Genomic DNA, 51,883 nt, shown 5'->3' on the forward strand with positions numbered 1-51,883 from the left:
CGCGACGCCGCTTCGGGGCGCGTCATGAGCAGGACGGGGCGCATGGCCGGCATCGGATCTCCGCCATTGTGAGGGGCCTTGCCCGGTGGTAGCTGCTGTCGCCATGCACCGCAACGGAGGCGACATGGACCGCCCGCCCCTCATCCTCGGGCTGGAAAGCAGCTGCGACGACACCGCCGCGGCGCTGCTGCGCGGGCGCGAGGTGCTGTCTTCCGTCGTGATGGGGCAGGCCGAGCTGCACGCGGCCTTCGGCGGCGTGGTCCCCGAGATCGCCGCCCGCGCCCATGCCGAAAAGCTCGACCTTGCCGTGGAACGCGCGCTGGAAGACGCCGGCGTGACTCTGCCGCAGGTCGAGGCCGTGGCGGTGACCGCCGGGCCGGGGCTGATTGGCGGAGTTCTGTCGGGCGTGATGCTGGGCAAGGGGATTGCGGCGGGGCTGGACGTGCCGCTGGTGGGGGTGAACCACCTTGCGGGCCATGCGCTGACGCCGCGCCTGACTGACGATCTCACCTATCCCTACCTGATGCTGCTGGTCTCGGGCGGGCACTGCCAGTTCCTGATCGTGCGCGGCCCACAGGATTTCTCGCGCCTCGGCGGGACCATCGACGATGCCCCGGGCGAGGCCTTCGACAAGACCGCGCGCATCCTCGGATTGCCGCAACCCGGCGGACCCTCAGTCGAGGCCGAGGCCGCGGGCGGCAATGCCCGGCGGTTCGCCCTGCCCCGTCCCCTGCTGGACCGGCCCGGCTGCGACTTGTCTTTCTCGGGCCTCAAGACCGCCATGCTGCGCGAGCGCGACAAGCTGGTCGCGGCGCAGGGCGGGCTGCACGCGCAGGACCGCGCGGACCTTTGCGCCGCTTTCCAGGGCGCGGTGCGGCATGTGCTTGCCGAAAAGACCCGGCGCGCCCTGGCGCTTTATCTTGAGGAAGCCCCCGAGGTGCCTGCCTTTGCCATCGCGGGCGGCGTGGCCGCCAACGGCGCGATCCGGAGCGCCATGGAAAGCCTCTGCGCAGAGCACGGAGTGGCCTTTGTCGCCCCGCCGCTGCGCCTTTGCACGGACAACGCCGCGATGATCGCCTACGCCGGGTCCGAGCTGCTGGCCGCGGGCGAAAGGCACGGCATGGATCTGGCTGCCCGCCCGCGCTGGCCGCTCGATGCCTCTGCCGCGCCGCTGGTCGGATCGGGGCGCAAGGGCGCCAAGGCCTGAGACGGGCTGGACGCGGGCGCCCGGCGCGGTAGGGTCCGCGGAACAGCTTTCAGGAGGACAGACATGCTGGTTGCGCTCATCGCCAAGGACAAACCCGGGGCCCTGCAGACCCGCAAGGACAACCGCGAGGCCCACCTGGCCTACATCGAGGAAACGGGCGCCGTGTCCCAGGCGGGGCCGCTGCTCGACGCGGACGAGCAGATGATCGGCTCGCTGGTGGTGCTCGACGTGGCCGACATGGCAGCGGCGCAGGCCTGGGCCGACGGCGACCCTTATGCCAAGGCGGGGCTGTTCGAGAGCGTCGAGCTGCTGCCGTGGAAGAAGGTGATCGGATGAGATACTGGCTCTTCAAGTCCGAGCCCTCGACCTGGTCCTGGGAGGACCAAGTGGCCAAGGGCGACGCGGGCGAGGAATGGGACGGTGTCCGCAACTATCAGGCGCGCAACTTCATGCGCGAGATGGCGGTGGGTGATCGCGGGTTCTTCTACCATTCGCAGAAGGAAAAGGCCGTCGTGGGCATGGTCGAGGTGATCGCCGAGGCGCACCCCGACAGCACGACGGACGACGACCGCTGGGAATGCGTGGACATCAAGGCCGTGGCGCCTGCGAAGACGCCCGTCACGCTCGAAGACATCAAGCAGGTGCCGGAGCTGTCCGAGATGGCGCTGCTGCGCAATTCGCGGCTTTCGGTGCAGCCGGTGAGTGACGCGGAATGGAAGCTGGTCTGCAAGATGGCGGGACTGACGGCCTGAGATCGCGGGCCCTTGCGGCGCTCGTATCCGAGGCAGATCGCCGGAATTGCAGACGGAGGGCCGGACGATGCCCGGAACCCTCCGCCACACCCCCGCGCGCTCCCAACCCACGGCGCGAGATAATGTCGGTTCCGGCCATTCTGGCCTGTCGAATTGTTCTACGCCGCTCGATGCCGGAGAGCAAAGCCCAAGTCCTCGCAAATTGAGACAGTTGCGCGGCATTGAGGGTCTTGTTGGGGTAGCTTGAGCTCAAACTCTCGTGCCCGGCATGACGCAAGCCCCAGCAGTGTCGTCGGATACGATCTGCCCTTAAGGTCGGCTGCGCGGACCTAGCTGCCCACCAAGCCCTGCCTCGGCGGGCCCGGAACAAGGTGCTTTAGCCCCGCCGGGCCAGCACCGGACCGTCCCCGCGGTCTGGAGCTTTGGCAATTGCAAGGCATCGTTTCAGAGGTCATCCGTGCGTGGCGTGCATAAAGCGCCGACCTCAGAGGGCGCAACGCCAAACCACGGTCCGGCGCTGGACCGGCTTCGGTTGCACGAGCATCAAGGGAGAGATGGGCTCGAAGCGGTCATTGCTCTCCGCGCCCTTGCCTCTACCTGCCCCCCCAACATGCAAAAGGCGGGCCCCGAGGGGACCCGCCTTTCCGTCTCTTGCAGCGGCCGGGCCCAGCGGGGACCGGTCCGCAACCGCTTCAGTAGCGGTAGTGTTCCGGCTTGAACGGGCCGTTGGGGGCCACGCCGATATAGGCGGCCTGCTCGTCCGTCAGCTTGGTAAGCTTGGCGCCCACCTTGTCGAGGTGCAGGGCCGCGACCTTTTCATCGAGGTGCTTGGGCAGCACGTAGACGTCGTTCTTGTACTGGTCGCCCTTCGTCCAGAGCTCGATCTGCGCGAGCGTCTGGTTGGTGAAGGACGCCGACATCACGAAGGACGGGTGGCCGGTCGCGTTGCCGAGGTTCAGCAGGCGGCCTTCGGACAGCAGGATGATGCGATTGCCCGAGGGCATCTCGATCATGTCGACCTGGTCCTTGATGTTGGTCCACTTGTGGTTCTTCAGGTTGGCGACCTGGATCTCGTTGTCGAAGTGGCCGATGTTGCCGAGGATGGCCATGTCCTTCATCTCGCGCATGTGCTCGATGCGGACGATGTCCTTGTTCCCGGTCGTGGTGATGATGATGTCGGCCGTGGAGATCACGTCCTCCAGCAGAACCACCTCGAAGCCGTCCATCGCGGCCTGAAGCGCGCAGATCGGGTCGGCCTCGGTCACCTTCACGCGGGCGCCCGCGCCCTGCAGCGATGCTGCCGAACCCTTGCCCACGTCGCCGTAGCCGCAGACCACTGCGACCTTGCCGGCCATCATGGTGTCGGTGGCGCGGCGGATGCCGTCGACCAGCGATTCCTTGCAGCCGTACTTGTTGTCGAACTTCGACTTGGTGACGCTGTCGTTCACGTTGATCGCGGGGAAGGGCAGCTGGCCGGCCTTGGCGAGCTCGTAAAGACGGTGCACGCCGGTGGTCGTCTCTTCGGAAACGCCCTTGATGAGCTCGCGCTGCTTGGTGAACCAGCCGGGGCTGGAGGCCATGCGCTTCTTGATCTGGGCGAAGAGCGCCTCTTCCTCCTCGGAGGTGGGCGTCGCGATCAGCTCTTCCTCGCCCGCTTCGACGCGCGCGCCGAGCAGGATGTACATGGTCGCGTCGCCACCATCGTCGAGGATCATGTTCGCGCCGTCCTCGAAGAGGAAGATGCGGTCACAGTAGTCCCAGTATTCCACCAGCGTCTCGCCCTTGACGGCGAAGACGGGCGTGCCGCCCTCGGCGATCGCGGCGGCGGCGTGGTCCTGCGTCGAGAAGATGTTGCACGAGGCCCAGCGCACGTCGGCGCCCAGAGCGACGAGCGTTTCGATGAGAACCGCCGTCTGGATCGTCATGTGCAGGCTGCCCGCGATCCGCGCTCCCTTCAGGGGCTGCGCAGCTCCGTATTCTTCCCGTAGCGCCATGAGACCCGGCATTTCCGTCTCGGCAATGTCCAGCTCCTTGCGGCCAAACCCTGCAAGCGAAATATCCCTGACGACATAATCCTCAGCCATGAAAACCCTCCGGCTTCTGTTAAAGTTGGCACGGACGTAGCACCACGACCAACTCACGGCAACGTAGATGCCCGAGGGGGATGAACAGAGCCTTAGCTCAGACCGTTAATGGCGAAATATGTGGCACCGCTCAATACCAGCGTCCCGTGGCCGTCACCCAGACCGCGGCGAGATCGCCGGCCCCGAAATCCACCTGCCCAGCGATCCGGTGCAGCCGCAGGTCGGCCGAGCCCGATCCCGCAGAGGCGGCGCTGGCCCCACCAAGCGCGTCTTCGGATGGTGTGATCGCAAGACCGGTGGCGTCCAGCATCGCGGCGATGGCGGGTGTGCCGGAAAACGCTGCGGGAAAGCTCCAGCTTGCGGCCAGCCGCGCGCCGCTCTCCTTCGCAAGCGTCACCCTGCCCCGGCAGATCTGCGTCCCGTCGGCGAAACGCACGTAATGTCCCGCTGTGTTGCTGCCGCTTTCGATCACCGCGCCGGTGGGGGTGCCGCCCGATTGCCCGACCGCCCCCAGCAGGTTGCCCGGCCCGTAGCCGTAGTCGGCGCGCATCAGGCGCCCCGCCGTGGTGTCCGTCGCCGATTGCTGCACGGCCTCGCCGGTGACGATGCCCGTGGCCGGATCGGCCTCCAGCGCGGTGCGCCAGACGACTCCGTCGGCACTGACCTTGAGCGCGAAGGCGTCGGTGCCCGTGGTCCCCATCTCGGCCCGGCCGGACCAGCCGGTCTGGAACAGAAGGCTGGCGGTGTCGCTGGCAGCGGCCTTGTTGACCTTCACCTGATGCCCGGCGCCGTCGTGGGAGAAGAGACTGGCCTCCGACGCAACCGCAAGGCGGTTCACCTCGTCCGCGACGGTGTTGATGCCGAGCACCTCGTGCAGGCCCTTCCAGCCAGTGCCGTCGAAGACGACGAGATCCTCCTCGGCGGCGACCCAGGCCCGCCAGCCGGTCTGCGGTGGGGTGAAGAGCCAGCCTTCGGCGATCGAATAAAGCGCGATCTGCCCCTCGCGGCCCGCCCAGGCGCCGCCGGCACCGGCGCCGACGATATGGCGCGCGCCCTCGGCGGGATCCGCCGGAGGGGTGCCGCGGTCTCGGTCGGTCACGCCGAGCTGCACCACCAGATCGAGGTGGCGCAGGGCCTCGTTGTGCGTGACATGCTTCTGGGCCTGGGCGGGCAGGATGTAAGGCAGAGACAGGATCGCCGAGCGTTCGGACATGGGGCTTTCTCCGGAAGGAAGAGTGGCCCGAACATTCCGAAACAGGGTTAAGCCTTTGCCTCGGCGGCGTGCGGTGGCCCGGCCGAAAGGGACCGCGGCTGCGACCGGCCCTCAGTCGGTGTCGAACAGACTGTCGAGCTCGGACTTCACGCCGCGGGCCGCGACGATCATGAGCAGATCGCCTTCCTGCAACTCGGTATCTTCGAAGACCAGCGATTCGTCCTCGCCACGGGTCACGGCGATCACCTTGCTGTCACGCGGCATGTCGAGATCGCAGACGCGCTTGCCGGCGCGCTGCTTGCCGATCTGGTAGCCCATCACCTGAAGCCCCTTGTGCAGGCGCAGGTCGAGCGTGGCGTCGTTGTGATCCTCGATCACGTCCACGAGCGAGCGCGCCACGGTGGCATGCGGTGTGATCAGGTCCTTCAGCCCCAGCTCCTCGCAGACGGCCAGAAGCTCGGGGCGGACGATCTGGGGCACGACGCGCTCGAAGCCCACCGAGCGCCCGACGGCGGCGGCGAGGATGTTCACGTCGTCCTGGTTGGTGAGCGCCACCAGCGCGTCGGCATGGTCGCCGAAGGCGTCGCGCTGGACCGAGGGCAGCGTGCCGTCGCCGTGGATCATGCCGCAGTCCAGTTCCTCGGTCAGGGCGTCGAGCCGTTCGGCGTCGTGGTCGACCATGACGACCTCGTGGCCGTTCTCGCTCAGCCGCGTCGCGGTGGCCGTGCCGAAGCGCGAGGCCCCGATGATGACGATGCGCATAGTCGCTACCTCCCGAACCAGGTGATGGGTGACAGTGCCGCGATGAGGGCCAGGAATTCCAGCCGGCCCAGCAGCATCGCGACGACGAGGACATATTTGAGGTGCGGCGCCAGGTCGGCGTCGGTCAGGCCCGAGGACAGACCGACGGTGCTGAGCGCCGAGACCATGTCGAAGAGCGATCCCAGCGGGTCGAGCCCCGCGAGCAGGAAGATCATCCAGCCCACCATGAGCGAGATCGAATAGCACAGCGCCACCGCAGCGACCGAGGTGATGCGGTCGATCTCCACTTTCTGGCCGTGATCCAGAAGGCGGGTCACCGCCCGGTCGGGCGCCCGCATCCGGATCAGCGTGAGGCGCAGCATCTGGAAGGCGAGCAGGAGCCGGTCGATCTTGAGGCCCCCTGCCGTCGATCCCGTGCCGCCGCCGATCATCATCGCCGCCATCAGCAGGGCAAGGATCACCGGCGCGGCGCTGACCGGCGCGGCCGAGAAGCCTGCCGTGCTGAAACCGCTCAGGAAGTTCACGACGCCCGCGCCAATCTCCTCGGCCGTGAGCCCCCGCTGCCAAAGGGCGAAGGTCGAAACCGCCGCCCCGGCGGTCATGACCGAGAGCATGGCCCGCACGTTGGTCCGTTCCACGGCCGCACGCGGGCCGCGGCGCCGCAGATAGACGTATGTCATGAGCGAGAAGCTGGTCGAGATGCAGAGCGCGATGGTCACCCCCTGCGCCAGACCCGAGTAGCTGGCGAGGCTGTCGGGACGCGGGGAAAAGCCGCCGGTGGAGACGGCGGCGAGCGCGATCACCAGCGCCTCCCAAGGGGCAGGCATGAGCGGGATCAGCAGCACGATGCCCACCACGGTGATGGCCACGTAAGCGATCAGCATGGACCGCGCCTGCTGGCGGGTCGAGGTCATGATGTCGCTCTCGGTCATCCCGGCATTTCCCATGGCGCGCGCGGCCTTGCTTGGCCCGAGGATCAGCGCGGCGCCCGCAACGGCGATGGCGAACCCGCCCGTCCATTGCAGCCAGGCGCGCAGGACGTGGGCCGAGAGGGGCCAGTCGAGGCTGCCGCCGACCATCGACAGGCCGGTGGAGGTGACACCCGAGACGGCCTCGAAGACGGCGTCGGTGAAGCTCAACCCGAGGCTCATGAAGGCAGCCAGCGGCATGGCGCAGGCAATCAGGAGAAGTGCCGCGAGGGTGCAGACCGCCTCGATTGCGCGCAGATCGTCGGGATAACGCTGGAACCTGCCCAGGATCCCCGCGAGGATGCAGAGGGCAAGCGGAATGCCCAGCGCGACGGCAAGCTCGTATGCCCCTTCGACCAGCGCGACGGCGCAGGGAGGAAGCGGCACGGCGGCGAGAATGAATCCATGGGCCAGGATACTACGCCAGACCGCATCGGGCCGGGCACGCCAGGTGACGCTGGCTTGTCCGCGGGAATTGCTCAAATGGACTGGCTCTCGATCAAGACCAATTCTCAATGCGGTGCACCCGCCAATGGTTCCCGTCAACGCTTTTTCGGTGAACCGAACGCCGCGGTTGGCGTTCCCCTTCTTCACCAGGAGGCCAAATGTTCCAGGACCTATCGCTGCTCCCGATTTTCGGGATCTTTGCCGCGGCAACGCTCGTGATCCTCACCTGCGGGCTGCGGATGACCTATCTCGCCGACAAGCTTGCCGACCGCACCGGGCTGGGCGAGGCGATCATCGGCGGGGTCCTCTTGGGCGCGGCCACGTCCTTTTCGGGGGTGATCGTGTCGCTGACCGCGGCGCTAGACGGGCGCGCGTCGCTGGCCTTCTCCAACGGGATCGGCGGCATCGCGGCGCAGACGGCCTTTCTTGCGCTGGCCGACATCCTCTACCGCCGCGCCAACCTGGAACACGCCGCCGCCGACCTTGCCAACGTCTTTCAGGGCGGTCTGCTGATCCTGCTGCTGTCCCTGCCGCTCATGGCCATGACGGGCCCCGATATCGCGATCCTCGGCGTGCACCCGATTTCGCTGGTGCTGATCGTCGTCTACATCGCAGGCGTCAGCGGCTCTCGCGAGATCCGGATCAAACCCATGTGGAAGCCGGTCAAGACCCGCGAGACGGCCCCCGACGAACCCGAGGAGGAAGACCACGACCACCGGTCGACCTGGATGCTGCTGGCCGTGTTCCTCGGGCTGATGGCGCTCATGGGCATCTCGGGCTGGGGCCTGTCCAACGTGGCCTCCGTCATGATCGACCGCTTCTCGCTCGAGGCATCGGTCGTGGGCGCCCTGATGACCGCCGTCATCACCTCGCTGCCCGAACTCGTCACGACGCTCGCCGCCGTGCGGCAGGGCTCGCTGCAACTTGCCATGGGCGGCATCATCGGCGGCAACACCTTCGATGTGCTTTTCCTGACGCTGTCGGACGTGGGCTACCGCGACGGGTCGATCTATCACGCGGTGGGCACCAACGACATCTTCTGGCTTGCCACGGGCCTCGTAATGACGTCGATCGTGACACTCGGCATGCTCTACCGGCAGGAACAGGGCCCCGGAAGCATCGGGATCGAGAGTCTGCTCATCCTGCTGACCTACGGCACTGCAATCGGCCTTCAGGTCGCATTCTGATCCCTTGTACCGCGCCGCCGGGAACCTCAGGTTCTCGCCGGGTGTTTTGAACCGTTCGCAGAGGAAAACGCCGCCAGATGCCCACCAGAGACACGCGCCCCGTGCGCAGCATTGTCGACCGCCTGCACGACGTGTCCGATCGCGATTGCGTGCGGATGCAGGACATGGTGACCGCCTTCGGGCGTTCCTCCTTCCTGCCCATGATGATGCTGCCGGCATTGCTGGTGGTCTCGCCGCTCTCGGGCATCCCGTTCTTCTCGACCTTCTGCGGACTGACCATCGCCGTTATCTCGGGGCAGCTCCTGACCCAGCGCGAACATCTCTGGCTGCCGAACTTCCTGATGCGCCAGAAGGTTGAGGGCGAGAAAGCCCGCAACGCGGCGCAGAAGCTGCGCAAGGTGGCAAACTGGCTCGACGATCACGCTCGCGACCGCTTCAAGGTGCTGGTGTCCCGCGCCTTCCGGCCCTGGCTTGCCACGCTCTGCCTGTTCTGCGGCCTCTGCATGCCCCTGCTCGAGTTCGTGCCCTTTTCCTCCTCGATCCTCGGCGCCGCGGTGCTGTGCTTCTGCACGGCCATGCTGGCCGACGACGGACTTTTCGTGCTGCTGGGTCTGCTGATCATGTCGCTGGCCGCCATGGTCCCCGTGACGGTCTTCTGGCTGATCTGATTTCCGGCAGATTCCGGCCCCGCGCCGCGCGTGCGGGCAGATGCCTGTCACAGATTTGCAGAGACCGGGACCCGGCCTTTCGGGAACTGCGCAAGACAGCCACGGTTGGGTCTGCATCCGCCCGCCCCGAAGGAGCCCGCCATGCTGCCCGACGCCGACCAAGCCGACACTGCCGTCCGTACCACCGGCGATCCGGTCGTGTTCCTGCATGGCCTCTTCGAGACACCCGATGTCTGGGAGGGCCTGCTCGACCGACAGGGCGCGCTCATGCCCGAAACCGCCAACCTCCCGCTGCCCGGCCATACTGCCACGCACAGCCTCACCCGCACCGACTGGCTGCTGAAGGACGACCGCTTTCTCGAAGTCTATGCCCGCCACCTGCGCCAGCGGTTCGGCGGGCGCCGGGTGCGCCTGGTGGGGCACAGCACCGGTGGCCTCGTCGCCCTGCGTCTCGCGCTGGCCTACCCGGAGCTTGTCTCGGACATCTTCCTGGTATCGGCCCTTTTTCATGGCGAGAGCATCGTGAAATCGCGCACCCTCGCGCGCATGCTCGGGCTGCCCATCATCGGCTCGATCTCGGCGCGGCTGGTGCACCGGGCCTCGCTGTCGCGGCCTGACATGTTCCAGCGCTACTGCGGCACGGTGCAGGCCAATCCCACGAATCCGAGGCCCGTCCCCGAATCCATGCGCGAGGGGCTCCTTGCCTGCCCGCCACTCAGCCTTGCGCGGATCGTGCAATGGCTCGGCGCGCAGCAAATCGTGGATCGCTTCGGAGAACTAAATCTGCCCGTCACGGCGGTGGTCGGCGCGCGTGACCCGGTTCTGCCGGCCGATCACCAGCTAGACCTGCTGGGCCGTCTGCCCAACGCGCAGGCCACGTTGATGGACACCGGCCACCTGCCCTTCATCGAGGCGCCGCGCAATTTCGACCGCAGCTTCCTGGGCTGGCTCTACAGCCCCGCCTCAGCCCGCAAGGGCCCGAATGACGGCCACGATCACGCCGATGCCGACGAGAACCGCAAGGATCTGGACGGCAAGGGCTGAGCGCGCGCTTTCATTGGCAAGTTTCGGCAGGAGGCGCGGGCGGTCCGATGCCCCGGCATCTCCGGGTCCGGCGCGTGTCTCGCCGGTTTCAGGGTCACGCGGGAAGTCATCCTTCTCAGACATTGAATTGCTCCGATCGGCTGTGGTTCGCACGCTCTCGGAGCTTAACGCGGCGCGGTCCGCACCGTTCCGGTCAGGGCCGGTCCAGCCTCCTCGCGCCAACCCTCGTCATTCCGTACGAAGCGGCGTGTGGGTTCAGCGGCAAAACGCTCCTCATGGGCCACCATCCGCGTCACCTCGGCCTCGCCCGGCGCGGCCAGGTCGATCACGGCGAAATCGTTGCCCTGACCGCGGCTGCGCGTGGACAACCCCGTGCCCACGTGGACCTGAAGCATGTGCGCGCCGTGCTGCGAGCTCAGGAAGGGCTCGGCGCGCCAGCGGTGCAGGTGCCCCGACAGGATCAGCTGCGCGTTGCACTTCGCCAGCCGGTCAAGCGCGCGGGGGGCGCGTTTCATCAGCGTCTTCTCGGTATCGGGCTGGTGCTCGAACGGATGATGGGCCAGCACCACGTGGATGCGGTCCGGCGCGCTGAAGGCCTCGCAGGCCAATCGGATCTGTCCGCGGCGCACCCGCCCCCGTTGCCAGGACCAAGGGTCTGCGGTGTTGAGTCCCTGCATCGTCAGGTCGGCGTTTTCCCACAGCGGCGCAAGATCCTCGGAGATGTACTTGCGATAGCGTCCGAAGGGCCGCAGCAGCCGCAGCCAGAAGATATCGAGCGGGATGTCGTGGTTGCCCGGCACACCCACCCAGGGCGCGGAAAGGTTGTCGAGAAAGGCCCGCGCCGCACGGAACTGCCCGGGCCGCGCCCGCTGGGTAAAGTCCCCGGTCACGGCCACCACGTCCGGCTTCGCGATGTCGATCGCCTTGCGGAGAGGTTCGAGAAGCTCTGGCGCCTCGCGCCCGAAATGCAGGTCGGAGATATGGACGATGCGGCTCATGCCGCGTCCTTCGGCACCAGCATCCTGAGCGGACTTTCGGTCGGCTTTACCGTGAGCGGGGGCCGGAAGTAGCTGCGTTCGCCGTCATAGGCCACCTGCACCTTGCGGCGCTTCATCTCGATGCGGATATCGCGCCCCGTCCCCAGAGAGAACTCCTGCCCGTTGCGCGCCTTGCCGCGTGCCAGCGCCCAGGCGGCCGCGGCCAGCTCGCGCCGGCGGGTGCCCTTGCTGGCAAAGATGGCAAACTTGCCCTCGCGGATCGCGTCCGCCCCTTCGAGGTTGTAGCTCTCGAGCTGGTAGGCCGAGTTGGCGATGAACAGCAGCGGCGTGCGGATCTCCTGCGTGTCGCCATCCACCGTGATCGTCAGGTGCATAGGCTTGTGCATGCCGCAGAGGGCCAGCGCGACCGACCAGTAGGCGGCGATGCGCGACCGGCCCCAGCGCGAATAGACATCCTCGCGGCTCTCGAGGATCGAGGGATAGAGCCCGATGCTCGTGTTGTTGAGGAATAGCCGGTCGTTGACCACGCCCGTGTGCACGTCGCGCAGGTGTCCGCCCGCAATCACCGACACGGCAGGGCCGATTTCCTCGGGGATGTTATGGGCGCGGGCAAAGTAGTTGAACGTTCCCAGAGGCAGCACGCCGAACTGCGGACGGTCCTCGACCTTCATCAGCGCATCCGCCACCGCGGCCACCGTCCCGTCGCCGCCCGCGGCGACAACGATCTCGTGCCCGGCAGAAGCAGCTTCTCGTGCGGCGTCGGGCAGCTTCAGCCCACCCGTCACCAGCCGGACCCGCGCCTGCAGACCCGCCTCGCCCATGGCGCGCGCGATCTGCGCGGAACGCTCTTCGCCCCCGACATTGTCGCCAGAACCGGGATTCACGATCACGCAGATGGGATCAATGGACATGGACTACTGCCTTTCAGGAGAGGACCCGGGAGAAAACGCCCCGTAAATCAGGGCGTTCCCGGCGAACAGAAAAAGGGGCCGCCTTTCGACGGCCCCAAGATCCGGCTGGTGCAAGCCGATGGAAACAAGGGAAATTAGTCTTCCCAGCGTTCCATGTTCTTGAGCTCATCTTCGGTGTAGTCGGTTTCGACACGAAGATCGCTGTTCTCGGGATCTTCCATGATCTTCACGTCGTCATAGGCGACGGCGACCGGCTTTTCGCCAAGGCCGAGGAAACCACCCACGTCGAAGATCACCTGGTCGATCTTGCCTTCGTCGTTCAGGACAAGCTCGCCGATCTCGCCAATACGGTCACCGTCGGTGCCGAAGACCGGCTGACCTTCGAGGTCCTCGGCCGTCAGGGCATCGCGGGCTTCCTGGCTCATCTCGCTGGAGGCCATCTCTTCGCCTTCACCTTCGGTGGCGGCCATGTCGCCCGAACCTTCGCCCGAGGCCATTTCCTCGCCTTCGGTGGCACTCATGTTGCCTTCACCTTCGGCCGACGCCATCTCGCCGTCTTCGCCTTCGGTCGCGGACATCTCGCCCGAGCTGTCGGAGGCCATTTCTTCGCCTTCGCCGGTGCCCGTGGTGACCATCTCGCCGTTACCTTCGGCGGCGGCCATGTCTTCGCCCTCGCCTTCGGTGGCGCTCATGTCGCCGGAACCTTCGGAGGACGCCATGTCCTCACCGCCCTCTTCAGAGTCGGCGGGGCTCAGCTGGTCGCCGGTGTAGGCCACCATGGTCATGGCTTCTTCGCCTTCACCGCTGGTGTGGAAGTCGAGCGAGCCCATGTCGATCGCGACCTGCTGCGCGTCGCTCTGGACTTCACCGCTCGGCTCGAGAATGACCTGCGCGATGGTGCCGTCCTGGTTCAGGAAGACGTCGGTGATCGTGCCGACCTCGATCCAGCTGTCGGGAACGCTTTCGCCCTCGACTTCGTCCCAGTTCGGCGCTTCGCCGCTCTCGGTCATGTATACGCTCATATCCATCAGCGAGGACATGCGCATCTGTTCTGCACCGAGCTGCACCTCGGACTGATCGCTGCCCGAATCTTCCTGTGCCGCCAGCGGCATCGCGGTCATTGCAACAATCGCGGTCGTCGTAAGAAGCCGTTTCATGTGGAATCCTCCTTCCCGAAATGGCGGCGCCCTTTTTTCGGGTACTGTCCGCCTTGGCTGTGTGATCGGAAAACAGAACTCGGCGCCGAAATGTTGCGCAGGACGTGCAAAATATTCCTCTGAAAGTTCCGGAACCACGTGCGCGCATCCGACGTTCGCAGGCGCGCGCACGCCCTTTCAGAAAAATCGTCAGCCGTTCCAGAGCGGGGCGCGATCCCGCGCGACCTCGGCCCGCAGTTGCGCCCATGTCAGCCCTGTGAACAGCACGGTGCCGCCGATGATATTACCGAGAAGCGCCGGAAAGATGTAACCCCAGACCGCTTCGACAAGGCCAACCTCTCCGGCAAAGATCATGGCCGCGGCCTCGGCCGTACCCGCGATCACATGGGCGAAACCCGCCAGCGCGATCAGGTAGGTGAAGATGACGATCACGATGGTCTTGCTGTCGGCGTTCGACATGACCCAGACCAGCGACGCGACGAGCCAGCCGGCCCCCACCCCACGCAGCAGCACCTCAAGCCAGGAATGACCCAGAGCCTCGCCCGCCATGTAGACCAGCGCATCCCAGACACCGGGCTGCACGTCCGCAACGAGGTAGAGCACGTATCCGAAGACCCCCGCACCGATCAGGTTGAACACGAGCACCAGCGACCAGAGCCGCGCGAGGCACCGCAGGGATTCTCGCCCCGGCTTGTCAAGCGCGGGGCAGACGGCGGTGATGGTGTTCTCTGTGAAAAGTTGAAGCTGACCCAGGATCACGATCAGGAAGCCCACGGTATAACCGAGGGAGCTGACCAGCGGTCGCCAGTCGGTGTCGGGCAGGTGGCTGTGCAGCAGCGCCTTGGTCAGCGCCGAAAAGCCCAGCGCGATACCGGCAATGAAGCCCGAGGCCGCGAGCGAGGACATGGGGCGGTTGAGCTCGGCCTCGCCCTGTCGGCGGATGGCCTCGAAGATCGCCGGCGCCCCGATCGGGGCGCGTTCCTCGATGGCGCGGGATTCTCCCTCGTCGATGGCTTCGCTTGAGCTGCTGCTTTCTTCTTGGCGCGCCATGAGGGCTCCTTCCGCCTTGGGTTCCGAACGGTAAGCAATGCACCGGCGGGGCGGGGGGTTCCCCACCCCGCTTATGTGATCACACCTGCTGAACCGCGGCGACCGCCCGTTTCCAGGCCCCGTACTTCTCCTCACGGGCATCTTCGGCCATCGCGGGCTCGAACTTGCGCTCCAGCTCCCAGCCCTCGGCAAACCCTTCCATGTCCGGGTAGAGTCCGGCGCGGTAGCCCGCCAGCCAGGCCGCGCCCAGCGCCGTGGTCTCGAGGATGTCGGGACGGTCCACCGGCGCCCCGATGATGTCGGCCAGGAACTGCATCGCCCAGTCCGAGGCGCTCATCCCACCGTCCACGCGAAGCGCGGGGCTTTCGATGTCAGGCGAGGACCAGTCGGCCTTCATCGCCTCGAGCAGGTCGCGCGTCTGGAAGCCCACCGATTCCAGCGCCGCCTTGGCAAACTCCTCCGGCCCGCTGTTGCGGGTCAGCCCGAAGATCCCGCCGCGGCATTCGGCGTTCCAGTAGGGCGCGCCGAGACCGGTGAAGGCGGGCACGAGGATCACGTTCTGGCCATCGTCGGCGCGTTCGGCCAGCGGCTGGGTTTCCTCGGCCCGGCGGATCAGCTTGAGCCCGTCGCGCAGCCATTGCACCACGGCCCCGGCGATGAAGATCGACCCTTCGAGCGCGTAAGTCGGCTTGCCGTCGAGCTGGTAGGCGATCGTGGTCAGCAGCCGGTTTTCCGAGGTCACGGGTTCGTCGCCCGTGTTCAGGAGCGCAAAGCAGCCCGTGCCGTAGGTGGACTTGAACATGCCCGGCTTGAAGCAGGCCTGCCCGATGGTCGCGGCCTGCTGGTCGCCCGCGATGCCGAGGATCGGGATTTCCGCGCCGAACAGGTCCGACCGCGCCATGCCGAAGTCGGCGGCGCAGTCCTCGACCTCGGGCAGCATCTCCATGGGCACGCCCAGCATCTCGCACATCGTGGTGGACCAGCGGCCCTTGCGGATGTCGTACATCAGCGTGCGCGAGGCGTTCGAGGCATCGGTCACGTGGACCTTGCCGCCGGTGAGGTTCCAGATCAGCCAGCTGTCGACGGTGCCAAAGGCCAGTTCGCCCGCCTCGGCCCGTTCGCGGGCACCGTCCACCTCGTCCAGGATCCAGCCGATCTTGGTGCCCGAGAAATAGGGATCGAGCAGCAGCCCGGTCTTTTCCCGTGCCGTATCCTCGTGCCCGGCCTCGCGCAGCTTCTGGCAGGTGGCCGCGGTGCGGCGGTCCTGCCAGACGATGGCGCGGTGGATCGGCTTGCCGGTCTTGCGGTCCCAGATCACCGTGGTCTCGCGCTGGTTGGTGATGCCGATGCCCTTGATGTCGGCGGCGCGCAGCCCGGCCTTTTCCATCACCGCGCGGCAGGTCGCCGCCGTGGTGGACCACAGGTCCGAGGCGTCGTGCTCCACCCAGCCGCTGGCGGGGTAGTGCTGGTCGAATTCCTCCTGCGCGGTGGCGGCGATCTTCATGTCGCCGTCAAAGAGGATCGCGCGGCTCGACGTCGTCCCCTGATCGATTGCCAGGATGTAGCCCATGCCTGTCCTCCCTTTCTCACTCTCTTTACCATCGTGGCACGCAGCCGTGCCGGCTTCAAACTCCGCGCGGGGCCGGATAGGCTGCGCGCGAAGCGCAAATTCCGGGACCCGCATGAAACGCTCCGAGATCAACGACATCATCGCCGAAGGCGACGCCTTCATCCGTGGCTTCGGCCATATCCTGCCGCCCTTCGCCTACTGGGAGCCGGAGAAGATCGCCGCCCCCGAGGCCGCGCTGATCCGTGCGCGTGGCCTTGGCTGGGACATCACCGACTACGGCGAGGGACGCTTCGACGAGATGGGGCTGTTCCTTTTCACCACGCGCAACGGCACGCTCGACGATCTGAAGACGGGCGGCGGGATGCTCTATGCCGAGAAGATCATGATCTCGCGCCGGGACCAGCTCTCGCCCATGCACCGGCACAACGTGAAGGCCGAGGACATCATCAACCGCGGCGGCGGCGACCTGGTGATCGAGCTGTTCGCCCCCGATGCCGAGGGCAACATCGACCCCGAGGCCGACGTGACCGTGCCCTGCGACGGCGTCATGCGCACCGTCAGCGCCGGCGGCTTGCTGCACCTCAAGCCCGGTGAAAGCGTCACGTTGATGCCCGGCGTCTGGCACGCCTTCTGGGCCGAGGGCGCGGATTGCCTCATCGGCGAGGTTTCGACCGTCAACGACGACCGCACCGACAACGTCTTTCGCGAGCCCATCGGGCGGTTCTCGCAGATCGAGGAAGACGTGGACCCTGTGCATCTGCTGGTGTCCGACTACGCCGACTGAACCTACTCGGCGGCCGAGCGGGTGGAGCCGCCCTGCCCCTCGGCCATCCAGGAATCGAGCGCGGTGATCTCGCCCTCGGACATGCGCAGCCCCAGCTTGCTGCGCCGCCAGACGATGTCCTCGGCCCGGCGCGCCCATTCGCGGTCCTGAAGCCACGCCACCTCGCGCGCCGTCAGCGTGCCGCCGAAATCCCGGCCCAGATCCTCGACGGTCTTGGCGTCGCCCAGCACGTCCCACGCTTCCTTGCCGTAGGCCCGGATCAGGCGGCGCGAGGCGTAGTCCGACAGGAAAGGATAGTCGGACTTCAGCGTCTTCATCAGCTTGGCCACGTCCTCGACCGGGAAGTCGCCACCGGGCAGGGGCACGCCGGCGGTCCACTCGCCCTTGTCGACCCCGAGTTGCGCGCAGATCTTTTCCAGCGCGCTTTCGGCCAGCCGGCGGTAGGTGGTGATCTTGCCGCCAAAGACGTTCAGCAGCGGCGCGCCGCCCGCGTCGTCGACCTTCAGCGTGTAGTCGCGGGTGGCCGCGGTGGCCGAGCTGGCCCCGTCATCGTAGAGCGGCCGCACGCCCGAGTAGGACCAGACCACGTCGTCCTCGGTCACGTCCTGCTTGAAGTATTCGTTGACGAAATCCAGCATGTAGCGCCGTTCTTCCGGCGTGCAGACGGGCTTTTGATCGGGGTCCTCGTGCTCGGCGTCGGTGGTGCCGATGAGGGTGAAATCCTCCTCGTAGGGAATCGCGAACATGATCCGCCCGTCGGTGCCCTGGAAGAAGTAGCACTTGTCGTGATCGAAGAGCTTGCGGGTCACGATGTGGCTGCCGCGGACCAGCCGCACGCCGTCGGTCGAGTTGGAATGTACCGTGCCGCTGATGATGTCGCCCACCCAGGGGCCGCCCGCGTTCACCAGCATCTTTGCGCGCACCGTGCGGGTTTCGTCCGAGCCGCGATCCTGCAGCGTAATCTCCCAGACGCCGCTTTCGCGCCGCGCCTCGGTGACCTTGGTGCGGGTCATGATCTTGGCACCGCGCTGCGCCGCGTCGCGGGCGTTCAGCACCACCAGCCGCGAATCCTCGACCCAACAGTCGCTGTACTCGTAGGCCTTCTCGAACTTGTCCTTAAGCGGCGCACCCTCGGGGGCCGTGGTCAGGTCCAGCGTCGAGGTCGCCGGCAGGATCTTTCGCCCGCCGAGGTTGTCGTACATGAACAGGCCCATGCGGATCAGCCAGGCCGGACGCCGGCCCTTCATCCAGGGCATGAATGTGTTGAGCAGCTTCGACGTCGGCGTCTCGTTCTCGAAGCGCATCGACGGATGATAAGGCAGCACGAAACGCTTGGGCCACGAGATGTGGGGCATGGCGCGCAGCAGCGTCTCGCGCTCGATCAGCGCCCCGCGCACCAGCCGCACCTCGAAATACTCCAGATACCGCAGCCCGCCGTGGAACAGCTTGGTCGAGGCAGAGGAGGTCGCCCAGGCCAGGTCGTTCATCTCGGCCAGCGCAACCGAGAGGCCCCGCCCGGCGGCGTCGCGGGCGATGCCGCAACCATTGATGCCCCCGCCGATGATGAAGAGATCGTGGATGTCCTCGTCCATGGCCGCGCTCCCATACGCTTTCCCTTGGGTGCGGAGGTAACGCGTTTCCGGCGCATTTCAAAGCACCAATTTTCGCTTTGGTTCGTTTTTGCGCGAATTGGCCCAAAGCGAAAATCAAAAACCGATATTTCGCAAAATGGCTCCCAATCCGCGGCGCGGCCGCGCGAAACCGCGCACGCCCTTTGGCGCTCTCCCGGCCCCGGGCTTGCCACGGCGCCTCGTTTCGGCCATCCGGGTCAGGGGGACACGAAACGCCGAAATTTGCGGCAGTGTCGGAATGCCAGACAGAGGACGGACGGATCATGGAGACGGTGCAGCGCAGCGCATCGGCCGAGACGGTCACGGGGATCGCGATGATGTGCATCGGGGTCGCCTGCCTGAGCGTGAACGACGCCATCGCCAAGACACTCACCGACACCTATCACCCGATCCAGATCCTGCTGATGCGCAACGCCATCGCCCTGCCCTTTGCCGCGGGCATCGCGCTGGCCATGGGCGGGCGCCGCGCGCTGCGATCCTACCGCCCGGCGGCGCACCTCGTGCGCGGGGTGCTGTGGATCGCGGCGGCGATCTGCTTCTTCACGGGCCTGCGGTTTCTCGGGCTGGCCGAGGCCACCACGCTGGTCTTCGCCGCGCCGGTCTTCATCACGGGGCTGTCGGCCCTGCTGCTGAAGGAGGACGTGGGCTGGCGGCGCTGGACCGCCGTGCTCGTGGGCTTCGCGGGCGTCATCATCGTGGTCCGCCCGGGCGGCGCGACCTTCCAGGCGGCCTCGCTCTACCCTGTGGCCACCGCCATGATCTACGCATTGCTGATGATCAGCGCACGTTGGGTCGATCCGCGCGAAAGCGTCTGGACCATGATGCTCTACCTCGTGGCCGCCGGGGCCCTGCTGAGCGCCCTTCTCGCGCCGCTTGTCTGGGTGCCGCTCCAGATGACCCACCTCTGGCTCTTCTTTGCCATCGCGCTGTTCGGGACCTGCGGCATGGCGCTGATGACCCAGGCCTTCCGCTTTGCCCCGGCCGCCGTGGTGGCACCCTTCGACTACACCGCGCTGCTCTGGGCCACGATCCTGGGCTGGCTGCTCTGGAACGAAGTGCCGGATTCGGTGACCTACCTCGGCGCCTCGATCATCATCGGCTCGGGTCTCTTCATCGTCTGGCGCGAACAGCGCATCGCGCGGAGCGCCTAGACCCCGACGCGGGCAGCGCAGTACCATGGGCAAGAGACCCCGCCCATCGCATACGAGGGACATGCTCGGATGCCCTACGACCGCGCACATGAAAATGCCAAGCGCTGCCCGGAATGTGGTGGCGCGGTGCAGTTCCTGCACGTTCTGATGCAGGTTCGGCGCAACAGCGGGTGGCGACACCACTGCGCCCGTTGCGGTGATATGGGCTACATTCCCGATCCGCCCCGGACGGACGAAGAAATGTTCCTGGAGCACCTGACGCAGTTGAAAACGAGGCTCCTGAAGCTTCACCAAAACGGCAACCCGCTGCCGCCGGACTCAGAAAGGCGCCGCGTCGTCCGCATGTCCGAGCTTCGGAATCCGCCGTCGGACGACTGGAAGCGGGGGCAGGCCGACGCCTTCGACGCACTCTGGTCGACCTATTGCGACCTCGAGGCCCGGGCCATCGCGATGGGGCTCATCGACGGATACATCGAACCGACCCCCGGCGAGTATTAGCGGATCGCGCGCCTTAGAGCGCGCCGATCGCCCCGATCAGCATCCGGCCCGCGGTCAGGATCAGGAAACCGCCGAAGACCCGCTTGAGCAGCGCCGGGTTCAGCCAGTGCGCCAGCCGCGCCCCGAGCGGCGCGCAGAGCACCGTGGCACAGACCACGACGCCCGCGGCGGCCAGGTTCACCTGCCCCACGGTCAGCGGCGGCGCATCGGCGGCGGTCGGCACCAGCAGGAATCCGATGACCGCGGGCACCGCGATCACCACGCCCATGCCCGCCGATGTAGCCACCGCCTGGTGCGGGCCACGACCGAAATAGGTCAGGAAGGGCACGAAGAACGATCCGCCGCCAATGCCGATCAGCGCCGAGAGCATCCCGAAGAGCGTCGCGCAGGCGGTCGTGATCGGCGGACGGGGCAGCGTGGCGCCCGGACGGGCCACCGAGGGCGCCAGCATCATGTAGAGCCCCACGCAGCTGCCGATGACGCCGAAGATCGCCTGCAGGTGCACGGATTCCACGATCTGCGCCAGCCCCATGCCCACCAGCGCACCCACCGCGACCGCCGGGGCCAGGCGCTTGAGCAGCGCCATGTCCACCGCGCCCCGCGTCCAGTGCGCCCGCACCGACCGGCTCGAGGTCACGATGATCGTGGCAAGCGAGGTGGCCACCGCCATCTGCATCGCTCCGGTCCCCGAGTAGCCCCAGAGCTCCAGCACCACGAGGAACGCGGGCACGAGGACGATGCCCCCGCCGACGCCGAGCAGGCCCGCAAGAATTCCCGCTGCCGATCCAGCGACCAGAAGGATGATGACGAACTGGATTGCGAGGGCTGCGCTCATCCGGGGCTCCTGTTCCACCTGGCTGCTGCGATCCGGGTGGCGGGCGGTGGCGCCTTGTGGCCGGACCTGGCGGGAAGGGCCCACCGTGGCTCGGCACGCGGGTACCGCCGCACGCGCACCTAGGCAAGGAGATCCCTACGCAGGGGCCGGGGCGGCAGAGCTGGCCGCGGTCCCTCAGGCGCTTTCGCGCACCTCCAGCCGCCCCAGGAAGGTCCGGTCGAGGTTCGAGGTATCGGCATGTTCAAGAATATCGACCAGGTAGTTGGCCATCTCCATGATCGGCTGCCGATATGTGGTCAGCCTGTAGTTGGGGCTTGCCGCCTGCGGCACGTCGTCGAACCCGATCACGGCGATATCGTCGGGCACCTTCAGCCCGAGACCATGTCGGATCGTGTCGATCGCACCCAGCGCAAGCGCATCGTTCTCGCACACTATGATGTCGGGCCGCTCGGCCGGGGTGCGGTCCTTCAGAGTCTCGTGGACGACCTCCGCGCTCAGCAGCGGATCGTAGGCCTCGACCGAGACCGATTCAGGCTGGAACCCACGGCTCTCCATCCAGGCCCGCACGAAGGTCTCCTTCCGCATCAGGTGGGCCGAGGTCGTGCGCGGCCCGGCGAGGTAGAGGGGCGCACTGTAGCCGCGGTCGAGAACGTACCGGGCGATTTCCCGCGTCGCCGCCTCGTCATCGACGCAGATCGAGATGGTGTTCGGGTCTTCCGACCCGCGCGCGAAGATGATGAGCTTCTTGAAGTGCCGGGCCTTGTGCGCGGCGCGCAGCACCTCGTCGTCGAACTGAAGCCCGATCAGGATCGTCGCGTCCACGCGCCTCTGGCTGGCGTTCATCAGCGCGGGCGCCGCGTCATCGGGGTCGAGCGTGTTCACCAGCAGCGTATCCCAGCCCCGGCGGCGCAATGCGCGCGTAAGCCGTTCCAGCATCACCAGCTTGTGCGGGTTGGCAAAGTCGTCGATCAGCACTGCCACCAGGTGCGACCGTGTCGAGGCCAGCGCGGAGGCGTGCAGGTCGGGCACATAGCCGAGCGACTGCGCCGCCTCCATCACCCTGCTGCGTGTCTTGGGCGAGATCGAGGCTTCCTTCTTGAAGGCGCGGTTGACCGTCCAGCGCGACACGCCCGCCGCGGCGGCCACGTCATCAGCGGTCACGTTCTGACGCGGGGCACCATCGTTCAAGACTCGCCATCCTCCTGTGATTCGCGCCGGAGCGGACCTTTATTTCCGCCCCCTGCACCCGACTCATATCGCTGAAAAGCCTGCAATGCACGGGTAATGCACGCGCGTGCAGAAATATCTTGCACGCGCGGGCAAAACCGATATCCCTATTGCCAGGCGGTGGGAGAGAGCACCGCGGTCTGGGAGGAATCCATGCTGAAAGTTGGTTTGCTCGGCGCCGGCCGGATCGGTCAGGTGCACGCTGTGAACATCGCGAACAATCCGCGCTCGACGCTGGCGGCGGTGTCCGACGTCAACACGCCTGCGGCAGAGAAACTCGCCGCGCGACATGGCGCCGTGGCCCAAAGCTCGGACGCGATCATCGCGGATCCCTCCATCGACGCCGTGCTTGTCGCCACCTCGACCGACACCCATTCCGACCTGATCGAGGCGGCCACCGCCGCGGGCAAGGCGGTCCTCTGTGAAAAGCCCGTGGATCTGTCGCTGGAACGCGCGCGCGCCTGCCTCGACAAGGTTGGCGCAACCGGCAAGCCGGTGATGATCGGCTTCAACCGCCGCTTCGATCCGAACTTCGCAGCACTTCGTGCCGCCAGCCTGAGGGATGACATCGGCAAGTCCGAACTGCTCTCGGTCACGTCATTTGATCCAGCGCCGCCGCCGGTCAGCTACGTGAAGGTCTCCGGCGGGCTCTTCCGGGACATGATGATCCACGACTTCGACATGGCGAATTTTCTCATGGGCGAAACGCCCGTCACGGTCAGCGCCATCGGCAGTGCGCTGGTCGACCCCGAGATCGGCGCGGCAGGCGACGTCGACACAGCCGTGGTCACGATGACCTACGCCGACGGCCGCATCGCCGTCATCAAGAACAGCCGCCGCGCGGTCTACGGCTACGACCAGCGGGTCGAGCTGCTTGGTGCCGAAGGGATGCTGCAGGTAACCAACATGCTGGAAAACACCGTCGTGACCTCGACCGCCGCCGGCGTGTCATCGGCCAAGCCCACACACTTTTTCCTCGAGCGGTACATGCCCGCCTACGCGGCCGAGTGGGAGGCGTTCCTCGCGGCGCTGCTCGACGGGGCGCCGCTGCCGGTCACGCTCGAGGACGGCGTCGCCGCTCTGGCCATGGCCGAGGCCGCGACGGAATCGCTCAGGACCGGATCGCCCGTCACCCTGAAGGGGTGACACGGGGGAACCGTCGCGCGCGCCGGCTGAGGAGAGACGGCGCCCGCGACCGGAAGACCCGGCCCCAAGGCCGGGAGACAGCAGCGGCGAAAGACGTCGCCGCGCAGATGTTCAAGGGAGGAAACCAGATGAACAAACTACTCGCTACAGTGGCAACGGTCGCCGCGATCACCACGGCCCTGCCGGCGCTGGCTGCCGACATCATCGTCGTCGCCCATGGCCAGGCCAACGACCCTTTCTGGTCGGTGGTGAAGAATGGCGTCCAGAAGGCCGGCGAAGACACCGGCGCGAACGTCGATTTCCGCTCGCCCGAGACCTTCGACATGGTCCAGATGAGCCAGATGCTCGACGCCGCGGTCAACCAGGAGCCCGACGGCATCGTCGTCTCGATTCCCGACGCGGACGCGCTTGGCCCCTCCATCGAGCGGGCCGTCGCCGCGGGCATCCCGGTCATCTCGATGAACTCCGGCTCGGACGTCTCCAAGGAGCTGGGTGCACTGCTGCACGTGGGGCAGTCCGAATACGATGCCGGCAAGGCCGCGGGCGAGAAGCTGGCCGAGATGGGTGGCACCAAGGGCATCTGCGTCAACCAGGAGGTGGGCAACGTCTCGCTCGACCAGCGTTGTGAGGGCTTCGCCGAGGGCTTTGGCCAGGACGTCACCGTGATCCCCACGATGAACGACCCCACCGAGGTGGAATCCAAGGTGCGTGCGGCACTGGAATCCGACCCCGACGTCGACACCGTGCTGGGCCTCGGCGCCTCGCTCGTGGGTGAACCGGCGGTGGCCGCGGTCGAGGCACTTGGCCGCGACGACGTGCTGGTGGCCTCGTTCGATCTCTCGGCGGGCTTCCTCGAAGATATCGCCGAAGGCCGCGCCGCCTTCGCCATCGACCAGCAGCAGTTCCTGCAGGGCTACCTTCCGGTCGTCTTCCTGTCGCTCAACGCCGACTATGGGCTGATCCCGGGCGGCAACGTTCCCTCGGGCCCGAATCTCGTGACGCAGGAGACGGCGGCTCAGGTGATCGACCTTTCCGCGCAGGGCATCCGCTGATCCACCGATGAGGGGCCGCGTGCCACCGCGCGCGGCCCGCATACCAACCCAAGGGAGGGGGCAATGGCCGCTGAAATCCAGGCCAGCGAGGACGAGCGCATCCGCTCGGAGACCTTGGCGACGAAACTCATGAAGAAGCCCGAGCTCGGGGCCATCGGCGGCGTCATCCTGGTCACGCTGTTCTTCATGCTCACCGCCGACAGCACGATGTTCACGCTGTCCGGCATCATGAACTTCATGACCCCGGCGGCACAGCTCGGCATCCTGGGGATCGCCGCCGCGATGCTCATGATCGGGGGCGAATTCGACCTCTCGATCGGCTCCATGGTGGCCTTTGCCGGGATGATCTTCGGCGCCCTGACGGTCAACCTCGGCCTGCCTCTGATCCTTGCCATACCGCTCACCATGGCATTCGCCGCCGCCGTCGGTGCCGTCAACGGCACGATCGTCCTGCGCACCGGCCTGCCCTCGTTCATCGTGACGCTGGCGGGGCTTTTCATCCTGCGCGGCGCCTCGCTGGTCGGCCTGAAGCTCTTCACAGGCGGCTCGACCCAGCTTCGCGGCGTCCGCGATGCCGTCGAGGGCGACTGGCTCGCGCGGTTCTTCTCGGGCGACGCACTGCAGGGGCTCTTCGCCTGGCTTGCCTCGGCCGGCGTGATCGACACGTTCAGCAACGGCACCCCCAAGGTCCCCGGCGTTCCGGTCGAGATCCTCTGGTTCATCGGCTTCGCGCTGATCGCCACCTACGTGCTGCTGCGCACGCCCGCCGGCAATTGGATCTTCGCCACCGGCGGCGACAGCGGCGCGGCCAAGAACTCGGGCGTGCCGGTGCGGCGGGTCAAGATCTCGCTCTTCATGCTGACCGCCTGCGCCGCGGCGCTGGTCGCGGTGATCACCGTGATCGACGCGGGCTCCACCGACGCGCGGCGCGGCTTCATGAAGGAATTCGAGGCCATCATCACCGCGGTCATCGGCGGCTGCCTTCTCACCGGCGGCTACGGCTCGGCGATCGGCGCCTTCTTCGGAGCGATCATCTTCGGGATGGTCACCATCGGCCTGACCTACACCGACTTCGACCAGGACTGGTTCCAGATCTTCCTCGGCGGGATGCTGCTGCTGGCGGTGGTCTTCAACAACGTGATCCGCAAACGCGTGACGGGAGAACGCTGACATGGCTGACGACACCAGGTTTCATCACGGCAGCGTCCCGGCCGACGCCCGCCCCATCATCCACATGGAAGACATCACCAAGCACTTCGGCAACGTCATCGCGCTGAACGGGGTGACCTTCGACGTGACCCCCGGCGAATGCCACTGCCTGCTGGGCGACAACGGCGCCGGGAAGTCGACCTTCATCAAGACCATGTCGGGCGTCCACAAGCCGAACTCGGGCCAGATCTTCTTCGAGGGCAAACCCCTGTCCTTCGACAGCCCGCGCGAGGCCATGGAAGCGGGCATCGCCACCGTCTTCCAGGATCTCGCCATGATCCCGCTGATGTCGGTGACCCGTAACTTCTTCATGGGTCGCGAGCCCACGAAGGGCAAAGGACTGACGCGCCGCTTCGACATCGACCGCGCCAACGAGATCACCATGGAGGAGATGCGCAGGATGGGCATCAACCTCCGTGCCCCCGACCAGGCCGTCGGCACGCTGTCGGGTGGCGAACGGCAGACCGTGGCCATCGCCCGCGCGGTCTACTTCGGCGCCAAGGTCCTGATCCTCGACGAGCCCACCTCGGCGCTCGGGGTCCGTCAGACCTCGAACGTGCTTTCGACCATCGACCGGGTCCGCAAGCAGGGCGTCGGCGTCGTCTTCATCAGCCACAACGTCCGCCACGCCATGGCGGTCGGCGACCGCTTCACCGTGCTGAACCGTGGCCAGACGCTGGGCACCGCGGTGCGCGACGAGATCACCGCCACCGAGCTGCAGGACCTGATGGCCGGCGGCCAGGAGCTGGCACAGCTCGAAGGTTCGCTCGGCGGCACCGTCTGAGTTCCTCCCGCCGGGCGGCTCCTCCCTACAGGCCGCCCGGCACCCTATCGACCCGTCACTGGATGGAGAGGCATGTCCGACCTGCCCCAAACACCGCCCGGCGTGGCCCTGATCGGAACGGGCTTCATGGGCAAGTGCCACGCCATGGCCTGGAACAACGTCGCCACGGTCTACGGCCCGCCGCGCCCCCGGCTCGAAATCCTCTGCGACGTGACCGAAGAGGCCGCGAAGAGCCATGCCGCGGCGTTCGGGTTTGCCCGCGCGACCACGGACTGGCAGGCCGCCGTCAGCGATCCGGCCGTCGACGTGGTCTCGATCACGACACCGAACGGCACGCACCGCTCGATGGCCGAGGCCGCATTGCGGGCCGGCAAGCACGTCTGGCTCGAAAAGCCCATGGCGCTCACGCTCGAAGATGCCGAGGCCATGGCCGCACTCGCCCGAGAGCACCCGGACCAGGTCACGCTTCTGGGCTACAACTACCTGCGCAGCCCGGCCTTCCGCGCCGCCCGCGCGATGATCGAGGCCGGAGAGATCGGCGCGCCCCGCGCCTTCCGCGGCGTCTATGACGAGGATTACTCCGCCGATCCCGCCCTGCCCTGGTCCTGGCGCATGACGCACGAAGCTGGCGGCCTTGGCGCGCTCGGCGATCTTGGCTGTCACCTTGTCAGCCAGATGCTCGCGCTCATGGGACCCGTCGCGGAGCTCACGGCCATGACCGACATCGCCGTAGCGAAACGCCCCTCCACCGAGGGCCCCAAGAAGGTCGAGAACGAGGACAGCGCCCTGGCGCTGATCCGCTTTGCAAGCGGCGCGCAGGGCTCGTTTGCGACTTCCCGTGTTGCCCGTGGCCGCAAGTGTCGACTGCAGTGGGAAGTGCACGGCTCGGACGGAACCATCGTCTTCGACCAGGAGAACATGAACGAGATCTGGGTCCACCGCGCGGGTGAGCCCGGCTTCACCCGCCACCTGACAGGACCCGACCAGCCGGGCTTCGCAGCGTTCTGCCCGGCACCCGGCCACAACTTCGGCTTCAACGAGCTCAAGGTCGTCGAGGCGCACAGCCTGCTCGCGGCCATCGCGACCGGCATCAACGCGGGGCCCGACTTCGCCGCGGGCCTCGAGGTCGAACGCATCATCCACGCAATGGCGGCCTCGGGCGGTCGCACCGTCACCCTGGGAGCCGACACATGAAGGATCTCGACGTCATCACCATCGGACGCTCCAGCGTCGACCTCTACGGCGCACAGATCGGTGGCCGTCTCGAGGACATGGGCAGCTTCGACAAGTATATCGGCGGCTCGCCCACCAACATCGCCTGCGGCTCCGCGCGGCTGGGGCTGAATTCGGCCGTCATCACCCGCGTCGGGGACGAACACATGGGCCGCTTCATCCGCGAACAGCTGGAACGCGAGGGCGTCTGCACCGACGGCGTCACGACCGACCCCGAGCGGCTGACCGCGCTGGTGATCCTCGGCATTCGCGATCAGGAACAGTTTCCGCTGATCTTCTACCGCGAGAACTGCGCCGACATGGCGCTCTGCGAGGAGGACATCGACGAGGGTCTCATCCAGCGCGCCCGCGCGATCGTCGTCACCGGCACCCACCTGTCGCATCCGCGCACCGAGGCCGCGGTGCTGAAGGCGCTGGATCTTGCCCGCAAGCACGGGCTGCGCACCGCGCTCGACATCGACTACCGCCCCAATCTCTGGGGCGTGGCGGGCCACGGCGACGGTGAGAGCCGCTTCGTGGAAAGCGCGAAGGTAACTGAAAAGCTGCTCTCGACGCTGCACCGCTTCGACCTGATCGTGGGAACGGAAGAGGAATTCCACATCGCCGGCGGCTCCACGGACACCCTGACAGCCCTGCGTCGCGTGCGCGAAAACTCCGCCGCAACGCTGATCTGCAAGCGCGGCGCGCTTGGCGCCGTGGCCATCGAAGGCGCGGTCCCCGGCAGCCTCGACGACGGCCAGTCCGGCGAAGGCTTCCCGATCGAGGTCTTCAACGTGCTCGGCGCCGGCGACGGGTTCTTCTCGGGCCTGCTCAAGGGCTGGATGGAAGACGCGGACTGGCCCACCGCCCTGAAATACGCCAACGCCTGCGGTGCCTTCGCCGTCAGCCGCCACGGCTGCACGCCGGCCTATCCCTCGCTCGCCGAAATGGAATTTTTCCTCGATCGCGGGATCACCCGCCGCGACCTGCGCAACGATCCGGAGCTTGAGCAGATCCACTGGTCCACCAACCGCCACACCCGCACGGACGGCGACTGGTCGACCATGCGCGTCTTCGCCTTCGACCACCGCGCTCAGCTTGAAGAGATGCAGGGCTACACGCCCGAAAAAGGCGCGGCTTTCAAGGAGTTCTGCCTTGACGCCGCGCTGGCCGTGAAGGGCGACGGTGCGGGTTACGGCATCCTCTGCGATAACCGCATCGGGCGCTCCACCCTGCACCGCGCAACCGGCACCGGCCTCTGGATCGGGCGACCGGCGGAATGGCCGGGCTCGCGTCCGCTCACACTCGAACCCGAACTCGGCAGCGACTGCGGGGGACTGCGGGAATGGGCACGCGAAAACGTGGTCAAGGTGCTGTGCTTCTGTCATCCCGACGACGATCCGGCGACGCGCGAGGCGCAGGAGGCGACCGTCAAACGCCTCTTCGAGGCGAGCCGCCGCAACAACCTCGAGTTCCTGCTCGAGATCATCCCCTCGAAAGTCGGCCCGACCGATGACGACACTACCGCCAGGCTGATTTCGCAGTTCTATGCGGCGGGCATCTACCCCGACTGGTGGAAGCTCGAACCGCTGGCAAGCGACGCCGCCTGGTCGAGGGCCGTCGCCGCCATCGAGGCGCATGACCGTCACACGCGCGGCATCGTGGTCCTGGGGCTCGACGCGCCCGAAGCGGACCTCGCCCGCGGCTTCGAAACCGCCGCACGGCATCCCTTGGTCAAGGGCTTCGCGGTGGGCCGCACGATCTTCGGCGATGCCGCCCGCGCCTGGTTCCGGGGCGAAATCGACGACGCGCAGGCCGTGGCGGAGATGACCGAACGCTATGCCCGGCTTTGCGGGGTCTGGGACAGGGCCCGCGCCGCAGTGGCCCAGCAGATGATTGGAGAAGACGCATGACCGAGACGATGCGGCTGACCGCCGCGCAGGCCATGGTGAAATGGCTGGCGGCCCAGATGACCGAGGACGGAGACCGCTTCGTCGAAGGGATCTGGGGCATCTTCGGCCACGGCAACGTGGCAGGTCTCGGAGAGGCGCTGGAGAAGGCCAGACAGGATTTCCCGACCTGGCGGGGTCAAAACGAACAGACCATGGCCCACGCCGCCATCGCCTATGCCAAGGCGAAGAAGCGCACGCGCGCCATGGCGGTGACCACCTCGATCGGCCCGGGCGCCACCAACCTCGTCACCCCCGCCGCGCTTGCGCATGTGAACCGGCTGCCGATCCTCTTGATCCCCGGTGACGTCTTCGCGAACCGCCGCCCCGATCCCGTGCTTCAGCAGGTCGAGGATTTCGAGGACGGCACGGTTTCGGCCAACGACTGCCTGCGCCCGGTGTCGCGCTACTTCGACCGCATCACGCGGCCCGAACACCTGCTGACCGCCCTGCCCCGTGCGCTGGCCACCATGACCGACCCCGCCTCCTGCGGGCCGGTCACGCTTGCCTTCTGTCAGGATGTGCAGGCCGAGGCCTACGACTACCCGGTCGAATTCTTCGAGCCCCGAGTTTGGCGCATCCGCCGACCGCAGCCCGATCCGCGCGAGATCGACGACCTTGCCGCGCTGATCCGTCAGGCAAAGACCCCCGTGATCGTCGCGGGCGGCGGGGTGATCTACTCCGGTGCCGAGGCCGCGCTCGCCGCCTTTGCCGAGACCCACGGGATTCCCGTGGTCGAGACCCAAGCGGGCAAATCCGCCCTCGCACAGGCGCATCCGATGAACTTCGGCGCAAGCGGCGTCGACGGGTCGGCCGCCGCCAACCACCTGTCCGAAAAGGCGGATCTGGTGATCGGCATCGGCACGCGCTTCCAGGATTTCACCACCGGGTCGCGCACGCTCTTTGCCAATCCCGCCAGGCGCCTGATCTCGATCAACGTCGCGGCCTACGACGCGGCCAAGCATGGCGCGCTGGCCGTCATGGGCGATGCGAAGGCCGCGCTGGAGGCGCTTTCAAAGGCGCTGGATGGCCATGGCGCGACACCGCCCGATCCCGCCCTGCGCACCGCATGGCTCGACGCTGTGACCGACCACTGCCGCGACCGCGACCGTTCCGCAGGCGACCGCCCCACCGACGCCGAGGTCATCGGCGCCGTCCAGCGCGCCACGGGTGACGATGCCATCGCCATGTGTGCCGCCGGTACCATGCCGGGTGCGCTCAAGCTTCTCTGGCAACCCTCGCAGGGCGGCTACCACATGGAATACGGCTTTTCCTGCATGGGCTACGAGATCGCCGGCGCCATGGGCCTCAAGCTCGCCCGCCCCGAGCGCGAGGTGATCTGCTTTGTCGGCGACGGGTCGTACATGATGGCTAACTCCGAACTGGCCACAGCGGTCATGCGCAGGGTGCCCTTCACCGTCGTTCTGACCGACAACCGTGGCTACGGCTGCATCAACCGGCTGCAACAAGGCAGCGGCGGTGCGCCCTTCAACAACCTCTACGAGGACTGCAACATCGAGCAGCAGCCCGAGATCGACTACGCCGCCCATGCCGCCGCAATGGGCGCCCACGCGGTCCGGGCCGCGACCATCGCCGAGCTCGAAGGTCACGTGGCCGAGGCCCGTGAGCGCGACATTCCCACCGTTATCGTGATCGAGACCGACCCGAGCGAGGGCCCGGGCTTCGGCGAGGCCGGGCACTGGTGGGACGTCGCTGTTCCCGAAACCGGCGAGACCGACGAGCTCGGAAAAGCCTATGCCGCCTACCTCGAACAGAAGCAGCGCCAGCGCCTCGTGAACTGAGCGCGCCACAGGAGACCCAAATGATCCGCTTCGGCACCAACCCCATCGCCTGGGCCAACGATGACGACCAGTCACTCGGCGCTGATATCCCGACCGCGCGCATCCTCGACGAGGCAGGCCGCCAGATCGGCTTCGACGGCATCGAGAACGGCCACCGCTGGCCCGAAGATCCCGAGGACCTGCGCCTGATGATGGAGAAGGCAGGGCTGGCCTTCATCTCGGGCTGGCACTCGCTGAACCTGCTCGCCCACTCCGTCGAGGAGGAGAAGAAGGCCATCCAGCCCCATCTCGATCGCCTTCTGCACAACGGCTGCAAGGTCTGTATCGCCTGCGAGACCTCGAACTCCGTCCAGGGTCTCGACCGCCCGCTTTCCGACCGCGTCGTGCTCGACGGCCCTGCGATGCGGGATTTCGCCGCCCGGGTCGAGGAAATCGCCGGCTACTGCGCCGAGCAGGGCATCGACCTCGTCTACCATCACCACATGGGCACTGTCGTGCAGTCGCCAGAGGACATCGATGCCTTCATGGCGGCCACAGGCCCCGCCACGAAGCTGCTCTTCGACGCGGGTCACTGCGCCTTCGGCGGCGGTGATCCCGTCGCAGTGCTGCGCAAGCACATCGACCGCGTGGGCCACTTTCACGCAAAGAACGTCCGTCCCGCGGTCCGCGCGCGTGTCCAAAGCGAGGGGCTTTCCTTCATGGACGGCGTGCGCGCGGGGGTCTTCACCGTCCCCGGCGACCAGGAGGGCGAGATAGATTTCGCCCCGCTGCTCCAGGTCCTCGCCGAGCATGGCTACGACGGCTGGATCGTGATCGAGGCGGAACAGGATCCCGACGTGCACAACCCCCTGCTCTACCAGACGCTCGGTCTCGCCACCCTGAAACGCATCGCGGCCGACACCGGCCTGACCTGACCTGACCTGACCTGACCTGACCTGAAGGACCCCGCCATGCCCGATCTTCTCAAGCGCCCCTTCGGCACCCACGGAAAGGTGCACGCCATCACGCCGGAAAGCGCCGGCTGGCGCTACGTCGGTTTCGACCTCTGGCACCTGCGCGAAGGCGATACCGTCTCGGACAGCGCGGGGCGGAACGAATTGATGCTCGTCATGGTCGAGGGCAAGGCGCGGATCAGCGGCGCCGGCCAGGACTGGGGCGAACTCGGCGACCGCATGAACGTCTTCGAAAAGACGCCGCCGCACTGTCTCTACCTGCCGGATGGCTCCGATTGGGAGGCGACCGCCACCACCGACTGCGTCATCGCCGTGGGCAAGGCCCCGGGCAAGGGCGGACACGAAGCGCGGCGCATCGGCCCCGACGGCATCACCCTCACGCAGCGGGGCGATGGCAGCAACACGCGCCACATCAACAACATCGCCATGGAAAATGAGGACTACTGCGACAGCCTGCTCGTGACCGAGGTCTTCACCCCCGCGGGCAATTGGTCCTCCTACCCGTCCCACCGGCACGACGAGGACGACTTTCCGCGGGTCACCTACCTCGAGGAAACCTACTACCACCGGGTCAACCCGGCGGACGGCTTCGGCATCCAGCGCGTCTATACCGACGACCTGCAATTGAACGAGACCATGGCCGTGCATGACGGCGACGTGGTCTGCGTCCCGCGCGGACATCATCCCTGCGGCGCCCCCCACGGGTTCGAGATGTACTACCTCAACGTGATGGCAGGCCCCCTGCGCAAGTGGCGGTTCGTGCTCGCCCCGCCCGTCGAACACCTCACCTGAACCCCACCCGGAGACTGCACCCCGTGTCCCAACCCTTCAAGCTCGCCGCCTGCGCGGAAATGCTCTGGCCCGACAGGCCCATCGACTGGCGCGCCGAACGACTGACCGAGCGCGGCCTCGGCGTCGGCCTCTGGAACTGGCCCGACCACGACCTCGGCAAGCTCGAAAAGATCGGCGCCGACTACACGATCATGAACGGCTACCTGCAGGGCCGGCTCTCCGACGCCGAGGGCGCCGACATGCTTCTGGCCTCCGCCCGCGAAACCGCCAAGGTGGGCCGTCGGCTCGGCGTCGACCGGTTGAATCTGCACGGCACGGGGCTTGGCGATGGCGGCCTGCCGATACCGCGACACGGCGCGTTTTCTCCCGGAATGGAACTGCGAGCGCGCGACACGCTCCACCGGCTTTGCGACCTGGGCGAGGAACTCGGCGTCACCTTCACGCTCGAGAACCTCAATCCCTTCGACCATCCCGGCTGCCCCTTTGGCTCCACCGCGGCCGTGCTGTCGCTGGTCTCGGCGGTGAACCGTCCGCAGCTGCGGATCAACCTCGATCTCTACCACACGCAGATCGGCGAGGGGGACCTCGTCCGCTGGTGCGAAGCCTGCCTCCCCTGGATCGGCGAAGTGCAGGTCGCCGACAACCCGGGCCGCTGCGAACCCGGCACGGGCGAGATCAACTACCCCGCAATCGCGCGCGCGCTCCATGCCCTCGGCTATCGTGGCCCCGTCGGAATGGAGGCCTTCGCCCACAGCGACAGCGACGCCGCGCTCGACGCCTTCGTCGCGGCATTCACCCTGTGAATCCGGTGCCTACGCCCCCACTGAAGTCATGGCATGACGCCTTATTCGGTTGATTGCGCTCAATCAGAAATCGACCATCGGCACGGCATGAGCGGGGTGTCCACCCCGCAGACCCACGAACCCGGAGCGTCGCATTGAGCTTTTGTGCAGGGACGCCCGACAGCGAGTGATCCTCGCCTCGAAGGGACGCGCGCGGGGCGTTGCTTCGGACAGAAGTCAGGAGTCGTGCCCGCACATCGAAAAGCACAGCCTGTCGGGCTCCGGCTTTCAATGCGATACGATGTGCGGGAAGAAAATCAAAAGGCGAGCGCGGCCGAACTCCGGCTACGCGCTCGCCTAACGCAGATCAGAAGTCGAGGTTCTCGACGCTCAGCGCGTTCTGCTGGATGAAGTCGCGGCGCGGTTCGACCACGTCGCCCATCAGCTTGGTAAAGAGGTCGTCCGCCTCGGCCATGTCGTCGATGTCGACGCGCAGCAGCGTCCGGGCGTCCGGGTCCAGCGTGGTTTCCCAGAGTTGGCTCGGGTTCATCTCGCCCAGGCCCTTGTAGCGTTGCAGCGAAATGCCCTTCTGGCCCTCCTCGAGGATCGCCTCCAGCAGGCCCAGCGGCCCGTAGATCGGCTGTTTGCGATCCTTGCGTTCCAGCGTCGCCGGCGTGCCGTAGACGGTCTTGAGGTTCTCGGTGAAGCTGCCGGTCCGGCGCGCCTCGCCCGAGCGCAGCATCGGGCCGTCCAGCGTCCGGACCTCCTCCACACCGCGCAGGATGCGCGCGAGACGGATGCCGCGGTCCTGCGTGATCCGGCCTTGCCAGCCCTTCTCGTATTCCAGCGCGATCATGTCGAGCCGCGCCGCCACGTGGTCGGCCACGCCCTGAAGGTCCGCGTCCACGGCGCCGGGGACAAAGGCACCCGCGATGGCCGCCTGTTCCAGGATGTGGCGCTGGTAATGCGTCGGGAAGGCATCGAGCACGCGCTTGAGGCTGCGGGCATCCTCGACCACGCGGACAAGGTCCTGGCCGATGATCTCTTCCCCGGTGCCAAGCCGCAGCACCGCACCCTCGGTCCCCTGGTTGATCAGGTAGTCCTCGAGCGAGGGCTGGTCCTTGATGTAGACCTCGGACTTGCCGCGCGCGACCTTGAACAGCGGCGGCTGCGCGATGTAGAGGTAGCCGCCCTCGATCAGCTCCGGCATCTGCCGGTAGAAGAAGGTCAGCAGCAGCGTTCGGATGTGTGCCCCGTCCACGTCGGCGTCCGTCATGATGACGATCTTGTGGTAGCGCAGCTTGCTGACGTCGAACTCGTCCCGCCCGATCCCGGTGCCGAGGGCCATGACGAGGTTGCCTATCTCCTGGCTGCCCAGCATCTTGTCGAACCGCGCGCGCTCCACGTTCAGGATCTTGCCGCGCAGAGGCAGGATCGCCTGGCTGCGGCGGTCACGCCCCGTCTGCGCAGATCCACCGGCCGAGTCGCCCTCGACCAGGAACAGCTCGGTCAGCGAGGGGTCCTTCTCGGAACAGTCCTTGAGCTTGCCGGCCAGGAAGTTCACGTCCATGGCCGACTTGCGCCGCGTGAGTTCGCGCGCCTTGCGCGCCGCCTCGCGAGCCAGCGCCGCCTCGACGATCTTGCCGACGATGGTCTTGGCCTCGTTGGGATGTTCCTCGAACCACTCGGACAGGCGCTCGGTCATCATGCTCTCGACCGCCGGGCGCACCTCGGAGCTGACCAGCTTGTCCTTGGTCTGGCTCGAGAACTTCGGATCGGGCACCTTCACCGACAGCACGGCGGTCAGGCCCTCGCGCGCGTCGTCGCCGGTGAAGTTCACCTTCTCGCGCTTGGCGATGCCGCTGTCCTGCGCGTATTTCTGGATCGTCCGTGTCAGCGCGCCGCGAAAGCCCGCCATGTGCGTGCCGCCGTCGCGCTGCGGGATGTTGTTGGTGAAGGGCAGCACCATCTCGTTGAAGCTGTCGTTCCACCACATGGCGATCTCGACCGCGATGCCGTCCCGTTCGCCGGTCATGTAGATCGGCTCGGACATGACCGAGGACTTGGACCGGTCGAGGTACTTCACGAACTCCTTCACGCCGCCGTCGTAATACAGCTCCGAACGCAGCGGCTCGGCCGGGCGCTCGTCCTCGAGGATGATGCGGACGCCCGAATTCAGGAAGGCCAGCTCGCGCAGGCGCTTTTCCAGCGTCGCGAAATCGTAGTCGAGGTTGCTGAAGGTCTCGGTCGAGGCAAGGAAGCGCACCTCGGTGCCGCTTTCGCCCTCGGCGTCGCCGGTCTCGCGCAGGTGCTCGGTCGTCTCGCCGTGCTCGAACTTGGCGTAGTGTTCCTTGCCGTTGCGCCAGATGCGCAGTTCCAGCCACACGGACAGCGCGTTCACCACAGACACACCCACGCCATGCAGGCCGCCGGACACCTTGTAAGAGTTCTGGTCGAACTTCCCGCCCGCGTGAAGCTGGGTCATGATGACCTCGGCCGCCGACACGCCCTCTTCCTCGTGAAGGTCGACCGGAATCCCGCGCCCGTTGTCGCGCACGCTGACGCTGTTGTCGGCGTGGATCTTCACCTTCACGTAGTCGGCGTGACCGGCGAGCGCCTCGTCGATGCCGTTGTCCACGACCTCGTAGACCATGTGGTGCAGACCCGACCCGTCGTCGGTGTCACCGATGTACATGCCGGGGCGCTTGCGCACCGCTTCCAGGCCCTTGAGAACCTTGATGGAACTCGCGCCATAATCGGAGTTGTTGCCTGCGGGTTCGGCCATTCAGGTGTCCTTTGTCGCTTTGCCCGGTTTATATGCGGCTTTGGTGGGAATGTCACGCTGACGACACAAGATTTGGTGTCAGAGAAAGGGGATCAGAATCCCCACGCCCATCAGCAGGCATCCGGCGACGATGTTGGTCCGCCGCAGGGCCTGCGGGCTGGACAGAAAGCGTCTGACGCGGTCGATCGACAGCGCCATGACAAGGTTGCCGGCAAGCGGCGTCACCGCCGAAATCAGCGCGATGGCGACGATGTCCGGCGCCCCCAGCCGGTCGAGATCGAAGAAGCCCGGCAGCATCCCCATGTAGAACAGGATCGCCTTGGGGTTTCCGATGATGACCGCAAGCCCGGCCATGAAGCCCGCCCACATGCCCGGCCGCGTCAGCCTGCTGTCCGAGGCGAGCGACTTGTCGGCGTTGCGGATCAGAAGGCCACCCATGATCAGGAAGGTTAGCGCCGCCACCCATTTCAGCGCCTCGAGGAAGCCGCCGTAGACGCTGACGATCCAGCTCACGCCGAGGATGGCCAGCAGCGTCCACATCACGTCGCCCACCACCACGCCCAGCGCCAGCGGCCAGGCCGCCTGGAAGCCGCCCGACAGCGCCCGCGCGGTCAGCGCCAGCCAGACCGGCCCCGGCGTCAGGAACAGCACCAGCAGCGCACCGGCGTAAAGCAGCAGGTCTGTTGCGGAAACACTCATGGGCCTTCAAGCACTGATACAGGACAGCGCCGTTGTTCGCCGCTTTGCAGCACCAATGCAAGCGCCCTCACAGGGCCCGGACGACCGACAGCCCCGCATCCTCGGTCACTTCCAGCCGCTGCGCCCCCTCGCCCAGCTCCTCGAACAGCTCCGGCCCGGTGCCCGTCATCCAGGCCTGCGCGCCCAGCGCGCCGATTTCGGCGTAAAGCGCCGCCCGCCGCCCGGCATCGAGGTGCGCGGCCACCTCGTCCAGCAGCAACAGCGGCGGCGCGCCCGTGTCGGCGGCCAAGGCCCGCGCATTGGCCAGGATCAGCGAGATCAGCAGCGCCTTCTGTTCCCCGGTCGAGCAGTCCGAGGCCGGAATCCCCTTGGCCGCGAAGACCCCGTAAAGGTCCGCCCGGTGCGGCCCCACCAGCGTGCGCCCCGCGGCGATGTCGCGAAACCGGCTTTCGGCCAGCGCCGCGCGCAGGCCCGCCTCGTCCTCGGGGATGTCCGCCTCGGTCGAAGTCAGTTCGAGATCCGCGGCGGGAAAGGCCGTCTCGGCCCCCGCCTGCGCCGCCGCGATCCGTGCAAGCGCCGACTGCCGGTTGGCAGTCAGCACCGCGCCGGTGCGCGCCATCTGCGCCTCCACCGCCGCATACCAGCCCGCATCGCGCACCTCGTCCTTCAGCAGCCGGTTCCGTTCGCGCATGGCCTTCTCGTAATCAAGCGTCGCCTGCGCGTGATCGGGGAAGAAGCTCAACGTCATGCGGTCAAGGAACCGCCGGCGCCCCTCGGGGGCCTCGATCCACAGCCGGTCCATCGACGGGATCAGCCAGAGCACGCGGCTGATCCGTCCCAGCGCCGTCTGCGGCGCGGGCTTGCCGTCGATCGTGACGTTGCGTGACGCCCCGCCCTCCGAAGTGAAAGCCACCTCATGCGCATCGCCGCCCGCGCGCAGCATCCCCGTGATCTTCCAGCCGAGGCTCTCGGGGCGGCGCGCCATCTCCTGCGCGCTCGCCCGCCGCAGACCGCGCCCGGGCGAGAACAGCGACACTGCCTCGATCAGGTTGGTCTTGCCCGCGCCGTTCGGCCCGTAGATCGCCACTGGCCGCGCATCCACATGCACCTCCGCCCGCCTATGCGAGCGGAAATGCGACAGCGTGAGATGTTCGAGATGCAGCATGGCCGGGCCGCCGGGCGGCGGGCCCTAGCGGGGGCTGCGCTTGGCGAGGATGCGCTGCAGCGTCCGGCGGTGCATGTTCAGGCGCCGCGCCGTCTCGCTCACGTTGCGATCACACAGCTCGTAGACGCGCTGGATGTGTTCCCACCGCACGCGGTCGGCGCTCATCGGGTTCTCGGGCGGCGGTGGCAGGTCGTCGCCCTTGGCCAGCAGCGCGTTGATGATGTCCGTGGCGTCGGCGGGCTTGGACAGGTAATCGGTCGCGCCGATCTTGACGGCGGCCACGGCCGTGGCGATGGCGCCATAGCCGGTCAGCACCACGATGCGGCTGTCGGGGCGCTTGGCCCGCAGCACCTCGACCACGTCGAGCCCGTTTCCGTCCTCCAGCCGCAGGTCGATCACCGCGAAGGCGGGCGGACGGGCGGTGGCAATCGCCGTTCCCCCGGCCACGGAGCCCGCGGTCTCGACCTCGAAACCGCGCTTTTCCATGGCCTTGGCCAACCGCTTCAGGAAGGGCTCGTCGTCATCGACGAGCAGGAGCGTCCGGTCTTCGCCCAGTTCCTGCATAACGCTCTCCGCCAAAAGCTCACCTCCGGACAATGGCCTGTCGTTTCGATCTAGTTAGCCCCGCCGGACGGCGCGGTCAAATGCAGCCGCCGCGTCGCTCAGGATGCCTCGAGAAAGCACGAGGTCCGTTCGGCCAGTTCCTCGGGGCTCAGATCGCGGCGGAAATATTCCACGAAGCCATCTTCCGGCGTCACGAGGTAGGTGAAGGTCGAGTGGTCCACCAGGTAGTATTCGTCATCCCCGGGCTGCTTGCTGTGATAGGCGCGGTAGGCCTGGCTCGCCGCGTTCACCTGCTCTTCGCTGCCGGTCAGCGCCACCATGTCCTCGTGGATGTTGGCCGCGAAATCGCCGACCACCTCGGGCGTGTCGCGCTCGGGATCGACCGAGATGAAGACGGGTTGCACCTCGTGGCCCTGTTCACTCAGCACATCCACCGCCTGCGCGTTGCGCGCCACGTCCATGGGGCAGACGTCCGGGCAGAAGGTATAGCCGAAGTAGACGAGGCTCGGCTCGGTGATCACGTCCTCGTCCGTAACGGTCTCGCCCTCCGGGTTCACCAGTTCGAAGGGCCCGCCGATCGCACCGGCCCCACCGGCCACAGCTGCCCTGCGGCAGGGCGCGTAGGGATCGTCCGGCCCCAGCCCCAGCACGTCCGACACCCAACCCGAGGAAACGGCATAGGTGCCCCCGAGCAGAAGGACCACGAAACAGGCGGCGACGATGGCAATGATGCGGGTCATGGGATCCTTTCCGGCAGGCGGCCGTGAGCGTTGCGCCAGAGGTAACAATTGCCAAGCCGGGGACAAGCGGCGAAAAGGCGCATATGACCGACACGGACATCGGATTCCTGAGCGAGGACCGCCGCAGCCACTGGATCCGGCTGCGCACGATGATCCTCTTGCGCTGGTTCGCCATCGTCGGCCAGCTCGCCGCCATCACCGTCGCCCAGCGCGTCTACGACCTCCAGCTCGAACTCGGCCTGTGCTACCTCGCCGTCGGCGTCTCGGTCATCGGCAACCTCGTGGCGATCTTCGTCTTCCCCGAGAACAAGCGCCTGAGCGAGACCGAGAACCTGCTCATGGTCATGTTCGACCTGCTGCAGCTCTGCTTCCTGCTCTATCTCACCGGGGGCCTGCACAACCCCTTCTCGCTTCTGGTGCTGGCGCCGGTCACCGTCTCGGCCGCCGTGCTCACCCTGCGCTCCACCGTCCTGCTGGGCGTCACCGCCTTCCTGTTGATCACGGGGATGCTCTACTACCACCTGCCGCTGCGGACCGAAGCGGGCGTCGTGCTGCGCCTGCCCGAGATCTTCGTCTTCGGCCAATGGGCGGCGATCACCATCGCCATCCTCTTCCTCTCGGTCTACGCGCGCCGCATCACGCGCGAGATGCACTCCATGTCCGACGCACTGACCGCGACGCAGATGGCGCTTGCCCGCGCGCAAAAGCTCAACGATCTCGGCGGCGTGGTCGCCGCCGCCGCGCACGAACTGGGCACTCCGCTCGCCACCATAAAGCTCACCTCCTCCGAACTTGCCGACGAGCTCGGGGACCAGCCCGACCTGCGCGAGGACGCCATCCTGATCCGCGATCAGGCCGACCGCTGCCGCGACATTCTGCGCTCCATGGGCCGCGCCGGGAAGGACGACCTGCACATGCGCCAGGCGCCGCTGGTCGAGGTCATCCGCGAGGCCGCCGAACCGCACCAGGACCGCGGCAAGGAAATCGTGATCGAGGACGGCCCGGGTCCCGGGGGCGAATACGTGCAGCCCAACATCCTGCGCCGCCCCGAGATCATCCACGGCCTGCGCAACCTCGTGCAGAACGCCGTCGACTTCGCCCAAACCACCATCTGGATCGAGGTTCTCTGGACCGACACCACGATCTCGGTCCGCATTCTCGACGACGGCCAAGGCTTCCCGCCACACCTGATCGGCCGGATCGGCGATCCCTTCGTCCGCCGCCGCCGATCGGCCGCCGAGCATGGCCAGCGCCCGGAATACGAGGGCATGGGCCTCGGGCTCTTCATCGCCAAGACGCTGCTCGAACGTACCGGCGCCGTGCTGAGCTTCGCCAACGGCGCCGATCCCTTCATCTCGGGACGAAGCAGCACCACCCAGCGCCGCGGCGCGGTGGTCGAAGTCGTCTGGCCGCGCTCCCGGATCGTCGCGCAGACGCAGGGCACCACCGCGCTCGGAGAGAATCGTCCGATTGAAGTCTGACCCGACGCCCCTCCGGGCTCCGATCTTAACCCGTCCTTAACCAAAACTCCCTAGCCGGAAGAAAAGGCAAGGATTTGGGACTTGGACAATATAATCGCCTCCATTCTCGGAACGGGGGTCGCCAGTCTTTGTGGTTTCGGGCTCTGGTGGTCCTGTTTCCGGCGGGGGCGCGGCAAGACACGCCCCAGGCCGCCGACCGTCATCCTCGTCCGCAACGGCGTGGTGGCCGACGCCACGCCCGGCGCGGAAGAGATCACCGGCACCTCGACGATCTACGACACCCCGTGGGAGGACCTGCGCGACGCGCTCCGCCAGCGCTTCCCCCATCTGCCGGATTCCCCGCCCGACGGCTCGCGCCCGTTGCACTTCATCGACGACGCCGGGCTTCAGCTCAGCCTCACCCGCTCGGGCGAGACGCTGCGCATCCGTCTCGATCGCGCCGCCATCACCCCGGCGCGGCTCTTCCGGCTCGAAACGCGCCGCAGCGAAGCACGCCGCCTGCGCGACATTCTCGATCATCTTCCCATGCCCGCCTGGCAGAGCGGGCCCGGCGACGACATGGTCTGGCACAATGCCGCCTTCGACGAGATATGCCGGCGCAGCGGCCGAAAGGCCGCAAACGGCGATCCCTTCGTCAGGGCCGACGGCGACGACGGCGCGAAGACGCGGGCCTCTGTGGTCGACAGGCACGGAGAAAAGCTCTGGTACGAGGTCGAGGGCCTGCCCTTCGATGACGGGACCCTTCACGTGGCGTGCGACATCGGAAGCCTTGTCACAGCCGAGCACGCGCAACGGCAATTCGTCCAGACGCTCTCCAAGACCTTTGCGCATCTGCCCATCGGCCTGGCGGTCTTCGGCTCGGACCACAGGCTTGCCCTCTTCAACCCGGCCCTTGTCGACCTGACCCGGCTCCAGGGCGAATTTCTCAGCGGACGCCCCACGCTGCGCAGCTTCTTCGACATCCTGCGCGAGGACCGCATGATGCCCGAACCGAAGAACTACGCCACCTGGCGCGACCGGCTGAGCGAGATGATCAAGGCCGCGCAGGACGACCGCTTCTGCGAGACATGGACGCTCGAGAACGGGCTGACCTACAAGGTCACCGGTCGTCCGCACCCCGGCGGCGCCGTGGCCTTCCTGTTCGAGGATATCAGCGCCGAAATATCGCTGACCCGCCGGTTCCGCAGCGAGCTCATGGTCACGCAGTCCGTGCTCGACAGCTTCGAGGACGGCGTGGCGGTCTTTTCGCACAACGGCGTTCTGGTCTTCTGTAACGCGCGCTATCGTGAAATCTGGCGCGACGCACAGGAAAGCGCGCTTCCCGAAGCCAACGTCATCGACGCAGCCCGGCTCTGGCAACGCGCCTCCGAGGGCGGCCCCGACTGGCGCAAGCTCTCCGAGTTGATCCTCGATCCGATGCATCGGCATACCTGGCATACCGAGTTCACCCTCCACGCCGGCGAAAGGCTGTTGTGTCGTGCCTCGCCCGCGGCGAACGGCGCCACCCTTCTGCGGTTCTCGCGGACCGACACCGAGGTCGCGCAGGCCCTCGCGTCAGGGCAGTGAAGACCGGTTGCAGCAGCCGGCGCCCACGGTATCCTGCGCGCGATGGATCCGCGCAGTCATGAGCTTCACCTTCCGACCCCCGAGGCGACCGCTGCACTGGCCCGCGGCTTCGCGCCCCTACTCGTGCCCGGCGACGTGTTGCTGTTGTCCGGCGGCATCGGCGCGGGCAAGACGCATTTCGCGCGGGCGCTGATCCGCGCCCTTCAGGACACCCCCGAGGACGTGCCCTCGCCGACGTTTACCCTTGTTCAGGAATACGACACCCGCGCCGGGCCGCTGGTCCACGCCGATCTCTACCGGCTGGCCGGGCCCGACGGCGTCGACGAACTCGGCCTGTGGGAGGCCTTCGACGACGCCATATGCCTCGTCGAATGGCCCGACCGGCTGGGGACAGAGGCCCCCGCCGACGCGCTGCACCTCGACTTCGCGGTCGGCGCGGATGACGAGAGCCGCCATCTTGTCCTGCACTGGCAGACCTCCCGCTGGGACGACCGCATTCCCGGACAGGCCGCATGACGCGCGACGACTTCCTTCGCGATGCCGGCTGGGAGGGGGCGCAGGCCGCGCCGCTTGCCGGCGACGCCTCCTCCCGCCGCTACACCCGCCTCGGCCGCGAGGGTGAAACCGCCATCCTCATGGAGGACCCCTCGGGCGATTGCGCCCGCTTCGCCCGTATCGCCCGCTACCTGCGCGACGCCGGCCTCAGCGCGCCCGCGATCCTGGCCGAGACACCCGATCTGATGCTGCTCGAGGATCTCGGCGACGACCTCGTGGCCCGCATCGCCACGCCCGACACCGAGGCCGCGCTCTACATGGCCTCCGCCGACGCGGTGGCGGCCCTGCACGGCGCCGAACCTCTCTCCGGCCTGCCCGTCGCACACGCACAGGAACTCGGTGAGCTGCCCGGCATCACCTTCGAGACCTATGTCCATGACCCGGCCATGCGCACCGAGGCCATCGCCACCCTGACCGATCGCCTCGCTGCCCTCGACGGGATGACCGAGGTCACCATCCTGCGCGACTTCCACGCCGAAAACATCTGCTGGCTGCCGGATCGCGAGGGCGCCGCCCGCGCCGGGCTGCTGGACTTCCAGGACGCCATGCTCGGCCACCGCGCCTACGATCTCGTGTCGCTCCTGCAGGATGCCCGCCGCGACGTCTCCGCCGACACCGCGGCCTGCACCCGCCGGCATTTCCTCGACCGGACGGGCCTCGATGCCGAGCCCTTCGACCGCGCCTATGCCCTGCTCGGCGCCCAGCGCAACCTGCGCATCCTCGGCGTCTTCGCCCGCCTCTCGCGCAGCTACGGTAAGCCCCGCTACCTCGACCTCGTCCCCCGCGTCTGGGGTCACCTGCAGGCCAACCTCGCGCACCCCGACCTCGCCGGGCTCCGCCGCATCCTCTCCGACCTGCCGCCCCCCTCGGGCGCCCACCTCGCCACGCTGAGGCCCGAATGCCCGACGCCGTGATGCTCTTCGCCGCGGGCTTCGGCACCCGCATGGGCGCTTTGACGCAGGACCGCCCCAAGCCGCTGATCGAGGTGGCGGGCCGTCCGCTGCTGGATCACGCACTCGAGCTGACCAGCCATCTGCCCACGCGCGTGGTCAACGCCCACTACCGCGCCGAACAAGTGGCCGCGCACCTGCAGGGCACCGGCGTGACGCTGTCAAAGGAACAGCCCGACATCCTCGACACCGGCGGCGGGCTGCGCCACGCCCTGCCGCTGCTGGGCACAGGCCCCGTATTCACGCTCAACACCGATGCCGTCTGGGCCGGACCCAACCCGTTGCGGCACCTCGCCGCCCACTGGCGCGACGACATGGAGGCGCTGCTGCTCTGCGTGCCGCTCGACCGCGCCGTGGGCCGCCAGGGCGGCGGCGACTTCTCCCTCGACGCCGAAGGCCGCCTGATCCGCAAGGGCGATCTCGTCTACACCGGCGCCCAGATCCTGCGCACCGACCGGCTGGCAGGGATGCCCGCAGGGGCTTTCTCGCTCAACGCCCTCTGGACCGAGATGGCGCAGGACGGCACCCTCCATGGCCTGACCTACCCCGGCCACTGGTGCGACGTGGGCCACCCCGGGGGCATCGCGCTGGCCGAGGACATGCTTGCCGATGTTTGACCCCACAGACACCCCACGCGCCTTCGGCCTGCCCCCCGGCGTCGACTTCCCGGTCGAGCTTGTCGCGGGCCTGCGCGCCCGGCTGCAAGGCCATCCGCCCGAGGCCATGGCGCGGGTCGAGATTTACGTGAACACCCGCCGCATGGCCCGCCGCCTGCGCGACATCTTCGACGCCGGCCCCGCATGCCTGCTGCCGCGCATCCGGCTGGTCACCGACCTCGCCGATCCGCTCACCGCCGCACACCTGCCCCAGCCGGTCCCGCCCCTGCGCCGCAGGCTCGAACTCACCGCGCTGGTCGCCCAGCTTCTGGACAGCCAGCCGGACCTCGCCCCACGCGCCGCGCTTTTCGATCTTTCGGACAGCCTCGCCACCCTGATGGACGAGATGATGGCCGAGGACGTGCCGCCCGAGGTGCTCGAACAGCTCGACGTCACCGACCAGTCCGGCCACTGGCAGCGCGCGCTCACCTTTCTGCAGATCGTCCAGCGCTTCTTCGACGGGGACGAGGCGCCCGACGCGCAGGGCTTCCAGCGCCTTGCCCTCGCCGCAAGGCTGGCCGCGTGGGAGGCCGCGCCGCCCCGGCACCCGATCCTGGTCGCGGGCTCCACCGGATCGCGCGGCACCACCGCCGCCTTCATGCGCGCCGTCGCCCGCCTGCCGCAGGGCGCCGTGGTGCTGCCGGGGTTCGACACCGACCTGCCCCACCACGTCTGGCGCGGCCTCGACGACGCCATGAAGCACGAGGATCACCCGCAGTTCCGCTTCGCCCGGATGCTGCAGGAACTCGACCTCGCGCCGCAGGACGTGCCGCAATGGACCGACACGCAGCCGCCAGCCCCGGGCCGCAACGCGGTGCTGTCGCTGGCCCTGCGCCCCGCGCCCGTCACCCACCAGTGGCGCAGCGAAGGCCCCCGCCTGCCCGACCTGCCCGGGGCGATGCAGGGCGTCACGCTGACCGAGGCCCCCGACATGCGGACCGAGGCGCTCGCCATCGCGCTGCGCTTGCGCCAGACGGCCGAGGACGGCACCCGCGCCGCGCTCATCACCCCCGACCGGATGCTGACGCGGCAGGTGACCTCGGCGCTCGACCGCTGGAACATCCTGCCCGACGACAGCGCAGGCACGCCGGGGCAGCTCACGCCCCCGGGCCGCTTCCTGCGGCATGTGGCGGCGCTCTTCCGCCAGCCGCTGACCGCCGAAACCCTCGTCACGCTGCTCAAGCACCCGCTGACCCACACCGGCGCCGACCGCGGCCCGCACCTGCTCAACACCCGCGAACTCGAACTGCGCATCCGCCGCAAGGGCTGGCCCTATCCCGATCCCGACAAGATCCGCGAATGGGGGGCCGAACGCGACGTGGCGGACTGGGCCGACTGGGTCGCCATGACCTTCAGCGGGCGTGACACCCCCGGCATCCGGCCGCTCGCCGACTGGATCGAGGATCACCTGACGCTCTCCGAAGCGATCGCCGCCGGTCCCGGCCAGCCGGGCAGCGGCGAGCTTTGGCAGGCCGGCGCGGGCCGCAAGCTTTACGACGCCATGCAGGAGCTGCGCGGCGAGGCGGCCCACGGCACCGACATGAGCGCCCGCGACTACGGCGATCTCGTCACCGCGATCCTGTCGCGGCAAGAGGTCCGCGACCGCGACGCCCCGCACCCCGACATCCTGATCTGGGGCACGCTCGAGGCCCGCGTGATGGGCGCCGATCTCGTCATCCTCGGCGGCCTGAACGAAGGCGCCTGGCCCGAACTGCCCGGCGCCGACCCCTGGCTCAACCGCCAGATGCGCCACCAGGCGGGGCTGCTGCTGCCCGAACGCACCGTGGGCCTCTCGGCACACGACTTCCAGCAGGCCGTGGGCGCCCCCGAGGTCTGGCTCACCCGCGCGCTGAAATCGGACGAGGCCGAAACCGTGCCCTCGCGCTGGGTGAACCGCCTGACCAACCTCATGACCGGCCTGCCCACCCGCGACGGCCCGCAGGCGCTGGCCGAGATGCGCCAGCGCGGCAATCACTGGCTCGCCCTCGCCCGCGCAGCCGAAACGCCCATCGCCAGCACGCCCGCCCCACGCCCGGCCCCCGCGCCGCCTGTCACGGCGCGCCCCAAGAAGCTCTCGGTCACGCAGATCAAGACGCTGGTCCGTGATCCCTACGCCATCTACGCCCGCGAGGTGCTGCGCCTGCGTCCGCTCGACCCGCTGCAACGCGCGCCCGACGCGCTTCTGCGCGGCATCCAGGTGCACGAGATGCTCGAACACTTCGTGCGCGACACGCCCGACGAGCACCTCACGCCACAGGCCTTTCACGCCGCCGTCACCAAATGGCTCGGCGATGCCGAAGCGATCCCCTTTCCGACCGTCCGCGCGCTCTGGCAGGCGCGGCTCAACCGCGTCGCCCGCTGGTTCACCGAAACCGAAGCCACCCGCCGCACGCAGGCCCGGCCCACCCATTTCGAAACCGAGGCGCAGGACGGCATTCCCGCGCTCGATTTCGCCCTGACGGCCAAGGCCGACCGGCTCGATCTCGACACGGCGGGCAACGTGCACCTCTATGACTACAAAACCGGCGCCGCGCCTTCGGCCAAGGAACAGGCCCATTTCGACAAGCAGCTCCTGCTCGAAGCCGCCATGGCCGAGCGCGGCAGCTTCAAGGGCATCGGGCGGCTCAAGGTCGCCCGCGCGACCTACATCTCGCTCACGGCCAGCAAACCGCAAGAGGTCGCGGCCCCCCTCGACGATATGCCCCCCGCCAAGGTCTGGGAGGAATTCGAGACGCTCATCGCCGCCTACATGGACCCCGCCAAGGGTTTTGCCGCCCGTCGCGCCCTGCGCAGCGAAACGGACGTCTCGGACTACGGCCAGCTTTCGCGCTTCGGCGAATGGGACGTGACGGACGACCCGCAGACGGACCCGCTGACATGATCCGCAACGACGCCACCCAGAAACAGGTCGATGCCGCCGACCCCGGCAATTCCACATGGCTTGCCGCCAACGCGGGGTCGGGCAAGACCCGCGTGCTGACCGACCGGGTGGCGCGGCTGCTGCTCGAAGGGGTGTTGCCCGAACACATCCTCTGCCTGACCTACACCAAGGCCGCCGCGACCGAGATGCAGAACCGCCTGTTCAAGCGGCTCGGCGGCTGGGCCATGCTCGAGGACGAGGACCTGACCGGACAACTGGCCGACCTCGGCCACGACCGCACGCCCGACGCCGATTTCCTGCGGCAGGCCCGCACGCTTTTCGCCCGCGCCATCGAAACGCCCGGCGGACTGCGGATCCAGACCATCCACTCCTTCTGCGCCTCGCTGCTGCGCCGCTTCCCGCTCGAGGCCGGCGTCAGCCCCCAGTTCACCGAGATGGAGGACCGCGCCGCCGAGATCCTGCGGGGCGAAATCCTCGACCGCATGGCCGACGGGCCGCAGGCGCATCTCGTCCAGGCCATCGCACCCTACGTCAGCGGCGACGACCCCGCCCGCCTGCTCGGCCAGATCGCCCGCCGCCGCGATGCCTTCTGGCCGCCGCGCACGCCCGACGCCATTCGCAGCGCCTATGGCCTGCCTGCGGACGCGGGTGAGGATCACCTGCTGGCACAGGTCTTCCTCGGCAACGAAAGCGCGCTGGCCGCCAGCCTCGTCCCCGCGCTCGAAGGCGGCGGCAAGACCGACAAGACGCTTGCCGACAAGCTCAAGACCTTCCCCGGCCCCACCACCGCAGGCCTCGACCTGCTCGAAAGCGCCCTGCTCACCCAGTCCGGCACCATCCTCAAGACGCTCGGCACCAAGGGCGCCCGCGCCAATGCACCCGAAGCCTTCGACCAGCTCGACCAGCTCGCCGCCCGCGTGGAAGAGGCGAAACAGACCAAGCTCTGCCTCCAGGCCGCCGACCGCGACATCGCGCTTCACGCCTTCGCGCAGTCCTTTATCCCGGAATACGAGGCCGAGAAGACCCGCCGCGGCTGGCTCGACTTCGACGATCTCATCACCCGCACGCAGGACCTTCTGGAAAACCCCGGCGTCGCCGACTGGGTCCTCTACCGGCTCGACGGCGGCATCGACCACATCCTTGTGGACGAGGCGCAGGACACCAGCCCCGCCCAGTGGAAGGTGATCGAACGCCTCGCCCGCGAATTCACAGCCGGCGAAGGCGCCCGCGCCGACACCCGCCGCACGATCTTTGTCGTGGGCGACAAGAAACAGTCGATCTACAGCTTCCAGGGCGCCGACCCGTCCGAGTTCGACCGCATGCGCGAGGAATTCCGCAACCGGCTGCGCGACACCGACGCGCCGCTGTCGTCGATGGAGCTCGAATACAGCTTCCGCTCGGCCGAGCCGATCCTGCGCCTTGTCGATCAGACCTTCGAGGGGCGCGAACCCTCGGGCTTCACCCCCGATCAGAAGCACATCGCCTTCAAGGACCAGATGCCGGGCCGCGTCGACCTCTGGCCGCTGGTCGAAAAGACCGAGGAGGAGGAGGACGGTGCCTGGTACGATCCCGTCGACCGGGTGGGCAGCCGCCACCACGACGTCATCCTCGCCAACCGAATCGCCCGCTTCGTGGGCAAGGCCATCGCCGACAGGGTGCCACTGCCCATCGAGACCGACGGCACATGGACCGCCCGGCCCATCCACGCGGGCGATTTCCTCGTCCTCGTGCGTCGGCGCGGCAGGCTCTTTACCGAGATCATCCGCGCCTGCAAGCAGCTCGGCGTGCCCATCGCCGGGGCCGACCGGCTCAAGGTCATGGCCGAACTCGCCGTGCGCGACATCGTCGCCCTGCTGAGCTTCCTCGCCACGCCCGAGGATGACCTCTCGCTTGCCACCGTGCTGCGCTCGCCCCTCATGGGCCTGTCGGAACAGCAGCTTTTCGACCTCGCCCACCGGCGCGACCAGAAATACCTCTGGCCCGCCCTGCGCGACCGGGGTGCGGAATTCCCGCAGATCATGGGTGTGCTCAACGACCTGCGCGACTGGACCGACTACCTGCGCCCCTACGACCTGATCGAACGCATCCTCACCCGCCACAACGGCCGCCGCCTGCTGATCGGCAGGCTGGGCCCCGAGGCCGAGGACGGCGTCAACGCGCTCCTGCAACAGGCGCTCGCCTACGAGGCGACCGAGGTCCCGTCGCTCACCGGGTTCCTGCACTGGGTGCAGGCCGACGACTTGACCATCAAGCGCGCCCCCGAAAGCGCGGGCGACCGGCTGCGGGTCATGACCGTGCACGGCGCCAAGGGGCTCGAGGCGCCCGTGGTCATCATGCCCGACTGCGCCAAGCCGGATGAAACCGTGCGCGACGAGCTTCTGACCGAGGGCGGCGATGCGCTCTGGAAACAGCCCTCTGCCGCCATGCCCGCCCGCCAGCAGACCGCGCAGGACGCCGTGAAGGAGGCCGCCGCCCGCGAACGCGACCGGCTGCTCTACGTGGGCCTCACCCGCGCCGAACACTGGCTGATCGTCGCCGCCTCGGGCGATCTCGGGAAGGACGGCAAGGCCTGGCACGATCAGGTGGGTGTCGGCATGGACCGCTCGGGCGCCCTGCCGCATGTCTTCGACTTCGGCGGGGACGACCGCGCCGAAGGCCTGCGGCTCGAACACGGCAACTGGGACGCCCTGCCGCTGCACGAGCTCGCACACCCCGAGGACAGCACGCCGGACCTGCCCAAGATCTACACTCAGCCAGCGACCCCCGCCGAACCGCATCCCGAACCGCGCAGCCCCTCCGACCTCGGCGGCCCCAAGGCCCTGCCGGGCGCCGATGGTGATACGACCGAGACCGCCATGGACCGCGGCACCGCCCTGCACGCGCTGCTCGAATGGCTCTCGCCCCTGCCGCCCGAAGACCGCCCCGGGGCGGCGCGGCACCTCATCCCCGACCACCCCGAAGCCGACGCCCTGCGGGCCGAGGCGCTCGCCACCCTCGCGGCCCCCGAAATCGCGCCCTTCTTCGCCCCCGGCACGCTGGCCGAGGTGCCGGTGACCGCCGATTTGCCCGGCCTTGGCCGCATCCACGGCGTCATCGACCGTCTGATCGTCACCGATGCGGAAATCATCGCCGTGGATTTCAAATCCAACCGCACAGTGCCCGCCAGCGCCGACATGGTCCCCGACGGCCTGCTGCGGCAGATGGGTGCCTATGCGGCGGCTCTTGCGCAGATCTGGCCCGGCCGGGCGATCACGACGGGCCTCATCTGGACGCAAAATGCCTCATGGATGCCCCTTCCGCACGCGCTCGTGATGCAGGCGCTCGACCGGGCGACCGTGGCTTGACGCCACCACGGGGCCTACATACGTTCACCTACCAACAGACATTCTCCAAGACATCCGCCCGAAGGAGGCCCCAATGTCCACAGTCGCAGTCACCGACGCCACGTTCGATCAGGAAGTGAAGAACTCCGACGTGCCCGTCGTCGTCGATTTCTGGGCCGAATGGTGCGGTCCGTGCAAGCAGATCGGCCCGGCCCTGGAAGAGCTGTCCAAGGAATACGACGGCAAGATCAAGGTCGCGAAGGTCGACGTCGATCAGAACCCGAACACCGCCGCCGCCATGGGCGTGCGCGGGATCCCGGCGCTCTTCATCTTCAAGGACGGCCAGGTGATCTCGAACCGCGCCGGCGCCGCACCGAAAGCCGCGCTGCAAAGCTGGATCGACGAGTCGATCTGAGGCGTCCGGAACAAGCTTGAGGAAAACGCCGCGCCTTCGGGTGCGGCGTTTTTCGTTGGGCCGCGCACTCCGGCGGCCTTTGCTTGCACGGGTCCAGGGTCCTGCCTCACCTGGGGTGCGTGGCGGGCGTCAGCGTCCGAAGCTGCCGTTCAGGCAGCGCGCGGCGAAGGTCGGCAGTGAGCACCAGACTCACCGATGCTGCGGGGCGCGCGAATGTCGGCTTTCGTCCGGCGCGTCGCACCATGATGGAGTTAGTCAGCTTCCACCAAGTCACTCCG

45 protein-coding genes (1 of these 45 running past the window's edge) are annotated in these 51,883 nt (G+C 67.6%); 27 read left to right on the forward strand and 18 right to left on the reverse strand.

The genetic code is table 11. From position 1 onward, the window contains the following. Positions 1 to 53, reverse strand: the 5' end (the start) of a protein-coding gene (locus tag C8N44_RS13860; protein ID WP_107977369.1) for a uroporphyrinogen-III synthase. It extends 685 nt beyond the left edge of the window; 53 of the gene's 738 nt are visible here — the first part of the coding sequence; its start codon is at positions 51 to 53; its stop codon lies off the left edge, out of view. Between the two features lie 71 nt (positions 54 to 124). Here C8N44_RS13860 and tsaD point away from each other — a divergent pair, with 71 nt between their 5' ends. The 3 genes from tsaD (at position 125) to C8N44_RS13875 (ending at position 1,959) form a co-directional block, all read left to right on the forward strand. Next, a complete protein-coding gene (tsaD, locus tag C8N44_RS13865; protein ID WP_107977370.1) occupies positions 125 to 1,207 on the forward strand; it encodes a tRNA (adenosine(37)-N6)-threonylcarbamoyltransferase complex transferase subunit TsaD in 1,083 nt (360 codons plus the stop codon). Between the two features lie 63 nt (positions 1,208 to 1,270). Next, positions 1,271 to 1,543, forward strand: a complete 273-nt coding sequence (locus C8N44_RS13870) for a YciI family protein (protein WP_107977371.1) — start codon at positions 1,271 to 1,273, stop codon at positions 1,541 to 1,543. Continuing rightward, a complete protein-coding gene (locus C8N44_RS13875) occupies positions 1,540 to 1,959 on the forward strand; it encodes an EVE domain-containing protein (protein WP_107977372.1) in 420 nt (139 codons plus the stop codon). The genes C8N44_RS13870 and C8N44_RS13875 overlap by 4 nt, the downstream gene beginning before the upstream one ends. Before the next feature lie 692 nt (positions 1,960 to 2,651). Here C8N44_RS13875 and ahcY read toward each other — a convergent pair. The 4 genes from ahcY to C8N44_RS13895 all read right to left on the reverse strand — a co-directional run bounded on the left by ahcY (position 2,652) and on the right by C8N44_RS13895 (position 7,469). Further along, positions 2,652 to 4,043 carry an adenosylhomocysteinase gene (ahcY, locus tag C8N44_RS13880; protein WP_107977373.1) on the reverse strand — a complete coding sequence of 464 codons (1,392 nt, stop codon included), beginning with the start codon at positions 4,041 to 4,043 and terminating at the stop codon, positions 2,652 to 2,654. Between the two features lie 130 nt (positions 4,044 to 4,173). After that, positions 4,174 to 5,256, reverse strand: coding sequence for a DUF2793 domain-containing protein (locus C8N44_RS13885; protein ID WP_107977374.1), 1,083 nt, complete (start codon positions 5,254 to 5,256; stop codon positions 4,174 to 4,176). 111 nt (positions 5,257 to 5,367) lie between these two features. Continuing rightward, positions 5,368 to 6,018, reverse strand: coding sequence for a potassium channel family protein (locus tag C8N44_RS13890; RefSeq protein WP_107977375.1), 651 nt, complete (start codon positions 6,016 to 6,018; stop codon positions 5,368 to 5,370). Positions 6,019 to 6,023: 5 nt separating this feature from the next. Then, positions 6,024 to 7,469 (reverse strand): TrkH family potassium uptake protein, encoded by a 1,446-nt coding sequence (locus C8N44_RS13895; RefSeq protein ID WP_107977376.1) that lies wholly within the window; start codon positions 7,467 to 7,469, stop codon positions 6,024 to 6,026. Positions 7,470 to 7,591: 122 nt separating this feature from the next. Between C8N44_RS13895 and C8N44_RS13900 the strand changes: the two genes are divergently transcribed. The 3 genes from C8N44_RS13900 to C8N44_RS13910 all read left to right on the forward strand — a co-directional run bounded on the left by C8N44_RS13900 (position 7,592) and on the right by C8N44_RS13910 (position 10,332). Next, on the forward strand, positions 7,592 to 8,620 hold the full coding sequence (locus C8N44_RS13900; protein WP_107977377.1) for a sodium:calcium antiporter: 1,029 nt from the start codon (positions 7,592 to 7,594) through the stop codon (positions 8,618 to 8,620). Between the two features lie 77 nt (positions 8,621 to 8,697). Then, complete coding sequence (locus C8N44_RS13905; protein WP_107977378.1) at positions 8,698 to 9,288, forward strand: exopolysaccharide biosynthesis protein; 591 nt, start codon at positions 8,698 to 8,700, stop codon at positions 9,286 to 9,288. 141 nt (positions 9,289 to 9,429) lie between these two features. Beyond that, the gene (locus C8N44_RS13910) at positions 9,430 to 10,332 is read left to right on the forward strand and encodes an alpha/beta fold hydrolase (RefSeq protein ID WP_107977379.1); all 903 of its coding nucleotides are present in this window, start codon (positions 9,430 to 9,432) and stop codon (positions 10,330 to 10,332) included. 164 nt (positions 10,333 to 10,496) lie between these two features. On the opposite strand, the gene C8N44_RS13915 is transcribed toward C8N44_RS13910, so the two are convergent. The 5 genes from C8N44_RS13915 to glpK all read right to left on the reverse strand — a co-directional run bounded on the left by C8N44_RS13915 (position 10,497) and on the right by glpK (position 16,018). After that, positions 10,497 to 11,330, reverse strand: coding sequence for a metallophosphoesterase family protein (locus C8N44_RS13915; RefSeq protein ID WP_107977380.1), 834 nt, complete (start codon positions 11,328 to 11,330; stop codon positions 10,497 to 10,499). Next, entirely contained in the window at positions 11,327 to 12,241 is a 915-nt protein-coding gene (locus tag C8N44_RS13920; protein WP_107977381.1) for a diacylglycerol/lipid kinase family protein, read from the reverse strand. The genes C8N44_RS13915 and C8N44_RS13920 overlap by 4 nt, the downstream gene beginning before the upstream one ends. 134 nt (positions 12,242 to 12,375) lie before the next feature. Further along, the gene (locus tag C8N44_RS13925; RefSeq protein ID WP_107977382.1) at positions 12,376 to 13,398 is read right to left on the reverse strand and encodes a PRC-barrel domain-containing protein; all 1,023 of its coding nucleotides are present in this window, start codon (positions 13,396 to 13,398) and stop codon (positions 12,376 to 12,378) included. 189 nt (positions 13,399 to 13,587) lie between these two features. Then, positions 13,588 to 14,448: a formate/nitrite transporter family protein gene (locus C8N44_RS13930; protein WP_158274055.1), complete on the reverse strand. Its 861-nt coding sequence runs from the start codon at positions 14,446 to 14,448 to the stop codon at positions 13,588 to 13,590. Positions 14,449 to 14,527: 79 nt separating this feature from the next. Further along, the gene (glpK, locus tag C8N44_RS13935) at positions 14,528 to 16,018 is read right to left on the reverse strand and encodes a glycerol kinase GlpK (protein ID WP_107977384.1); all 1,491 of its coding nucleotides are present in this window, start codon (positions 16,016 to 16,018) and stop codon (positions 14,528 to 14,530) included. 112 nt (positions 16,019 to 16,130) lie between these two features. Between glpK and C8N44_RS13940 the strand changes: the two genes are divergently transcribed. Then, positions 16,131 to 16,802: a D-lyxose/D-mannose family sugar isomerase gene (locus tag C8N44_RS13940; protein WP_107977385.1), complete on the forward strand. Its 672-nt coding sequence runs from the start codon at positions 16,131 to 16,133 to the stop codon at positions 16,800 to 16,802. Positions 16,803 to 16,804: 2 nt separating this feature from the next. Here the strand turns inward: C8N44_RS13940 and glpD are convergent, their stop codons facing one another. Continuing rightward, positions 16,805 to 18,394: a glycerol-3-phosphate dehydrogenase gene (gene glpD, locus C8N44_RS13945; protein WP_107977386.1), complete on the reverse strand. Its 1,590-nt coding sequence runs from the start codon at positions 18,392 to 18,394 to the stop codon at positions 16,805 to 16,807. A 302-nt stretch (positions 18,395 to 18,696) separates the two neighbouring features. Between glpD and C8N44_RS13950 the strand changes: the two genes are divergently transcribed. Both C8N44_RS13950 and C8N44_RS13955 read left to right on the forward strand, forming a co-directional pair. After that, positions 18,697 to 19,584, forward strand: a complete 888-nt coding sequence (locus tag C8N44_RS13950; RefSeq protein WP_107977387.1) for a DMT family transporter — start codon at positions 18,697 to 18,699, stop codon at positions 19,582 to 19,584. Between the two features lie 69 nt (positions 19,585 to 19,653). Next, positions 19,654 to 20,082: a hypothetical protein gene (locus C8N44_RS13955; protein WP_107977388.1), complete on the forward strand. Its 429-nt coding sequence runs from the start codon at positions 19,654 to 19,656 to the stop codon at positions 20,080 to 20,082. A 13-nt stretch (positions 20,083 to 20,095) separates the two neighbouring features. On the opposite strand, the gene C8N44_RS13960 is transcribed toward C8N44_RS13955, so the two are convergent. Both C8N44_RS13960 and C8N44_RS13965 read right to left on the reverse strand, forming a co-directional pair. After that, positions 20,096 to 20,917 (reverse strand): sulfite exporter TauE/SafE family protein, encoded by an 822-nt coding sequence (locus C8N44_RS13960; protein WP_107977389.1) that lies wholly within the window; start codon positions 20,915 to 20,917, stop codon positions 20,096 to 20,098. Between the two features lie 174 nt (positions 20,918 to 21,091). Beyond that, the gene (locus C8N44_RS13965) at positions 21,092 to 22,105 is read right to left on the reverse strand and encodes a LacI family DNA-binding transcriptional regulator (RefSeq protein WP_107977390.1); all 1,014 of its coding nucleotides are present in this window, start codon (positions 22,103 to 22,105) and stop codon (positions 21,092 to 21,094) included. A gap of 192 nt (positions 22,106 to 22,297) precedes the next feature. Between C8N44_RS13965 and iolG the strand changes: the two genes are divergently transcribed. From iolG to C8N44_RS14015, 10 genes are all read left to right on the forward strand, one after another. Next, entirely contained in the window at positions 22,298 to 23,290 is a 993-nt protein-coding gene (iolG, locus tag C8N44_RS13970) for an inositol 2-dehydrogenase (protein ID WP_107977391.1), read from the forward strand. A gap of 128 nt (positions 23,291 to 23,418) precedes the next feature. After that, positions 23,419 to 24,342, forward strand: a complete 924-nt coding sequence (locus C8N44_RS13975) for a sugar ABC transporter substrate-binding protein (RefSeq protein WP_107977414.1) — start codon at positions 23,419 to 23,421, stop codon at positions 24,340 to 24,342. A gap of 63 nt (positions 24,343 to 24,405) precedes the next feature. After that, positions 24,406 to 25,512, forward strand: coding sequence for an ABC transporter permease (locus tag C8N44_RS13980; RefSeq protein ID WP_107977392.1), 1,107 nt, complete (start codon positions 24,406 to 24,408; stop codon positions 25,510 to 25,512). Position 25,513: 1 nt separating this feature from the next. After that, positions 25,514 to 26,335: an ATP-binding cassette domain-containing protein gene (locus C8N44_RS13985; RefSeq protein ID WP_107977393.1), complete on the forward strand. Its 822-nt coding sequence runs from the start codon at positions 25,514 to 25,516 to the stop codon at positions 26,333 to 26,335. Between the two features lie 72 nt (positions 26,336 to 26,407). Further along, on the forward strand, positions 26,408 to 27,529 hold the full coding sequence (locus tag C8N44_RS13990) for a Gfo/Idh/MocA family protein (protein WP_107977394.1): 1,122 nt from the start codon (positions 26,408 to 26,410) through the stop codon (positions 27,527 to 27,529). Further along, positions 27,526 to 29,460 carry a bifunctional 5-dehydro-2-deoxygluconokinase/5-dehydro-2-deoxyphosphogluconate aldolase gene (locus tag C8N44_RS13995; protein WP_107977395.1) on the forward strand — a complete coding sequence of 645 codons (1,935 nt, stop codon included), beginning with the start codon at positions 27,526 to 27,528 and terminating at the stop codon, positions 29,458 to 29,460. Before C8N44_RS13990 ends, C8N44_RS13995 begins: the two co-directional genes overlap by 4 nt. Beyond that, positions 29,457 to 31,298 (forward strand): 3D-(3,5/4)-trihydroxycyclohexane-1,2-dione acylhydrolase (decyclizing), encoded by a 1,842-nt coding sequence (gene iolD / locus C8N44_RS14000; RefSeq protein ID WP_107977396.1) that lies wholly within the window; start codon positions 29,457 to 29,459, stop codon positions 31,296 to 31,298. Before C8N44_RS13995 ends, iolD begins: the two co-directional genes overlap by 4 nt. Positions 31,299 to 31,318: 20 nt before the next feature. Further along, positions 31,319 to 32,212 carry a myo-inosose-2 dehydratase gene (gene iolE, locus C8N44_RS14005; RefSeq protein WP_107977397.1) on the forward strand — a complete coding sequence of 298 codons (894 nt, stop codon included), beginning with the start codon at positions 31,319 to 31,321 and terminating at the stop codon, positions 32,210 to 32,212. A gap of 36 nt (positions 32,213 to 32,248) precedes the next feature. Continuing rightward, on the forward strand, positions 32,249 to 33,043 hold the full coding sequence (iolB, locus tag C8N44_RS14010; RefSeq protein ID WP_107977398.1) for a 5-deoxy-glucuronate isomerase: 795 nt from the start codon (positions 32,249 to 32,251) through the stop codon (positions 33,041 to 33,043). A 23-nt stretch (positions 33,044 to 33,066) separates the two neighbouring features. Continuing rightward, entirely contained in the window at positions 33,067 to 33,846 is a 780-nt protein-coding gene (locus C8N44_RS14015) for a TIM barrel protein (RefSeq protein ID WP_244641089.1), read from the forward strand. A 346-nt stretch (positions 33,847 to 34,192) separates the two neighbouring features. Here the strand turns inward: C8N44_RS14015 and gyrB are convergent, their stop codons facing one another. From gyrB to C8N44_RS14040, 5 genes are all read right to left on the reverse strand, one after another. Further along, the gene (gene gyrB, locus C8N44_RS14020) at positions 34,193 to 36,610 is read right to left on the reverse strand and encodes a DNA topoisomerase (ATP-hydrolyzing) subunit B (protein WP_107977399.1); all 2,418 of its coding nucleotides are present in this window, start codon (positions 36,608 to 36,610) and stop codon (positions 34,193 to 34,195) included. Between the two features lie 78 nt (positions 36,611 to 36,688). Beyond that, on the reverse strand, positions 36,689 to 37,309 hold the full coding sequence (locus C8N44_RS14025) for a LysE family translocator (RefSeq protein WP_107977400.1): 621 nt from the start codon (positions 37,307 to 37,309) through the stop codon (positions 36,689 to 36,691). A gap of 67 nt (positions 37,310 to 37,376) precedes the next feature. Then, on the reverse strand, positions 37,377 to 38,474 hold the full coding sequence (gene recF / locus C8N44_RS14030; protein WP_107977401.1) for a DNA replication/repair protein RecF: 1,098 nt from the start codon (positions 38,472 to 38,474) through the stop codon (positions 37,377 to 37,379). 24 nt (positions 38,475 to 38,498) lie between these two features. Next, positions 38,499 to 39,038, reverse strand: coding sequence for an ActR/PrrA/RegA family redox response regulator transcription factor (locus C8N44_RS14035; protein WP_188758755.1), 540 nt, complete (start codon positions 39,036 to 39,038; stop codon positions 38,499 to 38,501). A 98-nt stretch (positions 39,039 to 39,136) separates the two neighbouring features. After that, the gene (locus C8N44_RS14040) at positions 39,137 to 39,778 is read right to left on the reverse strand and encodes an SCO family protein (protein ID WP_107977403.1); all 642 of its coding nucleotides are present in this window, start codon (positions 39,776 to 39,778) and stop codon (positions 39,137 to 39,139) included. Positions 39,779 to 39,861: 83 nt separating this feature from the next. Here C8N44_RS14040 and regB point away from each other — a divergent pair, with 83 nt between their 5' ends. The 8 genes from regB (at position 39,862) to trxA (ending at position 51,605) form a co-directional block, all read left to right on the forward strand. Then, positions 39,862 to 41,259 carry a sensor histidine kinase RegB gene (gene regB / locus C8N44_RS14045; RefSeq protein ID WP_107977404.1) on the forward strand — a complete coding sequence of 466 codons (1,398 nt, stop codon included), beginning with the start codon at positions 39,862 to 39,864 and terminating at the stop codon, positions 41,257 to 41,259. An 81-nt stretch (positions 41,260 to 41,340) separates the two neighbouring features. Continuing rightward, positions 41,341 to 42,825 (forward strand): PAS-domain containing protein, encoded by a 1,485-nt coding sequence (locus C8N44_RS14050; protein ID WP_107977405.1) that lies wholly within the window; start codon positions 41,341 to 41,343, stop codon positions 42,823 to 42,825. Between the two features lie 42 nt (positions 42,826 to 42,867). Then, a complete protein-coding gene (tsaE, locus tag C8N44_RS14055; protein WP_107977406.1) occupies positions 42,868 to 43,341 on the forward strand; it encodes a tRNA (adenosine(37)-N6)-threonylcarbamoyltransferase complex ATPase subunit type 1 TsaE in 474 nt (157 codons plus the stop codon). Next, positions 43,338 to 44,294 (forward strand): aminoglycoside phosphotransferase family protein, encoded by a 957-nt coding sequence (locus tag C8N44_RS14060; RefSeq protein ID WP_107977407.1) that lies wholly within the window; start codon positions 43,338 to 43,340, stop codon positions 44,292 to 44,294. Before tsaE ends, C8N44_RS14060 begins: the two co-directional genes overlap by 4 nt. Continuing rightward, the gene (locus C8N44_RS14065) at positions 44,279 to 44,947 is read left to right on the forward strand and encodes a nucleotidyltransferase family protein (protein WP_107977408.1); all 669 of its coding nucleotides are present in this window, start codon (positions 44,279 to 44,281) and stop codon (positions 44,945 to 44,947) included. Before C8N44_RS14060 ends, C8N44_RS14065 begins: the two co-directional genes overlap by 16 nt. Next, on the forward strand, positions 44,940 to 47,867 hold the full coding sequence (gene addB / locus C8N44_RS14070; RefSeq protein ID WP_107977409.1) for a double-strand break repair protein AddB: 2,928 nt from the start codon (positions 44,940 to 44,942) through the stop codon (positions 47,865 to 47,867). The genes C8N44_RS14065 and addB overlap by 8 nt, the downstream gene beginning before the upstream one ends. Continuing rightward, on the forward strand, positions 47,864 to 51,211 hold the full coding sequence (gene addA, locus C8N44_RS14075) for a double-strand break repair helicase AddA (RefSeq protein WP_107977410.1): 3,348 nt from the start codon (positions 47,864 to 47,866) through the stop codon (positions 51,209 to 51,211). Before addB ends, addA begins: the two co-directional genes overlap by 4 nt. 73 nt (positions 51,212 to 51,284) lie before the next feature. Then, positions 51,285 to 51,605: a thioredoxin gene (gene trxA / locus C8N44_RS14080; RefSeq protein WP_107977411.1), complete on the forward strand. Its 321-nt coding sequence runs from the start codon at positions 51,285 to 51,287 to the stop codon at positions 51,603 to 51,605. Positions 51,606 to 51,883 lie beyond the last annotated feature (278 nt).

This window comes from Allosediminivita pacifica, assembly GCF_003054175.1.
In the GTDB taxonomy this organism is placed as follows: domain Bacteria; phylum Pseudomonadota; class Alphaproteobacteria; order Rhodobacterales; family Rhodobacteraceae; genus Allosediminivita; species Allosediminivita pacifica.

Coding starts and splice junctions, on each gene's coding strand:
- recF (WP_107977401.1), bottom strand. CDS start 38,474: ATGCTGCATCTCGAACATCTCACGCTGTCGCATTTCCGCTCGCATAGG.
- regB (WP_107977404.1), top strand. CDS start 39,862: ATGACCGACACGGACATCGGATTCCTGAGCGAGGACCGCCGCAGCCAC.
- C8N44_RS13905 (WP_107977378.1), top strand. CDS start 8,698: ATGCCCACCAGAGACACGCGCCCCGTGCGCAGCATTGTCGACCGCCTG.
- C8N44_RS14025 (WP_107977400.1), bottom strand. CDS start 37,309: ATGAGTGTTTCCGCAACAGACCTGCTGCTTTACGCCGGTGCGCTGCTG.
- C8N44_RS13930 (WP_158274055.1), bottom strand. CDS start 14,448: ATGGCGCGCCAAGAAGAAAGCAGCAGCTCAAGCGAAGCCATCGACGAG.
- C8N44_RS13980 (WP_107977392.1), top strand. CDS start 24,406: ATGGCCGCTGAAATCCAGGCCAGCGAGGACGAGCGCATCCGCTCGGAG.
- C8N44_RS14035 (WP_188758755.1), bottom strand. CDS start 39,038: ATGCAGGAACTGGGCGAAGACCGGACGCTCCTGCTCGTCGATGACGAC.
- C8N44_RS13960 (WP_107977389.1), bottom strand. CDS start 20,917: ATGAGCGCAGCCCTCGCAATCCAGTTCGTCATCATCCTTCTGGTCGCT.
- C8N44_RS13940 (WP_107977385.1), top strand. CDS start 16,131: ATGAAACGCTCCGAGATCAACGACATCATCGCCGAAGGCGACGCCTTC.
- C8N44_RS13925 (WP_107977382.1), bottom strand. CDS start 13,398: ATGAAACGGCTTCTTACGACGACCGCGATTGTTGCAATGACCGCGATG.
- iolB (WP_107977398.1), top strand. CDS start 32,249: ATGCCCGATCTTCTCAAGCGCCCCTTCGGCACCCACGGAAAGGTGCAC.
- C8N44_RS13900 (WP_107977377.1), top strand. CDS start 7,592: ATGTTCCAGGACCTATCGCTGCTCCCGATTTTCGGGATCTTTGCCGCG.
- C8N44_RS13870 (WP_107977371.1), top strand. CDS start 1,271: ATGCTGGTTGCGCTCATCGCCAAGGACAAACCCGGGGCCCTGCAGACC.
- iolD (WP_107977396.1), top strand. CDS start 29,457: ATGACCGAGACGATGCGGCTGACCGCCGCGCAGGCCATGGTGAAATGG.
- C8N44_RS13975 (WP_107977414.1), top strand. CDS start 23,419: ATGAACAAACTACTCGCTACAGTGGCAACGGTCGCCGCGATCACCACG.
- C8N44_RS13875 (WP_107977372.1), top strand. CDS start 1,540: ATGAGATACTGGCTCTTCAAGTCCGAGCCCTCGACCTGGTCCTGGGAG.
- addB (WP_107977409.1), top strand. CDS start 44,940: ATGTTTGACCCCACAGACACCCCACGCGCCTTCGGCCTGCCCCCCGGC.
- trxA (WP_107977411.1), top strand. CDS start 51,285: ATGTCCACAGTCGCAGTCACCGACGCCACGTTCGATCAGGAAGTGAAG.
- addA (WP_107977410.1), top strand. CDS start 47,864: ATGATCCGCAACGACGCCACCCAGAAACAGGTCGATGCCGCCGACCCC.
- C8N44_RS13995 (WP_107977395.1), top strand. CDS start 27,526: ATGAAGGATCTCGACGTCATCACCATCGGACGCTCCAGCGTCGACCTC.
- tsaE (WP_107977406.1), top strand. CDS start 42,868: ATGGATCCGCGCAGTCATGAGCTTCACCTTCCGACCCCCGAGGCGACC.
- tsaD (WP_107977370.1), top strand. CDS start 125: ATGGACCGCCCGCCCCTCATCCTCGGGCTGGAAAGCAGCTGCGACGAC.
- C8N44_RS13955 (WP_107977388.1), top strand. CDS start 19,654: ATGCCCTACGACCGCGCACATGAAAATGCCAAGCGCTGCCCGGAATGT.
- iolG (WP_107977391.1), top strand. CDS start 22,298: ATGCTGAAAGTTGGTTTGCTCGGCGCCGGCCGGATCGGTCAGGTGCAC.
- gyrB (WP_107977399.1), bottom strand. CDS start 36,610: ATGGCCGAACCCGCAGGCAACAACTCCGATTATGGCGCGAGTTCCATC.
- glpD (WP_107977386.1), bottom strand. CDS start 18,394: ATGGACGAGGACATCCACGATCTCTTCATCATCGGCGGGGGCATCAAT.
- C8N44_RS14065 (WP_107977408.1), top strand. CDS start 44,279: ATGCCCGACGCCGTGATGCTCTTCGCCGCGGGCTTCGGCACCCGCATG.
- C8N44_RS13990 (WP_107977394.1), top strand. CDS start 26,408: ATGTCCGACCTGCCCCAAACACCGCCCGGCGTGGCCCTGATCGGAACG.
- C8N44_RS13915 (WP_107977380.1), bottom strand. CDS start 11,330: ATGAGCCGCATCGTCCATATCTCCGACCTGCATTTCGGGCGCGAGGCG.
- glpK (WP_107977384.1), bottom strand. CDS start 16,018: ATGGGCTACATCCTGGCAATCGATCAGGGGACGACGTCGAGCCGCGCG.
- C8N44_RS14040 (WP_107977403.1), bottom strand. CDS start 39,778: ATGACCCGCATCATTGCCATCGTCGCCGCCTGTTTCGTGGTCCTTCTG.
- C8N44_RS13920 (WP_107977381.1), bottom strand. CDS start 12,241: ATGTCCATTGATCCCATCTGCGTGATCGTGAATCCCGGTTCTGGCGAC.
- C8N44_RS14060 (WP_107977407.1), top strand. CDS start 43,338: ATGACGCGCGACGACTTCCTTCGCGATGCCGGCTGGGAGGGGGCGCAG.
- C8N44_RS13890 (WP_107977375.1), bottom strand. CDS start 6,018: ATGCGCATCGTCATCATCGGGGCCTCGCGCTTCGGCACGGCCACCGCG.
- C8N44_RS13985 (WP_107977393.1), top strand. CDS start 25,514: ATGGCTGACGACACCAGGTTTCATCACGGCAGCGTCCCGGCCGACGCC.
- iolE (WP_107977397.1), top strand. CDS start 31,319: ATGATCCGCTTCGGCACCAACCCCATCGCCTGGGCCAACGATGACGAC.
- C8N44_RS13910 (WP_107977379.1), top strand. CDS start 9,430: ATGCTGCCCGACGCCGACCAAGCCGACACTGCCGTCCGTACCACCGGC.
- C8N44_RS13885 (WP_107977374.1), bottom strand. CDS start 5,256: ATGTCCGAACGCTCGGCGATCCTGTCTCTGCCTTACATCCTGCCCGCC.
- C8N44_RS13950 (WP_107977387.1), top strand. CDS start 18,697: ATGGAGACGGTGCAGCGCAGCGCATCGGCCGAGACGGTCACGGGGATC.
- ahcY (WP_107977373.1), bottom strand. CDS start 4,043: ATGGCTGAGGATTATGTCGTCAGGGATATTTCGCTTGCAGGGTTTGGC.